Source organism: Streptomyces olivoverticillatus, assembly GCF_014203555.1.
GTDB classification, from domain to species: domain Bacteria; phylum Actinomycetota; class Actinomycetes; order Streptomycetales; family Streptomycetaceae; genus Streptomyces; species Streptomyces olivoverticillatus.
Genome location: NZ_JACHJH010000008.1, coordinates 1 through 57,671, shown reverse-complemented (window position 1 = coordinate 57,671; position 57,671 = coordinate 1). Strand labels below are relative to the sequence as shown.

Annotated in this window: 44 protein-coding genes and 2 pseudogenes (1 of these 46 running past the window's edge); 15 read left to right on the top strand and 31 right to left on the bottom strand. The window is 70.5% G+C overall.

Translation table 11 applies throughout. From position 1 onward, the window contains the following. Nucleotides 1–317, top strand: partial view of an ABC transporter ATP-binding protein gene (locus tag FHS39_RS22990; RefSeq protein ID WP_184351343.1) — the final stretch only. Its footprint begins 709 nt before the window's first position; 317 of the gene's 1,026 nt are visible here — the last part of the coding sequence; the start codon falls outside the window, past its left edge; its stop codon occupies nucleotides 315–317. Beyond that, nucleotides 314–1,294, top strand: a complete 981-nt coding sequence (locus FHS39_RS22985) for an ABC transporter ATP-binding protein (RefSeq protein WP_184351342.1) — start codon at nucleotides 314–316, stop codon at nucleotides 1,292–1,294. The genes FHS39_RS22990 and FHS39_RS22985 overlap by 4 nt, the downstream gene beginning before the upstream one ends. 57 nt (nucleotides 1,295–1,351) lie before the next feature. Here the strand turns inward: FHS39_RS22985 and FHS39_RS22980 are convergent, their stop codons facing one another. Further along, nucleotides 1,352–2,512: a M6 family metalloprotease domain-containing protein gene (locus tag FHS39_RS22980; RefSeq protein WP_246470425.1), complete on the bottom strand. Its 1,161-nt coding sequence runs from the start codon at nucleotides 2,510–2,512 to the stop codon at nucleotides 1,352–1,354. A 145-nt stretch (nucleotides 2,513–2,657) separates the two neighbouring features. Between FHS39_RS22980 and FHS39_RS22975 the strand changes: the two genes are divergently transcribed. Both FHS39_RS22975 and FHS39_RS22970 read left to right on the top strand, forming a co-directional pair. Next, complete coding sequence (locus FHS39_RS22975) at nucleotides 2,658–3,626, top strand: LysR family transcriptional regulator (protein WP_184351340.1); 969 nt, start codon at nucleotides 2,658–2,660, stop codon at nucleotides 3,624–3,626. Between the two features lie 225 nt (nucleotides 3,627–3,851). Then, complete coding sequence (locus tag FHS39_RS22970; RefSeq protein WP_184351467.1) at nucleotides 3,852–6,209, top strand: collagenase; 2,358 nt, start codon at nucleotides 3,852–3,854, stop codon at nucleotides 6,207–6,209. A gap of 98 nt (nucleotides 6,210–6,307) precedes the next feature. Here the strand turns inward: FHS39_RS22970 and FHS39_RS22965 are convergent, their stop codons facing one another. Together FHS39_RS22965 and FHS39_RS22960 are read right to left on the bottom strand one after the other, a co-directional pair. Then, on the bottom strand, nucleotides 6,308–6,706 hold the full coding sequence (locus FHS39_RS22965) for a PIN domain-containing protein (protein WP_184351339.1): 399 nt from the start codon (nucleotides 6,704–6,706) through the stop codon (nucleotides 6,308–6,310). After that, nucleotides 6,703–6,981: a hypothetical protein gene (locus FHS39_RS22960; RefSeq protein ID WP_184351338.1), complete on the bottom strand. Its 279-nt coding sequence runs from the start codon at nucleotides 6,979–6,981 to the stop codon at nucleotides 6,703–6,705. The genes FHS39_RS22965 and FHS39_RS22960 overlap by 4 nt, the downstream gene beginning before the upstream one ends. Before the next feature lie 226 nt (nucleotides 6,982–7,207). Here FHS39_RS22960 and FHS39_RS22955 point away from each other — a divergent pair, with 226 nt between their 5' ends. Genes FHS39_RS22955 through FHS39_RS22940 form a run of 4 tightly spaced genes read left to right on the top strand, consistent with a single transcriptional unit; the run spans nucleotide 7,208 to nucleotide 15,313 of the window. Continuing rightward, complete coding sequence (locus FHS39_RS22955) at nucleotides 7,208–8,764, top strand: TIGR02677 family protein (RefSeq protein WP_184351337.1); 1,557 nt, start codon at nucleotides 7,208–7,210, stop codon at nucleotides 8,762–8,764. After that, nucleotides 8,761–9,996, top strand: a complete 1,236-nt coding sequence (locus FHS39_RS22950; protein ID WP_184351336.1) for a TIGR02678 family protein — start codon at nucleotides 8,761–8,763, stop codon at nucleotides 9,994–9,996. The genes FHS39_RS22955 and FHS39_RS22950 overlap by 4 nt, the downstream gene beginning before the upstream one ends. Further along, nucleotides 9,993–14,066 carry a TIGR02680 family protein gene (locus FHS39_RS22945; protein WP_184351335.1) on the top strand — a complete coding sequence of 1,358 codons (4,074 nt, stop codon included), beginning with the start codon at nucleotides 9,993–9,995 and terminating at the stop codon, nucleotides 14,064–14,066. The genes FHS39_RS22950 and FHS39_RS22945 overlap by 4 nt, the downstream gene beginning before the upstream one ends. After that, complete coding sequence (locus FHS39_RS22940) at nucleotides 14,063–15,313, top strand: TIGR02679 family protein (protein WP_184351334.1); 1,251 nt, start codon at nucleotides 14,063–14,065, stop codon at nucleotides 15,311–15,313. Before FHS39_RS22945 ends, FHS39_RS22940 begins: the two co-directional genes overlap by 4 nt. 29 nt (nucleotides 15,314–15,342) lie before the next feature. On the opposite strand, the gene FHS39_RS22935 is transcribed toward FHS39_RS22940, so the two are convergent. Both FHS39_RS22935 and FHS39_RS22930 read right to left on the bottom strand, forming a co-directional pair. Further along, entirely contained in the window at nucleotides 15,343–15,552 is a 210-nt protein-coding gene (locus FHS39_RS22935; RefSeq protein ID WP_184351333.1) for a DUF397 domain-containing protein, read from the bottom strand. Continuing rightward, complete coding sequence (locus FHS39_RS22930; RefSeq protein ID WP_184351332.1) at nucleotides 15,549–16,400, bottom strand: helix-turn-helix domain-containing protein; 852 nt, start codon at nucleotides 16,398–16,400, stop codon at nucleotides 15,549–15,551. Before FHS39_RS22930 ends, FHS39_RS22935 begins: the two co-directional genes overlap by 4 nt. 198 nt (nucleotides 16,401–16,598) lie before the next feature. Between FHS39_RS22930 and FHS39_RS22925 the strand changes: the two genes are divergently transcribed. Both FHS39_RS22925 and FHS39_RS22920 read left to right on the top strand, forming a co-directional pair. Then, a complete protein-coding gene (locus FHS39_RS22925) occupies nucleotides 16,599–17,528 on the top strand; it encodes an ATP-binding protein (protein ID WP_184351331.1) in 930 nt (309 codons plus the stop codon). Continuing rightward, a complete protein-coding gene (locus tag FHS39_RS22920; RefSeq protein WP_184351330.1) occupies nucleotides 17,528–17,794 on the top strand; it encodes a DUF6255 family natural product biosynthesis protein in 267 nt (88 codons plus the stop codon). The genes FHS39_RS22925 and FHS39_RS22920 overlap by 1 nt, the downstream gene beginning before the upstream one ends. Before the next feature lie 163 nt (nucleotides 17,795–17,957). Here FHS39_RS22920 and FHS39_RS22915 read toward each other — a convergent pair whose 3' ends face one another. The 14 genes and pseudogenes from FHS39_RS22915 to FHS39_RS22850 form a co-directional block, all read right to left on the bottom strand. Continuing rightward, entirely contained in the window at nucleotides 17,958–20,129 is a 2,172-nt protein-coding gene (locus tag FHS39_RS22915; RefSeq protein ID WP_184351329.1) for an AIPR family protein, read from the bottom strand. Between the two features lie 88 nt (nucleotides 20,130–20,217). Next, nucleotides 20,218–20,394, bottom strand: a pseudogene (locus tag FHS39_RS22910) (serine/threonine protein kinase); the annotation flags it as partial. 39 nt (nucleotides 20,395–20,433) lie between these two features. Further along, nucleotides 20,434–23,511, bottom strand: coding sequence for an HsdR family type I site-specific deoxyribonuclease (locus FHS39_RS22905; RefSeq protein ID WP_184351328.1), 3,078 nt, complete (start codon nucleotides 23,509–23,511; stop codon nucleotides 20,434–20,436). A 3-nt stretch (nucleotides 23,512–23,514) separates the two neighbouring features. After that, on the bottom strand, nucleotides 23,515–24,801 hold the full coding sequence (locus tag FHS39_RS22900; protein WP_246470424.1) for a restriction endonuclease subunit S: 1,287 nt from the start codon (nucleotides 24,799–24,801) through the stop codon (nucleotides 23,515–23,517). Next, on the bottom strand, nucleotides 24,794–26,362 hold the full coding sequence (locus FHS39_RS22895; RefSeq protein WP_184351327.1) for a type I restriction-modification system subunit M: 1,569 nt from the start codon (nucleotides 26,360–26,362) through the stop codon (nucleotides 24,794–24,796). The genes FHS39_RS22900 and FHS39_RS22895 overlap by 8 nt, the downstream gene beginning before the upstream one ends. Before the next feature lie 212 nt (nucleotides 26,363–26,574). Next, a pseudogene (locus FHS39_RS26085) lies at nucleotides 26,575–27,317 on the bottom strand (DUF5655 domain-containing protein). A gap of 401 nt (nucleotides 27,318–27,718) precedes the next feature. Continuing rightward, complete coding sequence (locus FHS39_RS22885; RefSeq protein WP_184351326.1) at nucleotides 27,719–29,047, bottom strand: class I SAM-dependent RNA methyltransferase; 1,329 nt, start codon at nucleotides 29,045–29,047, stop codon at nucleotides 27,719–27,721. A 113-nt stretch (nucleotides 29,048–29,160) separates the two neighbouring features. Then, nucleotides 29,161–31,212, bottom strand: a complete 2,052-nt coding sequence (locus tag FHS39_RS22880) for an amino acid permease (RefSeq protein WP_184351325.1) — start codon at nucleotides 31,210–31,212, stop codon at nucleotides 29,161–29,163. A gap of 94 nt (nucleotides 31,213–31,306) precedes the next feature. Then, a complete protein-coding gene (locus FHS39_RS22875; RefSeq protein ID WP_343069697.1) occupies nucleotides 31,307–32,410 on the bottom strand; it encodes a cytochrome P450 family protein in 1,104 nt (367 codons plus the stop codon). Then, on the bottom strand, nucleotides 32,407–33,864 hold the full coding sequence (locus FHS39_RS22870; protein ID WP_343069712.1) for a cytochrome P450: 1,458 nt from the start codon (nucleotides 33,862–33,864) through the stop codon (nucleotides 32,407–32,409). The genes FHS39_RS22875 and FHS39_RS22870 overlap by 4 nt, the downstream gene beginning before the upstream one ends. Then, complete coding sequence (locus tag FHS39_RS22865) at nucleotides 33,864–34,466, bottom strand: GTP-binding protein (protein WP_184351323.1); 603 nt, start codon at nucleotides 34,464–34,466, stop codon at nucleotides 33,864–33,866. The genes FHS39_RS22870 and FHS39_RS22865 overlap by 1 nt, the downstream gene beginning before the upstream one ends. Next, a complete protein-coding gene (locus tag FHS39_RS22860; protein ID WP_184351322.1) occupies nucleotides 34,444–34,806 on the bottom strand; it encodes a DUF742 domain-containing protein in 363 nt (120 codons plus the stop codon). The genes FHS39_RS22865 and FHS39_RS22860 overlap by 23 nt, the downstream gene beginning before the upstream one ends. Further along, a complete protein-coding gene (locus FHS39_RS22855; protein WP_184351463.1) occupies nucleotides 34,803–35,201 on the bottom strand; it encodes a roadblock/LC7 domain-containing protein in 399 nt (132 codons plus the stop codon). Before FHS39_RS22855 ends, FHS39_RS22860 begins: the two co-directional genes overlap by 4 nt. 29 nt (nucleotides 35,202–35,230) lie before the next feature. After that, entirely contained in the window at nucleotides 35,231–36,691 is a 1,461-nt protein-coding gene (locus FHS39_RS22850; protein ID WP_184351321.1) for an ATP-binding protein, read from the bottom strand. Nucleotides 36,692–37,025: 334 nt separating this feature from the next. Between FHS39_RS22850 and FHS39_RS22845 the strand changes: the two genes are divergently transcribed. Both FHS39_RS22845 and FHS39_RS22840 read left to right on the top strand, forming a co-directional pair. Beyond that, nucleotides 37,026–38,012: an NADPH:quinone reductase gene (locus FHS39_RS22845; RefSeq protein ID WP_184351320.1), complete on the top strand. Its 987-nt coding sequence runs from the start codon at nucleotides 37,026–37,028 to the stop codon at nucleotides 38,010–38,012. Between the two features lie 130 nt (nucleotides 38,013–38,142). Beyond that, entirely contained in the window at nucleotides 38,143–38,682 is a 540-nt protein-coding gene (locus FHS39_RS22840; RefSeq protein ID WP_184351319.1) for an SRPBCC family protein, read from the top strand. Between the two features lie 104 nt (nucleotides 38,683–38,786). On the opposite strand, the gene FHS39_RS22835 is transcribed toward FHS39_RS22840, so the two are convergent. The 3 genes from FHS39_RS22835 to FHS39_RS22825 are packed head-to-tail and all read right to left on the bottom strand — an operon-like array spanning nucleotide 38,787 to nucleotide 42,814. Continuing rightward, the gene (locus tag FHS39_RS22835; RefSeq protein ID WP_184351318.1) at nucleotides 38,787–40,340 is read right to left on the bottom strand and encodes an FAD-dependent monooxygenase; all 1,554 of its coding nucleotides are present in this window, start codon (nucleotides 40,338–40,340) and stop codon (nucleotides 38,787–38,789) included. Further along, nucleotides 40,337–41,917, bottom strand: coding sequence for a class I adenylate-forming enzyme family protein (locus FHS39_RS22830; RefSeq protein ID WP_184351317.1), 1,581 nt, complete (start codon nucleotides 41,915–41,917; stop codon nucleotides 40,337–40,339). Before FHS39_RS22830 ends, FHS39_RS22835 begins: the two co-directional genes overlap by 4 nt. A gap of 36 nt (nucleotides 41,918–41,953) precedes the next feature. Further along, complete coding sequence (locus tag FHS39_RS22825) at nucleotides 41,954–42,814, bottom strand: arylamine N-acetyltransferase family protein (RefSeq protein ID WP_184351316.1); 861 nt, start codon at nucleotides 42,812–42,814, stop codon at nucleotides 41,954–41,956. A gap of 253 nt (nucleotides 42,815–43,067) precedes the next feature. Here FHS39_RS22825 and FHS39_RS22820 point away from each other — a divergent pair, with 253 nt between their 5' ends. Beyond that, complete coding sequence (locus FHS39_RS22820; protein ID WP_045934195.1) at nucleotides 43,068–43,652, top strand: NADPH-dependent FMN reductase; 585 nt, start codon at nucleotides 43,068–43,070, stop codon at nucleotides 43,650–43,652. Here FHS39_RS22820 and FHS39_RS22815 read toward each other — a convergent pair. Genes FHS39_RS22815 through FHS39_RS22785 form a run of 7 tightly spaced genes read right to left on the bottom strand, consistent with a single transcriptional unit; the run spans nucleotide 43,633 to nucleotide 50,923 of the window. Beyond that, entirely contained in the window at nucleotides 43,633–44,271 is a 639-nt protein-coding gene (locus FHS39_RS22815) for a WD40 domain-containing protein (RefSeq protein ID WP_184351315.1), read from the bottom strand. The genes FHS39_RS22820 and FHS39_RS22815 overlap by 20 nt on opposite strands. Further along, a complete protein-coding gene (gene aroA, locus FHS39_RS22810; protein WP_184351314.1) occupies nucleotides 44,268–45,542 on the bottom strand; it encodes a 3-phosphoshikimate 1-carboxyvinyltransferase in 1,275 nt (424 codons plus the stop codon). Before aroA ends, FHS39_RS22815 begins: the two co-directional genes overlap by 4 nt. Beyond that, on the bottom strand, nucleotides 45,539–46,660 hold the full coding sequence (gene tal, locus FHS39_RS22805; RefSeq protein WP_184351313.1) for a transaldolase: 1,122 nt from the start codon (nucleotides 46,658–46,660) through the stop codon (nucleotides 45,539–45,541). Before tal ends, aroA begins: the two co-directional genes overlap by 4 nt. Continuing rightward, entirely contained in the window at nucleotides 46,657–47,115 is a 459-nt protein-coding gene (locus FHS39_RS22800; RefSeq protein WP_184351312.1) for a transketolase-like TK C-terminal-containing protein, read from the bottom strand. Before FHS39_RS22800 ends, tal begins: the two co-directional genes overlap by 4 nt. Beyond that, nucleotides 47,112–48,998 (bottom strand): anthranilate synthase family protein, encoded by a 1,887-nt coding sequence (locus FHS39_RS22795; protein ID WP_184351462.1) that lies wholly within the window; start codon nucleotides 48,996–48,998, stop codon nucleotides 47,112–47,114. Before FHS39_RS22795 ends, FHS39_RS22800 begins: the two co-directional genes overlap by 4 nt. Before the next feature lie 23 nt (nucleotides 48,999–49,021). After that, complete coding sequence (locus FHS39_RS22790) at nucleotides 49,022–49,693, bottom strand: isochorismatase family protein (protein WP_045934200.1); 672 nt, start codon at nucleotides 49,691–49,693, stop codon at nucleotides 49,022–49,024. A gap of 54 nt (nucleotides 49,694–49,747) precedes the next feature. After that, nucleotides 49,748–50,923, bottom strand: coding sequence for a 3-deoxy-7-phosphoheptulonate synthase (locus tag FHS39_RS22785; protein WP_184351311.1), 1,176 nt, complete (start codon nucleotides 50,921–50,923; stop codon nucleotides 49,748–49,750). Between the two features lie 350 nt (nucleotides 50,924–51,273). Here FHS39_RS22785 and FHS39_RS22780 point away from each other — a divergent pair, with 350 nt between their 5' ends. Continuing rightward, a complete protein-coding gene (locus tag FHS39_RS22780; protein ID WP_184351310.1) occupies nucleotides 51,274–52,407 on the top strand; it encodes a transaldolase family protein in 1,134 nt (377 codons plus the stop codon). A gap of 20 nt (nucleotides 52,408–52,427) precedes the next feature. Here the strand turns inward: FHS39_RS22780 and pabB are convergent, their stop codons facing one another. Then, on the bottom strand, nucleotides 52,428–54,530 hold the full coding sequence (gene pabB, locus FHS39_RS22775) for an aminodeoxychorismate synthase component I (protein ID WP_184351309.1): 2,103 nt from the start codon (nucleotides 54,528–54,530) through the stop codon (nucleotides 52,428–52,430). Nucleotides 54,531–54,541: 11 nt separating this feature from the next. After that, nucleotides 54,542–55,261 (bottom strand): methyltransferase domain-containing protein, encoded by a 720-nt coding sequence (locus tag FHS39_RS22770; RefSeq protein ID WP_246470423.1) that lies wholly within the window; start codon nucleotides 55,259–55,261, stop codon nucleotides 54,542–54,544. 316 nt (nucleotides 55,262–55,577) lie between these two features. On the opposite strand from FHS39_RS22770, the gene FHS39_RS22765 reads away from it, so the two are divergent. Then, complete coding sequence (locus tag FHS39_RS22765) at nucleotides 55,578–57,521, top strand: helix-turn-helix domain-containing protein (RefSeq protein ID WP_184351307.1); 1,944 nt, start codon at nucleotides 55,578–55,580, stop codon at nucleotides 57,519–57,521. Nucleotides 57,522–57,671: the final 150 nt, after the last annotated feature.

The following is a 57,671-nucleotide window of genomic DNA, read 5'->3' as shown; positions in this document are numbered from 1 at the left end:
CCGAACAGGCGCCGGTGGACGCCCTCTTCGCCGGCCCGGCACACCCCTACACCCGCGGCCTGCTCGACTCCCTGCCCCGTCTCGACGACACCGACGACGCGCCCCTGCGCGCCATTCCCGGCAGCCCGCCCTCGCTGCTCACCCCCTCGCCGGGGTGCGCCTTCGCGCCGCGCTGCCCCCGGGCGGCCGCCGCTTCGACCGACGAGCAGGGGCGCTGCGAGGGGACCCGCCCCGAGCTCGTCCCGTCGAACGGGCACCTGGTCGCCTGCCACCTCTCCCTGCACACCGCTGCCCATGCCCGCGGAGGCACCCGATGACCGCGACCGCCGAACCCCTGCTGTCTGTCCGGGACGTGACGATGACCTTCCCGGGCAGGCGGGGCCGCTCGGCCCCCGTCCGGGCCGTCGACGGCGTCTCCTTTCACGTCGCCGCGGGCGAGACCCTGGGCCTGGTCGGGGAGTCCGGCTGCGGCAAATCCACCACCGGCCGCATGATCGTACGGCTCCTGGAGCCCACCGCCGGATCCGTTACCTACGACGGCCGGGACATCAGCCACCTGCGGCAGCGCGAACTCAAACCGCTCCGCCGGGAGCTGCAGATGGTCTTCCAGGACCCGCACTCCTCCCTCAATCCGCGCCAGACCGTGGCCCGCATCATCGCCGATCCGCTGCTGGTGCAGGGCAGTTCGGCGGCGGAGGCCCGCAAGCGGGCGGTGGAGCTGATGGAGCTGGTCGGGCTCATCCCCGAGCACATCGACCGCTATCCGCACGAGTTCTCCGGCGGGCAGGCCCAGCGCATCGGCATCGCCCGCTCGCTCGCCACCGGCCCGCGGCTGATCGTCGCCGACGAGCCGGTCTCGGCCCTCGACGTCTCCGTCCAGGCCCAGATCGTCAACCTGATGGAGCGGCTCCAGCGGGAGCTCGGCCTGGCCTATCTCTTCATCGCCCACGACCTGTCGGTGGTGAAGCGGGTGTGCGACCGGGTGGCGGTGATGTACCTGGGCCGGATCGTCGAAGTCGGCGACAAGGGGACGGTGTACGGCTCCCCCGCGCACCCCTATACGCGTGCCCTGCTGTCGGCCGTGCCGCTGCCGGATCCGGCAGCCGAGCGGACCCGCGAGCGGATCACGCTGCTCGGCGACCCGCCGAGCCCTGCGGCGCCCCCGCCCGGCTGTACGTTCCACCCGCGCTGTCCCAAGGCGCAGGAGATCTGCCGCAGCGAGGCCCCGCTGCTGCGGATCGCGTCGGCGGGCGAGGCACGGGAGGTGGCCTGCCACTTCCCGGAGGCGGCCTGAGCACCCGGGCACGCCGGTGCCCTGGATCCATGGGGGGATCCAGGGCACGCCCGCCGCCTACGACTTGGTCACCCGCACAGTGTCACCGTAGGTGCCGGAGCCCTGTACCTCGATGCGCACCCCGGCGTCTGCGTCGGTGAAGGACTGACCGGCCTTGTAGGGGGCGTCGTCCAGGGGCTGGCAGCCGCTCGGCGGGGTCGCGGAGGGGTTGGCGTCGACCACCCGGACGGGGCCCTTTCCGGTCTCCACGGAGGAGTCCACCTTGTAGACGAGGGCCCCGGTCGAGCAGGCCCGCGCGTCCGCCCCGGCCGCCCGCCGCGACTCGACGACGTAGGCGGTCGTGGGGCCGGTGCGTATGACGGCCATCTTGGTGCCGCCGCCGTACTCGACCGCGGTCAGGTGGACGGTGTCCCTGCCCCGGGAGGCCCGGCAGACGACCTGGCCGTCCCCGGTCCAGCCGAGCTTCCACGACTGCCAGGCGAAGTACTGCGAGCCGGCGCCGCTGACCAGACCCATCACGTCCCAGCCGCCGACGAAGCGGTGGGTGCCGCCGCCGGTGTCGAAGGCGTACAGGTCGGGCAGGCCGAAGGTGTGCGCGGTCTCGTGGCCCACCAGCCGCTGGTCCCAGTGCCACATGTCCTGGCCGAAGGTGACCGCCCACTTGAGGCGTTTGCCGTCGGCGACCACGCCCTGCGTGCCGGGCTCGTAGATGTAGGTGGGGGTGAACGAGATGGCCGACGCGTTGCGGGTGGGGACGACGTAGACCATGTCGTAGCGCGAGAAGTCCACGTACGGGTCGGCCGCGGTCACGGCGTCCTTGATGTACGCCTCGTGTGTCTCGTGGCTGAGGCCGCGCGCGAAGCCGTAGTCGGTGGACGCGTGCGGCATGCGCACCCAGCGCGGGTGCTGGGTCATGGCCAGCCACGCCTTGCCGTAGGAGGCTTTCCACACCCATTCCGCGCCGGGTGTGATGCGTGCGGCGTCGGAGGCGGGGGTCTCGGTGGCGGGCGCGTCGGGGAAGTCCACGAAGATCATGGCGACCTTGATGGTTCCGGCGGGGCGCTGGAAGACGGAGTAGTCGGTGTCGTGCCCTTCGTCGGTCCAGCCGGTGGCGCCGGGCAGGGCGCAGGCGGACGGGCGGTCGCGTGCCCTCGCGGGGGCATCCGCCTTGGCAGGAGTGGTGCAGAGCGGCAGGACGGCGGCGGCCAAGGCCGCCATGAGGGCCGATGCCGTACGTATCGAGGGAACGATTCTTCTCATGGTGGTGCGAAACCCCCGTCGCTTGGACGTGTGACGTTTCACATAAGGGTGAGGCGGTCCCGGGCCTGTCCGTAAGCTCACGCCCGTTCATAACATCCGCGGCATGGATCTTGAGCTTCGGCATCTGCGGGTGGTGTGCGCGATCGAGGACGCCGGGAGTCTGACCCGCGCCGCTGCCGCGCTGCGCACGACCCAGCCGGCGCTCAGTGCCCAACTGCGGCGCATCGAGACCATGCTGGGCGGGGCACTGTTCGACCGCAGGCACGCCGGGGTGGTCACGACGGCCTTCGGCGAGCTGGTGCTGACCCGGGCCCGCGCCATCCTGCCGGGTGTGGACGGGCTGCTGGCCGATACCGCCCGGGCCGCGCGCCGCCGCGACGCGCCCGGCCGCGTCCGCATCGGCTCCGTGGGGGCTCCGCTGCTCGGCCATCTGATCCTGGCCGTACGCGAGGTGCTGCCCGGGGCGGAGCTGACCGCGCGCTGCCGGAACTCCCCCGTGCCGCTGCTGGAGGACATCGCCGCGGAGCGCCTGGAGGCCGCCGTGCTCGGCGACAACCCCGGGCAGGAGCTGCCGTCCGGCGGCGGCGTCGAGCTGTGGCCACTGGTCACCGAGCCGGTCTTCGCGCTGCTGTCGTCCTCCCACCCGTTGGCCGCACGGGAGGAGGTGAGCCTCGGCCGGCTCGTCGAGGAGGACTGGGCGGTGCCCCGTCCCGACAGCGACCGCACCCGGGAGTACTGGTCGACCGTCTTCGCCATGACGGGGGGTCAGCCCCGGGCCCCCTACGAGGCGGAGGGCCGGCAGCTGGTCGAGCTCGTGCGGTCGGGCCTGGCCGTCAGCCTCTGTCAGGCCACCTACATCGAGGTGCCGGGCGTCGCGGTTCGCCCCCTCGCGGGCAATCCGCTGTGGTACCGCCATGTGCTGGCCTGGCACCGCGAGGGACCGCTGGCCGCGTACGGCGACGAGATCGTGCGCAAGGTCGGCGCGGGGTACCTGGCCACGTGCGCCGCGAGCCCCTCGTATGCGCGGTGGCGTGAACGACACCCGCACTCAGGACAGTTGACGGACCGATAACGGTTTTTGCGTGTGAGGCTCGCGATAAATCCGCAGCCTCCCAGGGGGTTGTAAGTGCCATTTCACATTACTACGTTACGCATCACATGGCGCTCACCGATCCCTCACATCACATCCCTCACACAGCAGCCACTGCCCCCGGATGCGCCACCGTTCGGCGCGCCCCATGCGCGCGTCACGCACACACCTCCCACCCCCCAGGAGTCATCGGTGTCTTCCAGAACCATGCGCAGAACCGTGCGCGGAACTCTGCTCACCGCCGCCATAGCGGTCACGGTGGGCACCACGGCCTTCCAGTACGGCTATGCGACCTCCGCCACCCCCGCCCCCTCCACCGCGCGGGCGGCCGCGAAGCCTTCCCCGGCCGCCGCGCCGAACCCCTTCGACGAGGTCAAGCGCCTGGCCAACGCCCCACAGCCGGCCATCCAGTCCCCCACCGCGCCGGGCGGCCTGTCCGGCGGACACGTCCCCGGCACGGTCAAGAAGACCGGCAAGGCAAAGTCCGGCGAGGCCAAGGCACTCGCGCCGCACGCCACCACCGCCGGCACCGCCGTCCCCTGCACGCTCGACGGGATCCGCGGTTTGAACCCCGAGCAGTTCGCCGACTTCCTCGCCGACCCGGCCGTCACCGCCGACGGCTGTCTGCGCGATGTCCTGTGGACTTGGGACCAGCGGCTGGTCCCGGTCATGTCGCGGGAGCACGTCCAGGCCGTATCCCGCCGGATCGAGCGCCTCGCCGCCGCCCACGACGGCAAGGACGGCAGTCACCTGCTGGAGATGTTCACCTACCTCCACGCCGTGGCCTTCCAGGACTTCTCCCACAGCGAGATCGACGTCACCGACGCGCCCACCGTGGAGGCCATGCGGCGCGCGGTGTACGCCTTCGGCACGGCCGCCCGCACCTTCGACGTCACCCGCACCAACGCCGAAACGCTGCGCGAGGCCCTGTACGCGGCGAGCTCACCGGGCCTGCGCCAGCACCAACTTCCGCTGATCAAGCGCGTACTGGCGACCATGGACGCCGCCCACCCGGAAACGGCCAAGGACACCTCGTGGGGCGGGGCCGCCCTGGCCGCGCTCTCCCTTAACTACCTCGGCGTCTACTCGGGCAACCACGACACCGCCTTCCATGCCGCCGTCACCGCGGACCCCTCCTACCGGGCCGCCTTCAAGGCCTTCGCCGGCTACTCCCACCTCAAGGGCACGGCCAACGCCTGGGTGGCCCGGGACGCCGTCGGCGAGTACGGGCGATTCGGCCAGGTCGACGCGCTGAAGAGCGAGATCACCGCATCCCTCGGCGGTCTGCTGACCACCACGGCCCACACCTTCGGCGAGGGCAGCGAGCCGTGGGCGAAGGTCGTCACCTGGCTGAACGAGTTCGGCGCCTGTCAGCAGTACGGGGTGTGCAAGGCCGACATCGAGCGCCGCCTCTTCCCGCACACGTACACGTACGACAACGGCGGCATCAAGGTCCGCACCGCGCTGGACCGGGCCACCGTCGACCAGCTCTACTACGCGAGCAAGCAGGTCAAGACCCAGTTCCACCGCGTCCTCGGCACCGATGAGCCGCTGGCGGGCGACACCAACACCACGCTGAACATCGTGCTGTACGCGTCCCGGGCCGACTACGAGACGTACCACCCGCTGCTCACCGGCATGGGCACGAACAACGGCGGCATCTACATCGAGAACGGCGCCACCTTCTACACCTACCAGCGTCGCGTCCCGCAGGACTCCACGCTCACGCTGGAGGAACTGTTCCGCCATGAGTACACCCATTACCTCAACGGCCGCTGGGCGGTGCCCGGCCTCTTCGGCGAGGGCCCCTGGTACCAGGGCGACCGCACCACCGCGATGGACGAGGGCACGGCGGAGTTCTTCGACGGCGCCACCCGCGACGGCGGCATCAAGGTCCGCAAGTCCCTGGTCCAGGGCATCATCAACGACACGGCGGGCGGCAAGCCGCGCATGACCGTGAACCAGCTGCTGCACGCGACGTACGACGGCGACGGCTTCCGCTTCTACAACTACGCGGGCACGTTCTTCGAGTTCCTGTGGACCGAACACCCCTCGCTGCTGCGCGAGATGTACGGCTACGAACGCGCCAACGACCCGGCAGGCTTCGACGCCTGGCGCAACCGGATGGGCGCCGACGCCGCGATCCAGCGCGAGTATGACGCTTTCCTGGACAAGCAGATAGCGAAGGTCAACGACCTGTACGTCCCGGAAACGAAGTTCACCCCGGTAGGCCGCCTGCAGGACGCCAAGGCAAGCGAAATCCGCACCGCCTTCACCACCGCAACAGGCGGCGCAACCCCGGACTGCCACTCCAACAACGCCCCGGAACGCCCCCGCTTCATCTGCACGGGCCGCATCACGGCGAACTTGAGCAACCCGGGCAACGCGGACCTGGTCTTCAAGGACATGTCGAAAACGGTCGACTACTACATCCTCGACCGCACGAAGAAGGCCGCGAACAACTTCGCCGACATGAACTGCTCCTTCGGCAAGGTAACCCTGTGGGCTGATGGCCGCCGGGCGGGAACCTCGGACTTCACGTGCGAGGGGCCGCTGCGGGGGTGACACTCGGCGGGAGGATGGCCTCTGGCCCGGCCCTGGAGGGGGGACGGGCTGGAGGCCTGCCGACGGATCAGCTGTCCTTTCCCGCCGGAAGAACTCGGTCAGACCTTCTCGACCGCCATCCGGGCATGATCGGCAATGAGTATCTCGATGTCCTCCACGTCTGAGGTCAGAATGGTCACCTGCCCCGAGTGCGCCAGAGCAGTCGCACACAGCATGGCGTCAATGGCGTACTTGTGGCCGTGCAGCCCCGCGTCCCGCAACAGAGCGGCCGCGGATTGCGCGAGGCCCTGAGTGACCGGTTCCACCCGGAGACGGGACAGAGTCCACTTCAGCGCGGCGTCATTGATCCTGGGATGGATGACCTCGACCAGCACCGCAGCCGAGGTGACGACCGGGAGGTCCGCGTCACGGGCTGCCGTCAGCCACTCGTGCACTTCCCGGTCCCGCTTCACGGCCTTGGCGAGACCCTCACTGTCCAGGACGAGGGCGCCGCTCACGCAGCCGCCCCTGCTTCCGGTGCCCGACCGGTGAGCTTGGCCCGCTTGGCCGCCACGGCCTCCGGATCGGCCGGACCGTGCTCCTCGTCGAAAGCAGTGATCAGCTCATCCAGGTTGTCGCGCTCGATCTGACGCTGCGCGGCCTGCTCCAGGTACGCCGAGACGCCGCGCCTGCCAACCCGCTCACGGATGGCCTGCAACGTTCCCGCGGTCAGGGTGACGGAGATCCCGCTCGTGGGGCCGTCACCCGGGGCGAACTCGATGTCCTCAACCATGAGAACAGTGTGGCATTCAAAATGCCATACGGCGAGCACTGGCCTCCTCGAACGGCGGCGACAGTGCTCCGCATGTCCACGCCAGCGGCGCTGCTTACCAGCTCTGACATAAAGACGCAGGTCAGGATCGTTTGCAAGCCCACCGACGATATGACGTGGCGGATCGGCGAAAACTTTCGCGGCTTCGCTTATCCATGCCACGGGCATCGGACAGAATGGCCGGGCAATGAGCCCGACATCCGAGCCCCCGGCCCCGACCGGGTACGCCCCCTTCGCCCATCTCACCGCACCCAATTCCGCCCTCTACCGGCGGACGATGCGGACGTTCCTCACTGCCAAGGAGCGCTTCGCAGTGCACCTGCGTCCCGAGGACGTGCATGGCGCCCTCCTTGCCGGTGAGCATCCAGCCGAGCTCGACGCCGTGGTCAAGGCGCTCGACAGCCTCGTCGAATGGGGAAATCTGCGCGCCGATCCCGATACCGCCCGCGTCACGGCTGTCGAGGACTTCTACCGCAAGCGGTTCGTCTATCAGCTCACCCAGGCGGGAGAGGCGGCGGAGGAGGCGCTTTCCGCGTACGACGAGGCGCTCGGCCGTCGGGGCGCACTGCAGGCGGTCGCGCTGCACGACATCGTCACCCAACTGCGTGCCTTGCTCGTCCTGGGGGCCGAGGAGGAACCGGACCCGGCCAAGACCTACCTCGCACTCGACACGCTGACCAGTCGGTTCACGGCCCTCGCCGAGAACGCCCGAGCCTTCATGGGCTCCCTGCAGCGCACCATCGACCTGCACGACGTCGAGGAGGAGGTCTTCCTCGCCTACAAGGACCGGCTCATCCAGTACCTGGAGCGATTCATCCAGGACTTGATCACTCTCGGCGGACGCATCGCCCAGCTGATCCTGGATCTGGAGGACGGCGAAGTGATCGCACCACTGCTCCGGACCGCTGCCGCCCGCGAGGCCGCCGATGCCTCTCCGGAGGACGCGGAGCGCGCCGAGCAGGAGGCGTATGCGCGCTGGGCCGGGCGCTGGGACGGGCTCGCCATCTGGTTCATCAGCAGGAACGGACGGGAATCGCAGGCACGGCTGCTGCGCGGCCGGGCTCTCGGGGCGATTCCCCAGCTCCTGGCGGTCATACGGTCGCTGAACGAGCGCAGAGCCGGGCGCTCCGACCGTTCCGCAGACTTCCGTACGCTCGCCCGCTGGTTCGCCGAGGCACCCGACGACGATGCCCGGCACCGCCTGTGGCGCACCGCCTTCGGGCTCTACCCCGCCCGCCATCTCACCATCGACGCCGAAACCCTCGCCACCCGCACGGCCCGGCCCGTGCCTGCCACCACCCCGTGGGCCGAAGCCGAACCGCTGCGCATCAGCGCGCAGTTGCGGCGCACCGGCAGTTACGAACGGCGCGGCAAACCCCGCAAGGTCGAGGACCGGTCCGAGGCGCGCCGCCACCTCGCCGAGATCGCCGCCAAGCAGGCCGCCGAGACCGCCACCGCCAGGGCGCGGCTCGCCACCGACGGCGTCACCCGGCTCTCCGCCCTCGGTGACCTCGATCCGCTTGCGTTCGGCCTCTTCCTCCAGCTCCTCGGCGACGCCCTCGCCACCTGGCGGCCCGGCATGACACGCACGTCCGCCACCAGCAACGACGGCTCCATGGAGATCCGCCTCACCGCGCTCGACGACGGCACGACCGCCGAGATCACCACCCTCGGGGGTACGTTCCGGGGCCCCGACCACACTGTCGAGATCATCGACCTGACCGAGAGGGACAGCAGGCGATGAACACCCCGCTCGCCGAGGTCTTGGACGGGCAGCATGCCGCGGAGCTGCGCAAGGCCGCACGCGCTCTGCTCAAGGAGCCTCTCCTGCTCGCAAGCGGGCCACGCTCGGACGACTTCCGGCTCGTCCGCCGCCATGTTTCCGAACTGCGCGCGTGGTTCGACCGCAACACCGGCTGGTCCCTTCACGTGGACGCCGAAGCCGCCCGCCTGTGCAAGATCCCGGGCTTCCTCTCGGACCCGACGCACCCCGCCCGTGAAGCCAGCCGGGCCGGCGTTCCCTTCACCCGTCGACGCTATGTACTGCTCTGCCTCGCCCTCGGCGCCCTTGAACGCGGTGAGGCCCAGGTAGCGCTCGGCCGTCTTGCCGATCAAGTCGTCCTGGACGCGGCAGACCCCCACCTCACCGCCGCCGGAATCCACTTCACCCTGGACCGCCGCGACGAGCGCCTCGACCTCGCCGCCGTCGTCAGGCTCCTGCTGAGCCTCGGCGTTCTGCGGCGGGTCGCCGGTGACGAGGAGGCGTACGTCAGCGGGGCGGGCGACGTCCTGTACGACGTGGAGCGCCGTGTGCTGGCCGGTCTGCTCACCACCCGCCGAGGTCCTTCCACGGTGCGTGCCGACACCTTCGACGGGCGTCTGACCGAACTGATCGCCGAAACTGCCCTGGAAAGCGACGACTTGCGTTTCCGTGCGATGCGCCGCTCACTGACCCGGCGCCTGCTCGACGATCCGGTGCTCTACTACGAGGAGCTGACCGACGCGGAACTCGCCTACCTCACCCGGCAGCGCGGCTTCCTCACCGCCCGCATCACGGAGCTGACCGGACTCGTCGCCGAAGTGCGGGCCGAGGGCATCGCCATGGTCGACCCCGACGACGACCTCACCGATGTCCGCATGCCCGAACAGGGCACACACGGCCATGTCACCCTGCTGCTCACCGAGCATCTCGCGGCAGCGGACGGACTTGTCGCCATCGACGATCTCCGGCGAAAAGTCCGTGAACTCGCCATCGAATACGGTGGTTTCTGGGCCAAGTCCGCCAAGGAACCGGGCACCGAAGGCGAACTGGTCGAGCAGGCACTCGCCAAGCTCACCGCACTGGGACTCGTCGCCCGTCATGGCGACGAGGTCGCGCCACGCCCGGCCCTCGCCCGGTATGCGGTCGGTGAGGCCGTCGTCCTCGAACCGCGCATTCCAGGCATGCCCCAGCAGCGAAAGGCGAGCCAGCAGTGACCACCCTCCCTGTCCCCACACGCTCCCGCTGGCAACCGATGCGCATCGGGCTCGTAGACCTCTTCCACTACGACGAGGAAGAGTTCCACTTCCGCGACGGGCGGCTGCTGCTGCGCGGCAACAACGGCACCGGAAAGTCAAAGGTCCTCGCCCTGACCCTGCCCTTCCTGTTGGACGGGGACCTCACCCCGCGCCGCGTCGAACCCGACGGCGACCCGGGGAAGCGCATGGAGTGGAACCTGCTCCTCGGCGGCGAACACCCTCATCCCGAACGGCTCGGTTACACCTGGATCGAGTTCGGCCGACGGGACGGGGCGACCGGCGAGGTGCACTTCCGTACGCTCGTCTGCGGGCTGAAGGCCGTCACCGGGCGTGGCATCGCGCGTCACTGGTACGCGGTCACCGACCGGCGGATCGGCCGGGACCTCAGTCTGCTCGACGCCACACGCACCGCTCTGTCGCGTGACCGGCTCGCCGAGGCGATCGCCGGACACGGGATGGTGTACGACCAGGCCAAGACGTACCGAAGGGCCGTCGACGAGGCGTTGTTCGGACTCGGTGAGCAGCGGTACGCAGCCCTCGTGGACCTGCTCATCCAGTTGCGCCAGCCCCAGCTGTCCAAGCGTCCCAATGAGGCCGCCCTCTCCCGCGCGCTGACCGAAGCGCTGCCGCCCATGGACCAGGCGGTCGTCGCCGACGCGGCGGAGGCCTTCCGCTCCCTGGACGAGGAGAAGGAGGAACTGCGGGCAGCCGCCGAGGCCGAGCACGCCGCCTCGGCATTCCTGGACCACTATCGGCGCTACGCCTGCATCGCCTCCCGTCGGCGGGCCCGCCTCCCGCGCAGCGAGCACTCCCGGTACGAGCACCTCCAGCGGGATCTCGCCGAAGCGCAGGGGCACAAGGCCCGCGCGGAGGAGGACCGGGCAGCCGCCGAGGAACGCATCGCCGTTCTGGAGGAGACCGAGACACGGCTGCGGGCCCAGGACGCCGCCTTGCGCGCAGGGCCCGAGATGCGCAACGCCCGTGAGCTGGAGCAGGTGGCCGCGGAGGCGGACCGCACAGCGCGGGAACGGGAACGCGCGGAAGCCGACCACGGGCAAGCCACGCGCCTCCACCAGCGGGCGCTGGAGCGGCTCGGCGCCGCCGACAACCGGCTCGCCTCGGCCCGGCACCAAGCCGGCACCACCCTCGCCCAGGTCCGGGAGGCGGCCGGGAAAGCCCTGGTCGCCCTGCCGGATGAGCCGACCCGGGACGCGGTCGAGGAGGCGACGGACCGCAGGCGGCGCGCCCTCACCCACGTGGAAGGCCTCGCGGAGCGGGCCGACCGGACCGCGGACGAGCGCCGGGCGGCCTCCCGGCGCCTCGACGAGGCGGAGTCCGACCTCGCGCTCGCGGCCGACACGCAGCACCAGGCGGAGGCGGCCGCGGCGGCAGCCGGCCGGGCACTGCTGGATGCCGTACGCCGGCATGCCGAGGAGTGCCGGGAGTTGGCGTACCCGGATCCGGTCGGCCTCCTCGACGAGCTCCAGGAGTGGACGCAGCACCTCGACGGGCCCTGCCCGGCCCGCACCCGCGCCTCGCGTGCCCACCGAGCCGCCTCGGCGCGGCTCGCCGATCACGCGGCCGGCCTGACGCACCGCAAGGCCGAACTCCAGTCGCACGTACGGGAAGTGGAGCAGGAGCTGGCCGCGCTCGAAGCCGGAGGCCAGCGCGGACCGAAGGCCCCGTGCACCCGCACTCCGGGACTGCGGGAGCGCGCAACCGGCTTCCCCCTGTGGCGGCTCGTCGACTTCCGGGGCGGACTCGGCAACGCAGAACGCGCCGGCCTGGAAGCGGCCCTGGAGGCGTCCGGGCTGCTGGACGCCTGGGTGCACCCGGACGGCACGGCCCTCGACGCCGACGGGCACGACGTGCTGCTCGCGCCACGGACCGGGCCCGTATCCGGGCCGTCCCTGGCCGATGCGCTGCGCCCTGCCGTGGACCACGGCGACGCGCGGGCCGCAGCAGTCGGTGAAGGGACGGTGACGCGGCTGCTCATGGCGATCGGACTGGGCGAAGAGGGCGGCGCGGTCAGCTGGGCGGCAACCGATGGACGTTTCCGCGTCGGTGCGCTCACCGGCCGGTGGGCCAAGACCTCCGCGGAATACGTCGGCGAGGGCGCCCGTGAAGAAGCGCGCCGGTCCCGCATCGCCGCCCTGCGCACCGAACTCGTTTCATTCCATGAGGAGCTGGCCGCCACGCTGGCCGAGGCCGAGGCCGCCGCGGCTCGCCGTCGCGCGCTCGACACCGAGCTGGCGACCGTACCCGACGACGCGCCGCTCAGGCAGGCGTACGCCCGTGTGGCCGCGGCCGCCGGCATCGTGCGCCGGGACCGTGCCCGGCGCGACGAACGAGCCGCCGATCTCACCGAGGCGGCCCAGGAGGCCGAGCAGGCCGCGACAGAACTCGGCACGACCGCGGCCGACTTGGGCCTGCCCTCCGACCGGGCCGCGCTCGCCGCCGTACGCCAGGCTCTCACCGGCCTCGCCCTCGTCCTCGCCGACCTGTGGCCCGCCCTGCGCGAGCGCGCCGAGGCGGCCCGCCAGGTGGACGAGGAACGCGGCGAGGCCGAGCAGGCGGGGCAGCGGGCCGCGGAGCATGCACAGCGGGCCGAAGATGCGGCCCGCGAGGCCACTGCCACCGCAGCGCGCCACAGCACCCTGCGCTCCACGGTCGGCGCGGCCGTCGCCGAACTCCAACGCCGCCTCGCCGAGACCGCCGACTCCCTTCGCGAGTGCGGAGCCGAGCAGCGTCGCACCCGCGAGCGGCACACGGAGGCGGACCGGCGGGCCAGCCGGGCCGAAGGCCGCATCGAGCAGCTGGGACACGGGATCGCCGAGGCAGCCTCCGCCCGCGCCGAGGCGATCACGGGTCTCCAGCGGTTCGCCGGCACCGGCCTGATCACGGTGGCCTTGCCCGGTCTGGCCGTACCGTCGGCCGCAGACGGCCCGTGGGCGGCCACCCCCGCCATCGCCCTGGCCCGTTCCATCGAGGCCGAACTGTCCCGGACGGATGACTCCGACGGTGCCTGGGAGCGGGTGCAAAAGCGTCTCAGCGAGGAGCTCAAGGCCCTGCAGGACGCCCTGTCCCGGCATGGGCACACCGCGTCCGCCCGCATGATCGAGGACGGAGTGGTCGTCGACATCGTCTACCAGGGCCGCGAGCGGGCCGTGCCCGAACTCGCCGAAGCGCTCGCCACCGAAGTCGGTGAACTCACCCGCATTCTGTCCTCCCATGAGCGGGAGATCCTGGAAACCCACCTCATCTCCGAGGTGGCAGGCACTCTGCAGGAGCTGATCGGCACGGCAGAGCGGCACGTACGGGCCATGAACGCCGAGTTGGAGGAACGTCCGACCTCGACCGGCATGAAGCTGCGCCTGGTGTGGCGGGCCTCCCGCAAGGCCCCGGCGGGTCTCGACCGGGCGCGGGAACGCCTGCGCCAGTCCGCCGATGCCTGGACCACCGAGGACCGGGCGGCGGTCGGCGAGTTCCTGCAGGCACAGATCGCCCAGCAGCAGACCGGCGACGCCGCGGGCAGCTGGCTCGAACACCTCACGACCGCCCTCGACTACCGGACGTGGCACGAGTTCGGCATCGAACGCCACCAGCAGGGCCGCTGGGTCCCGGCCACCGGACCGGCGTCGGGTGGCGAGCGCGTCCTCACCGTGTCGGTGCCCCTGTTCGCCGCCGCGTCCTCGCACTATGCGAGCGCGGGCAACCCGCACGCACCACGCCTGGTCACCCTCGACGAGGCGTTCGCGGGAGTCGACGACGACTCGCGGGCCAAGTGCCTGGGCCTGCTGCACGCCTTCGACCTGGATGTGATGATGACCAGCGAACGGGAGTGGGCCTGCTATCCGCAGGTGCCCGGCATCGCCATCGCGCAGCTCTCACGGACCGACGACGTCGCGGCAGTCCTGGTCACCCGCTGGGAGTGGGACGGCTCCGTGCGCCTGCGCCGCGACGATCCGGTGTACGAGCGGGACCGGCCCACCGCGGAAGCGGACGACCAGGAGCTGCTGTGGTCATGAGCGCCCTGCCGCCCGATGGGATACCCGGTGGGATCGACCTCGTCCGCCTCCGCCGACTGCTCGGCGACCCCGACCTCGCGTGGCTGGTCGAGCGCGTACGACGGCGTCTCGAACGCGAGCAGCCCCTCACCGGACCCGTCTCGCTGGCCGCCCCCACCGAAGGACAGCGCACGGCGGCCGAACTCCTGCTGGGCCGCGTGCCGCGCGCCGGCCGGTCGCTGGCCGTCCGGCTCGACGCCGTCGACGGCGTCCTGCGCCGCTCCGGCGTCAGCCCCGACGGCCTCGCCGCAGCTGTCGAAGCCCTGACAGGCCCCGTCGTTCCTCTCCGCCAGACGCGCCGGAACGAGTCCCGCGCTTGGCAGGAGGCGTATCAGCCGCTCCAAGCGCTGGGCCGCGACCGGCCCCGCTTCGCCGACTGGACCACCGAGCCACGTACCGAAAGCCTTGTACGGCGCCTTGCCCGTACTCCCGAAGCCGCTGGCCCGCTGACTTCCGACGCCGCGAAGGTGCTCCGGGAACTCCCTGCCGAACCCGCTGCCTCCCTGCCCGCCTTCGCCGCCCGTGTACTTGGCAGCGCGCATGCCCTGGACGACGGAACACCCCTGGCCACGCTCACCCTGTCCGGCATCCGCGCCCTCACCGGCTTCCCCGACGGCAGCGGCGCCGCGTGGCGGCGCGACGCATGGGCGTCGGCGGGACTGCTGCGCGACGAGTTGTCGTCTACCGTCCTCACCCTGAACCTTCGCGGCACCCCTGCTCTGGACTGGATGGCAGAAGCGGGCGAACCGTGCGTCCTCACTCTCCGTCAACTCGCCCACCAGCGCCCCCGGGCGACGTCGCCGGTGGTACGGATCTGCGAGAACCCGGCCGTCCTGGCAGCCGCCGCCGACGCCTGCGGCGCCGACTGCCCGCCGCTGGTCTGCCTCCAGGGCCAGCCGTCCGCCGCGGCCCTGACTCTCCTGCGACACCTCCACAACGGCGGTGCGCGCCTCCTCTACCACGGAGACTTCGACTGGGGCGGACTCCGGATCGCGAACGTACTGCTGAGCCATGTGCCATGGCGTCCCTGGCGGTACACAGCCACGGACTACCGCGCCCTGGCAGCCGCCGCCGCACAGCTGCCGCCCTTGACGGGCACGCCGGCCGCATCCCCTTGGGATCCGGCACTGGCACAGGCCTTGAGCGAACTCGGGGTACGTGTCGAGGAAGAGGTGGCGTTGGCGGACCTTCTCGCGGATCTCGCCTGATCGCACGTGTCGGCTCCGTGACAGCGGGCTCAACGAATGGCGGGGGTAGTAGCGGGGCTCTTCTGACCTTCTATGAAGGCCTGCCACGCCGTGGCGCTGAAGTGGATGGTTATTCGGCGCCAGGGATCTTTGGAGTCGCGGATGGCGTGGCTGCCATCAGGGAGGGCGGCGTGCTCCAGACAGTTGTTATTGGTGCCGCTGTAGCTGCTCCTGTGCCATTCGGGCGCTGCCCCAGTCATGATGCGTGTTCCTCGATGAGTGCGCGAATCAGCTGCCTGGAGTCGGAAGGGGACAGTGCGGCAGCTGTCAGCTCTTCCCACGCACGCGCGTACGCTTGTACGTCGCCCTCCTGTTCAAGCAACGTACCACCAGTCAGGTACTCCAGCCACGCAACATCGATTGACGACTGACCTCGGAACGTGAAGAGGCTGAAGGGGCCGAACTGGTCGACGGGGAACCGGGCCTTGACGGGGAGGACTTGAACCGTGACGTTCGGCCGGCGCCCGACACTCTCCAGATATGCGAGCTGCTCGGCGGCCATGGCCCCGGAACCAGGGATGCGGTGCAGGGCAGTCTCGTCCACCACGGTGCGCAGCCTGAAACCCAGGTGGTCGTCCAGGAGTTCCCTGCGCTTGAGACGTGTGTCAACGAGCGTGTCCACTTGCCCCTCGGAGAGCCGCGACGTGAACAACTGGCGCATATATGCCTCGGTTTGCAGCATTCCTGGCACCAGGGCCGGCTCGTACACGCGAACAAGCCCGGAGTCAGCTTCCAGCATCAGGTAGTCACGAAGCGCGTCAACCAAGGGGCCTCGCGATGTCCACCAGTCAACCTTGCGTACATCGACAGCGAGCTTACGCAAGCGTTGACGGTACTTCTCGTCAGTCACCTCGTACAGATCGAGGAGCGCCGACAGGTCTCCGGGCCTGATGCCTCGGTTGCCGTTCTCAATCTGCGAGACCTTGGGCTGGCCACATGCCAGGCGCTTCGCCACCTCGGAGACGGTCAGTTCCCTGGCCATCCGGAGGCGCCGCAGCTCACTACCAAGCCGCTTGCTGCGCATGGTCGGCAGGCTTCGTTGATCCATGCGTGCATGATGGCCCACCCACTCACACCTCAGCGTCGGCATATGCCAAATCGGCCGGGAATTTATCACCTTCGTGGAAATAGTTGCCCAGCACTTCGCTGCTGGGCCACCATCGGATGCGTCACGCATCGCAGCCGACATGTGACTGCAGGTTGATCGATGCTGCACGGCTTCTGCGCGCCCGGACATGGAGGGGACATGACGATCCACACACGGCACTCCGACCGGCAGCTCGAGATGGAGCTCGTGCTGAGACCGGCGGAACTGGCCATAGCGCGCCGGATCGCACGCGCCCAACTCCACCGCTGGGGCTTGACGGCATACGCCGACGACGTGGTGACCGTGGTCAACGAGCTGCTGACCAACGTCCTGGATCACGTCCAGGACGCCCACTGCGCCCTGACCATGGAACGCAAGGCGTACCTCCTGCACGTCCGCGTAAGTGACAACTGCCGCGCCAAACCTGTCAGACGGGACGCGCGAACGGGACGGACAACCGGTCGCGGCCTGGCGCTGGTTGACGCACTCACTCACGGGTGCTGGAAGGTGGTGGCGCCACCGCCCGGCCAAGGCGTGTTCAAGGGCAAGGAGATCCACTGCCTGTTCGACGTCTCACAGGCGACACCGCCGGCATCCACGATCAGAGGAGCGGACATCGTCCGCGAGATCTTCCGCTACGGGCTCGCCCGCCCCGAAAAACTGGCGGGCGTCATCCGCTACACCCGCGCCACGTGCGACCACCTGGCGACAGGCGAACCCTGCACCCGCCACTGCCTCGCCGTCACCATCGGCTTGATCCTGCACTCCAGTGGCCTGGTGCGTCTGCTCAGCGGGCCACTGACACGACAGGACGACTCGCCAGCGGCCGCAGCCCACAGAATCACCACCGAGCGGACCGGACTACGGCTCGCCCAAGAGAGGCCAACCCCACCACTGTGGATCGAGCAACGCCAGTCCGGCCCCTACGACGGGTCATACAGGGAGAGGGTGCGCTTCTGGTACTTCTTCGAGGCCCCATCCGGCTCTCCGGAGCTGTCGCCGGACCGAGCCGCGTGGATGCCCATCGCCGACATCATGCCCACACCCTTGCGGGACCTTGTCCCCACCGCTTCGTCGAGGAGGTTCTGATGTACGGCGTAGGTCGCCTCGTCGACAACTGCCCGCACCTGTCCGGCTGGGATACGGCCGACGGCGAGGAACGCTGCCGCTCCTGCGGGACCCGTCGCTTCACCCGCTACGGCGCTCTGCGCCCGCCGGGGCTACCTGCGGCCCTGACTCCACGCCCCCGCAACGCGACCCAGGCGGACCGCTCCGCCACCATCGCGATCTCACGCGCGTGCCGCCGCCTCGGCCGCTGGGCACTGGGAGGCTCGGTGCTCAGCCGGGTCGCCTGAACGACGACTCCGCCCGCCAGGCTGCGCAGGCGGCCTGACGGACAGAGCCGCCTCTGTCAGTGGCGTCGACGAACTGGCGCAGAAGGCGAGCCCGGGGCGCGAGGGCATTTCACCCCTCACGCAGATTTCAATGAGATCGCAGTCGCGCACCACCGGGCTTTCGTCAATCGTCTGCAGAAACAGTCGGCGTATCCTCGTCCGGCTCTTCAAGTTCGCCGAGGACCCGCCAGGCCAGGTCGGCGAGGGTTTCACCGGTCTTGGTGACCCAGCGTGCGGTGCCCTGGTTGGCCACGGGCCGCTCTTTCCATTCGGCTAGTTCCCACATCCGGGTGATCAGACCAGACGGCGAGTACTGCTTGCCGTCGGCGGCCCAGAGGATCGGCTTGCTTCGGTGGTTGACCCAGGTGGCAAGGCTGCGCTTCTGGTTCTGGGTCAGCCAGTCCCGGAGAGCCTCTGCCTCAAGCGGATAGGCCATATGGAGGGTGAGCGGGGCGCCCTCTTCGAGTACGCCCTTGTCGACGAGGACATGGACGGCGTTGGGACGGCGGGGCTTGCGCTGCGCCGGTACGCGACGGTACTTGTCCAGCTTTGGCCTGGCTTCCGGCTCGGCGGTCGTCCCGAGCAGTCGTTCGACAACTTCCCGACAGCGGGTGACGTCGGCGCACACGGCCTGGATCCGCGAGCGCTCGGTGTACAGGTCGTCGATCGCGGCAGCGACTGCGGGCAGCAGCTCTGCAACCAGGGCAGGAACCTGCGCCACCGCCCTTACCGCCCACTCCAGTGTGGGATCCGGCTCGTTAATGGCTTCGGTGTCGAGGCGACGGAAGACAAGGTGGGAGATCAGATACACACCGTGTTCGGTAAGAGCGGCGCCACGTCCTGCGTAACGCGAGCGAAGCTGGTGCAAGCTGCGCCGTATGGCCCGCAAGACCTGCACCGCGTTCCACAGGAGGTAGGCACCCGGCTGAGGGCGGAACAGCACATCGTAGATGCCTTGCGAGCCGCGTTCCCACAGGACATCCAACGTGGTGGCCATCCGCGCGGCGTACTGGCTGTCCGGGTGGGCGCAGGCGAGCGCGCACGCGGCTTCGATCACGGAGCATCCGGTCTCCTCGGGTGGGTCCAGCTCACTGCGGCGGACGCTGTACTCCAGCCCGAGTTCTGCCCGCATCTCCTCCAGAATTGCTGCCTGGACGGGATCCAGGGCAATGAAGTCGCGGGGACCAACGCTATTCTGACGATTCGTGGCCTGGGTGGTCTTCCTGGCGAAATCCTCCCGCTTACCGGTGACAATGATGCGTACGCCGATCTGTGCCTCAGCAGCAGCCGTGCCGGCCGCCATGGCCTCGGCGACGGACCGGACGGTCTGCGCACCGTTCACCACGCTGGCGTTGTGGAGGGTAAGCGTCAGCGGCCGGTGCTGCGGCGCGAGCATGCTCTGATGAGCCGTATCAGCCGCGTCGCAAAGCACGGTGATTCCGTTATTGAAGTACCAGAAGCTGGCCGGTTCTTGGGTCAGGGTTTCGATCAAAGCATTGTTGATCGAAGTGCGGCCAAGCGGGTTGCGGATATTCAGGTTGAAGAGGTTCGAACCGCTCTTGGCCCATTCGGCGATCTCTTCCGCTATGACGACGCCCTGGTAAGACACGTACGGGGAGGTGATTCCAAACCACGGGAAGAGTGTGGCACTGAGCTCAACCGGCTCCGGTGCGAGGTCCTTACGTACGGACGCCCAGACCTCCGGCGCCAGGATGATCTTGTGGTCGAGACGATCGCCGTAGCGGTTGAACGGCTGCTCCCCCGTGACCAGGGCCTGGCGAAATCCCTCACCCGGTTCTTCGGGGCGCATCAAAACGACGACTTGGGTGACGGGCACCGGCCCCTGGTCCATGACGGACTTGGCGTACTCGGCCAGCTGGCGGCCTCTGGGGTTGAAAGGGGCGAAGTCCTCGTCGTCGATGAGGCGCAGGCCAGCAAAGAGTTCGAGTACCGCCTTTCGGTCCGCGGCTGCCCTGCCCTCCGGGCTCCACTTGCCCTGCACCAGGTACACGTGCGGGTTAGGGCCGCCCACCACGGCGATGGCGTCAATGCCCTGGTCCGCGTGCCCGTCGATGACAGTAGCGGCGGCATCCGCAGGGCTAAAGCCTGTGACCATCCGTACCGCCTGGGCTGTCAGCGCCCGGGAAATCAGGCGCGGCTTCCGCTGGCTCTCCGGCATCCCGTCGAGATCCCCGAGCGCCAACAGGCCCCCGTAGATCTTCTCCAGGCCATTGCCGACCTGGCGCACCTGGGTATCCACTTTCGGCATGACTCCAGCAGCCTGCTTGGCGTTCATCTTCGTTCCCCTCCCACCGGTCGGCCCGGCCGGTTCGCCTACCCGCCCTGTTGCGCCGGTCGTCTTGATCGTGCCACGCCGAGGCCGGTCAGGAGTCCGACTGGTCCAGGTCGAGCCGGATCAGCGTGAGCGCCTCCGCGATCTCGGCGGTCATCTCATCACCCGGCCCCAAGACCACGCACAGGTCCTCGTGGAGCGGATCCAGGATGCGCCGGGCTTCGCTCGCTCGTCCCTGCGCGAGCAGCAGCATCCCGATGTCGCGGCGCCAGCAACCGTCACAGGTTGCCGGGCCTCCGCGCATTCGTCAGTCGACGAGGTAGTGCGCCTCGATGTAGGCGACGGTGGAGTCATACGGCTCCCCCACCGGCTTCAACATGTACCGGCGGAAGACCGCGGCGGTAGCGCGGCGGGCGCCTCGGTTGCGAGCGTCGGCGTTGTCCCATGACCGGGCGAGGGTGCGGGTGACCACTTGGTCAATCTCCTGGGCCAGGTTCCTCTCCGTGACTGTGAGGCCGGACGGTGCGTGATCATGGATGATCCGCGACAGGACACCCACGCGGTCGTCGTCCAGCACGACGACGGCTTCGTCCGGGTGCTTCTCGGCGTCCACGATGGCACGGGCGATCCGAAGAGCTTCGGACAGGAACTCCAGGGCGTCCTGGGCGTTCTGGATAATCCGGTCCCGCAGCTGCTTGATCCGCTCTGCGAGGGCGGTGTACTTCGCGGACCCCGGTTCGACGCCCTTGTCGAGCGCGGCCTTGATGTGGTCCAGGATTTCCGCCGCTGACGGCGGGGACTTGTCCTCGCCGTCAGTCTTGTCGGCCTTGGGACGGACGAGCGCCAGCAGCTCCTTGAGTATGGCGATGCCCTGGGCATCAAGGACGAGGGCTTCCTCCTGAGAGGCGACCACAGAGAAGGAGTGGACGTGGGCGTTGATGATCTCCAGGACCATCGGCCCCAGCTCGGTCAGCCGTTCCTTCCGTTCCTCGTCAGAGGACTTCTTGAACAGGGTCGTGTACACGGACCCGAACAGTCCGAAGCCTTCGCTGTACTTGGCGACCCGCTTGTCAGTGTTGATGAACGGGTACAGGCGGGCCAGGAGCCGGTAGTCCTTACTGAACACCTCGGCGGCGTCGGGGTTGGCGTCCAGGAAGACGTTGATGGCTCGGACGGAGTGGTATCCGTGGACCGTCAGGTCCACGGATACCACGTCCGCGAGGAGGTCCTCGATGCGGGCGAAGGCGAGTCGGAATTCGGCGACCAGTACGGACAGGTCGGTGACGAACCCGCCTCCCTTGCTGGACCCAGCCGCGGTGGGGTCGACGACGGCCCGCTGGACTTCTTCGGCCAGGCCGATGTAGTCCACGACCACGCCGGAGGTCTTCACGAAACCAGTCGGTGACACCCAAGTGCGGTTCGGACGAGTGATCGTCTGGAACAGGTTGTGGGCCTTCAGCGGCTTGTCCAGGTAGAGGACACCCTCGTTGGGAGCGTCGAACCCCGTCATCAGCTTCGCGGTCACCACCAGGAAGCACAGCGGGTCGTCCGGGCTGAGGAACCGCCGCTTTTGCTCCTCTTCCTCGGTCTCCGAGAGCTGGTACGGCTTCATGTCAACGTCTTCGGTCTTGGAGTCCGAGACGGAGATGTTCACCTCTGCAGTGATCCGCTGATGCTTCCCGACCTCGCCGAGCACCTGGGACGTCTCGAAGCCAGCAAGTAGCTCGTTGATCTTGTCCGTGTATGCCACAGCCAGCTCACGGTTGTAGGCGACGACCTGGGCCTTGAGGCCGTTGCGGTAGGCGCTGGCCAGGTAGTGGTCCACGATGTGCTGGCAGACCGTGTGGATACGGTCGGGGTTGGCGAACACCGAGGTAAGGCGTCCGAACTTACGTGACAGGGCCTCACGGTCGGGGTCGTCAAGGTCGAAGTCGTCAGCGAACTCGTCGAACTCGGCCTGCAAAGCTTGGTCGTTCATCTCGAAGGAGACCGGGTGCGGATGCAGGATGACCGGGACGGTCGCCTCGTCCAGCAGAGAGCGGGATACCGAATACCGGTGCAGCACTCTGCCCGGGTCGGCCTCCTCTCCGAAGAGGTCGAAGGTGTCGGTGGCGAGGTTCCTGATAGGGGTGCCGGTCATGCCGAAGAACCTTGCATTGGGCAACGCTGCGCGCATCTGCCCGGCCAGGGACTCCTCATCGGAGGACTGGGTGCGGTGTGCCTCGTCGACAAGCACGATGATGTTGCTACGGACCGACAGGTTCTTGCCGGCCTCGGCGAACTTGTGGACGGTCGTGGAGATGACGCCACGCACGTCGTCGGCCAGCAGGGCGCGTAGCTTTCGGCTGTTCGAAGGCTTGTGGAAGTACGCGTCCCCCATTGCGGAAGTGAACACCCCTGAGGTGTGTCGGACGAGGTGAGTCCGGTCCGAGAGCAGGATGATCGTGGGCGACTCGGTGCGAGTATCGGCCAGTAGCAGGGCGGCGGCGAAAACCATCAGCAGGGTCTTCCCAGACCCTTGGTGGTGCCAGACCAGGCCCTTCGAGCCGCCTTGCAGGACTCGCTCGTGGATCAGGTGCGCAGCTTCCATCTGCGGGTAGCGGGGTAGGTACTTCTTGTCGGCCCCTCCCCCGGCGGTGTCGAAGAGGACGAAGTTGGCGAGCATGTCCAGAACCGTGGCCGGGTTCATCAGCAACTCGACGGAGCGCTTCACGTCGGCTTGCCCAGACAGGTTCTCGTCGTCGTCGGTGGACCGGAACGGTTGCCACAAGTTCGTGGGCGCGCCAGCGGCACCGAACCGCAGCTTCAGCCCGTCGGAGGCGACAGCGAAGACGTTAGGGGTGAAGAACCACGGGTACTCGGCGGCGTACACGTTGTTGATCTCGCGGGCGGCATCCGCCCACGCGGACTTCGCGGTCGGAGACTTCACTTCGACCACGACCAGGGGCAGGCCGTTGACCCAGTAGACGAGGTCGAACCGTCGGGACGTCTTGCCGGGGACGGTTATGGTCACCTCGTCGGACACGACCAGCATGTTGGCGGTCGGGTGCTCGAAGTCAATGACCTTCAGGGCATGCCACACACCCTCGGCGTCTCGGAATTCCTTATGCCCTCGCAGCAGGCGTAACACCTGTTCATTGGCCCGCACCAGCCCACCTTCGACGGCGTTGACCGTGGCAACGATCTCCTCGACCACCACGTCCACGTCGAACCCGTCGATCACCCCAGGGTTGAGCCGGACGATGGCGTCCCGCAGGTGGCCAGCGACCACCGTCTGCGTCGTCTCACGCGGCAGCGACCTGCCCGCGGTGAAGCGCCAGCCCATCGGGAGGGACCACTGGATCATCAGGTTCTGGAACTCACGCTCCCGAATGCCCTTCGCCACGGCTCAGACCTCCAGCTCGGCAGACTCGATGTCGATGGTGCGGTCCAGCAAGCCCGAGAGCAGGCTGGAGCGTGCATTCCGGAGGCGGGCGGCCTCAGCACGCACCGCATCGGTGTTCGTACGGACAGACAGCACAGCAGAGGAAACCTCCCGCTGCCGGTCCAGGTCGGCAAGCGGGATCGGTGTGTCACGAATGCGGTCCTGGCTGACGTTGACCATTGAGGCGCTGGTCCCTGTAGCCGAACTCGTGAGGTGAGTCCGGGCCGACTTCAGCGCCATGGCCACCACGAGGAAGTCCGGGTCCAGTTCTGATGACGGCACCAGTCGAAGAGTCTTGTCAGCAAGGTAGAGGCCGTCCCGAACATCGGCGGGGACTCGTGCGACGGCCCCGACTCGCAAAGGCGTGTTCGCTCGCGTGATGAGTACGTCTCCGGGCTGAACAAGCGCGGACTCAGGCATGAACGTGCCAGGTAGAAGGCTCTTGGACTCTTCTGGGAGGAACGCGAAGGGCGTGACCGCGCTGACCTTCAATACGCCAAGCTCGTCAGCGCCGGGGGGCCTATTGTTCGCCTGGGGACTCTTGCCACCTCGAATGTCATTAAGCATCGTTCCGAGCGCCACGGTTGGTTCCTCGGCGAGCATGTCCTCGGCAACGGCCATCGATACGCGGTCCAGCGCCTCAGCCTCGTCGTCGAGTGCTGCGATCTGGTCGTCGACCGCGTCGAGCATCTCGACGATCCGCGCTTGTACCTCGCGGGGTGGGATTGGGAGTTGGATCTGCAAGAGTTGCTCTGGGTTGAGACGCTTGCGCCGTTGAACTGTCCCGCTCACTCGGTTCTTCATTTCTGCCCACAGTCGCGGTGATCCACAGACGTGCCTCATCCAAGCGGGCATCAGTTCTGGGCCAAGCGTGAACGTCGGGAACTCGTTGCTGACGACGAACCCGTCGAACTCGGCAGGTACTACGGTGATCGGGCCTTCCCATGCGGTCAGTTTGCGCATCACGACCTGGTCAACGTGCAGCACGTTCATTGCCGCGTACTCTGTATCTCCGCCGTCGAGTTCGCCTTTAGCGACAACCCCCTTTCCTGCATTCAGGACCCCAGCCAGGCGGTAGGTAGTTGCAGGCTTCATCGGTGTGCGCTGGATGTCGAGGCGCATCACCTCCCCGAGCGGACGAAGCGGATATCCGTCGCACACCGAAGCCCTCGATCTCTGCGGCGGAACGGAGACCTTTTGGCGCGCAGGAGCTTCCAGGTCACCGAGGCTGATCTGCTGCCAGTCACTCATCGAAGCCCTCGATCCCTGCGGCAGAGAGGACCTTGAGCATGCGCAGTTCGGTCTTTTGGCGCTCGGCCCGGGCGATGTTGTAGACGTCGATGAGGGTGCCGAGGTCTTCCTGCTCGGCGGCGGCCTGCTTGATGTAACGGCCGATGTTGAGGTCGTACCCGTTGGCCACGATCTCGGTGGTCGGGACAAAACGTGCTGAGAGAGCGCCCTCTCCGTCGGCATCCACCGGGGTGCCGTCGCTGTCGAAGTCCGAGTGGTAGGCGGTCACAACGTCGGCGATGTCGGCATCGGTGAGGATGTTGCGATTCTTGGCCTTGGTGAACCGGTTGGAGGCGTCGATGAACAGCGCGCCGTCCTGCCGCGCCGGGGCCTTGGTGCCGCGTGCGCGGAACACCAGAATCGCCGTGGGGATGCTGGTGTTGTAGAAGAGGTTGGCCGGCAGCCCAATCACGGCCTCGAGGAGATCGTCGTCCAGGGCGCGCTTGCGGATGGCAGCCTCCTGGCCGCCGCGGAAGAGGACGCCGTGGGGCAAGACGACGCCGGCGCGCCCCTTCTTCGGGTCCATCGACGCGATCATGTGCTGGACGAACGCCCAGTCCGCCGACGACTGCGGGGCAACCCCGCCGATAGCGCGCGGGTCGCTCGTCCAGGGCTTCCACTTCAGGCTGTAGGGCGGGTTGGCGAGGATCACATCGAATTGCGCGACGGATCCGTCCTTCTTGAAGCGCGGGTCCTTCAGGGTATCGCCGACCTCAACCTTGAACTGGGTGAGGTTGTGCATGAAGAGGTTCATGCGTGCCACACCCGCAGTGTCCGGTACGGCCTCCTGCCCATGCAGCTTGAGGGTGTAGCCACGCCCACCGCGGGCCTTCAGAAGGTTTGCGGAGGCGATGAGCATGCCGCCCGACCCACACGTCGGGTCGTACACCGACTCGAAGCTCTTGGGCTCCAGGATCTCGACGATCAGCTCGACGACCTCGCGCGGAGTGAAGAATTGGCCAGCGCGGGTGCCAGACCCGTCAGAGAACCGCTTCAGCAGGTACTCATACGCCCCACCGAGCACGTCGTGGGACATGTTGCCCTCGTGCATCTTCGGGGTGCGGTCCATCGCCTGCATGACTGCCCCCAACACCTCCTCCGACAGCACAGCTTCGGAGGTCCAGGTCATGGCCCCGAACAGGCGGGAGAACTTGTCAGGGTTGGCCGTCTCAATGGCCTGCAGGGAGGCGCGGACCCGCTGGCCGAGGCCGGGCAGGGTAATGGTGGCGAGGATGGAGGACCAGGAGGCGCGACGTTCCTGGATGGTCCCGCGATCGATGAACGGGATCTTGAACGACTGGTAGTCGCGGTACTCGATCTCGTGCGCTTCCTCGGCGGAGAGGCCGTCCAAGTCGTTCTCATCCAGGAACTCCTGGTGGTGATGCTCCCAGGTGTCTGACAAGTACTTCCAGAACATCAGCGGGAAGACGACCGAGGAGTACTGCGCTTCGGACATCGCCACGCGCAGCTCGTCGGCGGCGTCCCACAACCGGCTCTCGATCTCCTGCTGGGTCACTGCCATCAGTCGGGGGTGTCCTTGATCGTCAAAGGGCGGCGACCCGAAGGCCGTTGCGTTCTCGCTGGTCACCCTATTTCGGGCACGCTCGCCATGTACACGATTGGCACGCTGCCGGGTGAACTCTCGCGGGGGCGTCGCATTCGCTGTGCGGGCGACTCACCAACGATATCCCTCCCCAGGGCCACAAAATGCGGTAAGTAGACCAAGCGTCGGCCCTACGCGGCCTCGTAGCTCAGCCGGAACAGGTCGCCGGCGCGCTCCAGGTCCGCCTCGGATCGCAGGCGCACTTCCAGCGCCCCCGTGCCGTGGTGGCCGATCTCCCGTACGTCCCGGGTGAAGCCGGGGACGAGGTCGACTGCGTCTGGGTCTGCCTTGAGGTAGACGACGACCTCGCGCTGCTGCGTGCGGCCGACGCAGGCGAAGTTCTCCAGCCGCCTGTAGGCGAGGTACTGCTTGCGCTCCACCTGCGTCACAGCGGTTCGCCGACGGCGCAGGGCTGCATGATCGTCGTGGCGGCGCGATCTCGCTTGCGAACGGCGCGCCGCTCCTTGGCCGACGGCGTTACGGAGACGACCGTCTCCAGGGCGAGCAGCTCGTGGCCGAAGTAGCGGTAGCGGACGAGGTCGATGTTGCGCTGGATCTCACGGACGGCGTGGACGGCGTAGCGGGTGAAGCTCTCCGCGACGCAGATCAGCCTGGGCGCGCTCCACAGCACCTGAGCCGCCTCCGCTGCCCCGAGGCGTTCACGGACCAGGAGCTGGAACTCGGCCCGATGGTCGCTCAGCCAGGCCAGGTAGAAAAGGCCCTGCGGGATTACACCCACGCTCTGGCCACGCTTGTATTCCACGATCACGGGCGAACCGTTCTCATCCAAGCCCAGCGAGTCAATCCGTCCGCCGTGCAGCGGTCCAGTGCTGTACTCGCTCGCGAGGAAGCGCACGCCCAACAGCGCCTCCATGTTCCTCTCGACCAGCTCCTGCAGATGCCGCTCACGCACCGCCGTGGCCGATACCACCTCTGCCGCGCCACCACCCGCGACGTTGAACAACCTCAGACTCGACACCCGTCCCCCTTGTCCTCGCGGATCACAACGATCCACGAGGGCGGGATTGTTTCCGGAGGCGTGAGGGCATGTCAAAGGACTTCGGGAACAGCGTCGTGCATCCTGGGCAGGCCCTTCGCTCTGCCCAACACAACCGCCCGCCGACCGGACTCAAAGCCCAGTCGACGGGCGATCTTGCGCCCTCTGATTGCCCACCCGACGAGCGTCACACGAGCGTCACAAGCGTCATTTCAGCGTCAGAAATTTCGCCCGTAACGCCCAGAGCGCACATACTGCACACCAGGTAAAACCGCAGGTCAGCTGTCCTTCGGCACCCGCTTCAGAATCGCCACGCACTCCACGTGATGCGTCATCGGGAACAAGTCGAACGCCCGCAGCGTCGCCGGCTTGTACCCCTCCTCCGCGAAGTACGCGAGGTCTCGGGCCAAGGCCGCCGGGTCGCACGCCACGTATGCGATGCGGCGGGCGCCCAGTGAGGCGAGGTGGTGGACCGTTTGCTTGCCGGCGCCGGCGCGGGGCGGGTCGAGGACGATGATGTCGGCCTCCTTGATGCCCGTGCGCGGCAGGACCTGCTCGACCTTGCCGTGTTCGATGCGGACGCGGTCGAGGTCCTGGAGGTTGTGGCGGGCGTCCTCCACCGCGCGCTTGCCCGACTCGATGCCGAGCACCGCGCCCTTCTCGCCGATGCGCTCGCCGAGGGCACCCGCGAAGAGGCCCACGCCGCAGTACAGGTCGAGGGCCATGTCGCCCTTGCGGGGCATCAGGCCCTGCATGACGGCCTTCACCAGCGTGTCGGCCGCCTGCGGGTGCACCTGCCAGAAGCCGCCTTCGGAGACGCGGTACGTGCGCTCGTCGGCGCGCTCGCGTACGAAGGGGCGGCCGTGGACGCGGTGGATCTGCTTGTCCTTCTCGCCCACGCGCAGGACCGAGACCGGCTTGTCCAGTTCCACGATCGGCAGGCGGCCGCCCGGCTTCGGGGTGAGGACGACCTGGCGGTCGCCCGAGCCGGTGGCCGCGATGGCCTCGACCGAGGCGATCTGCGGCCACTCGCGCTTTTCGATGCCCAGCTCGGTGACGTTGTGGGAGGCGATCAGGCAGCGGTCGATGACCTGGACCTCATGCGAGCGGTGCTTGCGCAGACCCGCGTGGCCCTCGGCGTCGATCGCGTACTGGACGCGGGTGCGCCAGGCCGGGACCTCGCCCGCCGGGAGCTTGTCGCCCTCGGCCGGCATCACCGTGCCGTCCCAGCCGGCCTCCTCCGGGGTGAGGCCCGCCAGGCGCTGGAGCTGCTCGGCGATGACCTCGCCCTTGAGGCGGCGCTGGGCGCCCGGCTTGGCGTGCTGCCAGTCGCAGCCGCCGCACTTGCCGGGGCCGGAGAAGGGACAGGGCGCCTCGACGCGGTCCTTGGACGCCTGGAGGATCTCCACCGCGTCGGCGCGGAGGAAGCGGGAGGTCTCCTCGCCCTCGGTCACCCGGGCGACCACGCGCTCGCCGGGCAGCGCGTGCCGGACGAACAGGACCCTGCCGGACTCCGTGCGGGCCACACAGTGGCCGCCGTGGGCGACGGGGCCGACCTCGACCTCGTACTCCTGGCCGACCAGCGATGCTTCGGTCTCGTGCTGCATTGCGGGTCGACTCCAAAAAGACAGGTGGGGCGGGACAGCCGTTCAGTCTACGTGCCGTCCCGCCCCACCAGCGACTTCGCTGCTTCTTCGTGGAAGCTACTTCTTCGTGGAAGCTACTTCTTCGTGGAAGCCTTTTCCTTCTTCGGCTGCGGCGCCGGGCCGCGCCGCACCGCACCCGGCGCGTTCCACTCGGCGCGCTTGCGGGCGCGCTGCTTGGCGGCCTCCGAGGAGTCCAGCTGCCACGGCACGGAGGTGACCATCACCCCGGGAGTGAAGAGCAGCCGGCCCTTGAGGCGCAGGGCGCTCTGGTTGTGCAGCAGGTGCTCGTACCAGTGGCCCACGACGTACTCGGGGATGTAGACGCTGACCGCGTCGCGCGGGCTCTCCTTGCGGAGGCTCTTGACGTACTCGATGATCGGCCGGGTGATCTCGCGGTAGGGCGAGTCCAGGATCTTCAGCGGTACGTCCACGCCGCGGCGGTGCCACTCCTCGCGCAGCGCCTTGGTCTCGGCCGCGTCGACGCTGATGCTCAGGGCCTCAAGGGTGTCGGAGCGCATCAGCTTGGCGTAGGCCAGGGCCCGCAGGGTGGGCTTGTGGACCTTGGAGACCAGGACGATGGAGTGCACCCGGGAGGGGCGCACGGCCTCCTCGCCGGCCTCGTCGGGGGCGGCGATCTCCTCGGCGACCCGGTCGTAGTGGCGCCGGATCGCGGTCATCGTCGCGTAGAAGACGACCATGCCGAGCAGGGCCACCCAGGCGCCGTGCGTGAACTTCGTCAGCAGCACCACGGCGAGGACCAGGCCGGTCAGGAAGGCGCCGAAGGCGTTGATCGCCCGGGAGCGCATCATGTGGCGGCGCTTGGCCGGGTCGGTCTCGCCGGCCAGGTGGCGGTTCCAGTGGCGGACCATGCCGGTCTGGCTGAGGGTGAAGGAGACGAAGACGCCGACGATGTAGAGCTGGATCAGCTTGGTGGAGTCTGCGCCGTAGATGTAGGTCAGGACCGCGGCCGCGCCGGCCAGCAGCACGATGCCGTTGGAGAAGGCCAGCCGGTCGCCGCGGGTGTGCAGCTGACGCGGCAGGTAGCGGTCCTGGGCGAGGATCGAGCCGAGCAGCGGGAAGCCGTTGTACGCGGTGTTCGCGGCCAGGAACAGCACCAGCGCGGTGGCCGCGGCCAGCACGATGAACAGGAACGAGCCGTGGCCGAAGACGGCCTCGGCGACCTGCGAGATGACCGGATTCTGGGTGTACCCGTCGCCGACCGGCTTGCCGTCCTTGAGCAGCCCGGTGGCCGGGTGCTCGGCCATCCGCACATGGGTGGCCATGGCCAGCGCGATGATGCCGCAGAACATGGTGACGGCCAGGCCGCCCATCAGGGCGAGGGTGCTGGCCGCGTTCTTGCTCTTGGGCTTGCGGAAGGCGGGCACGCCGTTGCTGATCGCCTCGACGCCCGTCAGCGCCGCGCAGCCGGAGGAGAAGGCGCGCAGCAGCAGGAAGACGAGCGCGAAGCCGGCGAGGCCGGTGTGCTCGGCGTTGATCTTGAAGTCGGCGGTGGGGGCCTTCATGGTCTCGCCCACGATCAGGCCGCGGTAGGCGCCCCAGGCGATCATCAGGAAGACGCCGCCGACGAAGACATAGGTGGGGATCGCGAAGAGCGTTCCGGACTCCCGGACGCCGCGCAGGTTCATCAGGGTCAGCAGCACGATGACGGCGATGGCACAGGCCGTCTTGTGCTCCACGACGAACGGGATGGCGGAGCCGAGGTTCTCGATGCCGGAGGCGATCGAGACCGCGACGGTCAGGACGTAGTCGACGAGGAGGGCACTGGCCACCGTCAGGCCGGCTCTCGGGCCGAGGTTGACGGTGGCGACCTCGTAGTCGCCGCCACCGCTGGGGTAGGCGTGCACGTTCTGGCGGTACGAGGCGACCACCGTGAACATCAGCACCACGACGGCGACGGCGATCCATGGGCTGAAGTGGTAGGCCGACACACCCGCCACGGACAGGACGAGCAGTACTTCGCCCGGCGCGTACGCCACGGAGGACAGGGGGTCGGAGGCGAAGACGGGGAGCGCGATGCGCTTGGGGAGGAGCGTTTCTCCCAGCTTGTCGCTGCGCAGCGCCCGGCCGATGAGAATCCGTTTCGGCAGGTCGGTCAGTTTGGACACAACAGAGGATCGTAAGGGTTCGGTATTGATGCTGCCCACCAGCCACCCTTTTCCGCGGATTGCGTGGTAGAGCGGCTGGTGGGTGCGCAGGCGGTCAGGGGCGCAGCCGGACCGGCAGGGTGCGGTGGCCGTTGGAGATGAAGGAGTCGACCTGCTGCAGCTCGTCGGGGGCGGCCGCGAGGGCGATCCCGGGGAAGCGCTCGAAGAGGGCGGGCAGGGCGACGGCGGCTTCCAGGCGGGCCAGCGGGGCGCCCAGGCAGAAGTGCACGCCGTGGCCGAAGGAGAGGTGTTCCTTGGTGGCGCGCAGCACGTCGAAGCGGGCGCCGTCGTCCCCGTAGAGCTCCGGGTCGCGCCCGGCGGCGGCGTAGGCGGCGATGATCGCGTCGCCCTGGCGCAGGGTGATGCCGTCGGCGAGCTCGATGTCCTCGGCCGCGTAGCGCAGGGGGAGGTTGGCGACGGGGGCCTGGACGCGCAGGGTCTCCTCGATCACGTCGTCCCAGCCGGCCTTGCCCTCGCGGACGAGGGCGAGCTGCTCGGGGTGGGTGAGCAGGGCGTGGATGGCGTTGTCGAGGAGGTTGACGGTGGTCTCGTGGCCGGCGCCGATCATCAGGAGCAGGGTGTCGACGAGCTCCTGCTCGCTCAGGCGGGTGTCCTCCTCGTCCCGGGCGGAGATCAGGACGCTGGTCATGTCGTCGCCGGGCCGCTCCCGCTTGGCGGCGACGAGCGCGCCGAGCAGGGCGTAGAGCTCGGTGTAGGTGGCGGTGACCTCCTCCGGGTCGGCGGAGGTGTGGAAGATCGAGTCGACGCAGCGGCGCAGCCCTTCGCGGGTGGCCTCGTCCTCGACGCCGAACAGTTCGCAGATCACCTGGATCGGGATGGGGTAGGCGTAGCCCTCGCGCAGGTCGGTGATCTCACCGGGCGGGGTGGTGGCGAGGCCGTCGAGGAGGGCGCCGGCCATCTCCTCGATGCGGGGGCGCAGGGCGGCGGTGCGGCGGGCGGTGAAGGCCTTGGAGACCAGGGTGCGCAGCCGCCGGTGGTCGCTGCCGTAGGCGGTGAACATGTTCTGCACGGCCACCCAGGTGTACAGCGGCCACTGCGGGGAGATCTCGCCGTTGATCCAGGCGGGCCAGTGCCGGCGCGGGTCCTTGGAGACGCGCGGGTCGGTCAGCAGCCGCTTGAGCAGCGGCTGGGAGGTCACTGCCCACGCCACCACGCCGCCAGGGAGCTCCACAGGGACCGCCGGCCCGTCGGCGCGGAGGCGGGCGGCTTCCCCGTGGATGTCGCTGCCGGAGGGATCGATTGCGACGGGGCAGGTCTGGCGGTCCATCGGCTGTCTCCTGGGGTCGGGGCGGTGGGGTGCTCGGCGGGGGCCGGCCGGTGGTTCCGGCGGGTGCCGGTGAGGTCGGGCGCGGGGGCCGGGACGGGCAGGGGCACCGGGGGGAAGCGGACGGGCAGCGCGGTCAGGGCGCGGTGGAAGGGGCCGGGACGCCAGACGAGGCGGTCGACGGGGACGGCGAGCTCCAGGTCCGGCAGCCGGTCCAGCAGCCGTTCCACGGCGACGGCCGCGATGAGGCGGGCGGCGTCCTTGGCGGGGCAGTGGTGCGGGCCCGCGCTCCAGGCGAGGTGGGCGCGGTTGCCGGTGCGGTGGTCGGAGCGCAGGGAGGGGTCGGTGTTGGCGGCGGCGAAGCTGACGACGACGGGCTCGCCCTCGCGCAGCAGGGTGCCGCCGAAGTCGACGTCGGCCACGGGGTAGTGCACTCCGTAGTTGGCCATCGGCGGGTCGAGCCAGAGGACCTCGTCGAGGGCGTCCTCCACGGGCATGCTGCCGCCGCGCAGGTCGCCCGCGAAGCGGTCGTCGGAGAGCAGCAGGCGCAGCGCGTTGGCGATCAGGTTCTGCTGGGGTTCGGTGCCCGCGCCGATGAGGACGACGAGCTGGTGCAGCATCTCCTCGTCGGTGAGCTGGGCAGGGTGGGCCATCAGCCAGGACGTCATGTCGGCGCCGGGCTGTTCGCGCTTGGTGCGCAGGAGTTCGACGAGGCTGGCGGTGATGAGGGCGTCGGCCCGCTCGGCGTCGACGCCGTCGAAGATGCCGGAGAAGCCCTCGACGAGCCGGTCGCCGAGTTCGGGCGGGCAGCCGAAGAGCTGCTGGAAGACCAGCAGCGGCAGGGTCTTGGCGTACGAGCCGAGGAGGTCGGCCTCGCCGAGGGCGGTGAAGCGGTCGATGAGGCTGTCGGCGCTGCGCTCGACGTAGCCGCGCAGGGCGTTGGGGTCGATGCGGGCGAGGCTGTCGTCGACGGCCTGCCGGTAGCGGCGGTGGTCGTCGCCGTCGGAGAAGAGGCAGTTGGGGCGGTAGGCCATCATCGGCACGACCGGGTTGTCCGCCTCGACGCGGCCTTCGGCGAGGGCGCGCCAGCGGCGGGCGTCCTTGCCGAAGACGTCCGTGTTGCGCAGAACCTCGAGTGCCGCCCGGTAGTCGGTGACGAGGGTGGCCCGGACGCGGGGGGCGAGTTCGACGGGCGCCACCGGGCCTTGGGTGCGCAGCCGCTGGTAGACGGCGTGCGGGTCGGCGGCGAAGTCGGGGCCGTACAGGGGGGTGGCGGGGCCTTGGTGGGCGGGGCAGCCCGGCGGCGGGGGTCCGTCGGGGCGGTGGATCACACGTGCTCCTGGGTGGTGCGGCGGTGGAGGTATTCCACGAGGGTGATCAGCGCGCGGGTGGAGGAGACGCGGTCCCGGGCGTCGCAGGTGACCAGCGGCGTTTCGGGGAGCAGGTCGAGGGCCTCGCGGATCTCCTCCTCCGGGTGCGCGGGGGCGCCGTCGAAGTGGTTGACGGCGACGGCGTAGGGCAGGCCGTGCTCTTCGAGCAGCCCCATGACCTCGAAGGACTGCTCCAGGCGCCGGGTGTCGGCGAGGACGAGGGCGCCGAGCGCGCCGTGGGTCATGTCCCGCCAGAGGCGGGTGAAGCGCTGCTGGCCGGGGGCGCCGAAGAGATAGAGGACGAGGCTGTCGCTGAGGGTGAGGCGGCCGAAGTCCATGGCGACCGTGGTGGTGGTCTTGCCGTCGATGCCGGCGAGGTCGTCGACGAGGGCGCCGGCCTGCGTCATGGTCTCTTCCGTGCGCAGCGGCCGGATTTCCGACAGCGAGCCCACGAAGGTGGTCTTGCCGACCGCGAAGTGCCCCACGACGAGGATCTTCGCCGCGGTCCGGACGGTACGGGGCAGGTAGACGGCTCCGTCAGAGGCGAGCGCGGAGTCCATCGAGCACCTCCTGGAGGATCTGGGCCTCGGGCAGTTCTGCCGAGGGGATGGGGGCGCGGGTGGTGAGGTGGCCGCTGTCGACGAGATCGCCGAGCAGTACCTTGACGACGCTGACGGGCAGCATCAGGTGGCCGGCGATCTCGGCGACGGACAGGGCGCCGCCGAGGCAGAGTTCCATGAGCCTGCGCTTTTCGGGGCTGAGGCCGCCGAGCGGCCGGTCCCCGTGCGCCATGACCAGGGTGACCAGGTCGAAGGTGTTGCGGGTGGGGTGGGAGCGGCCGTCGGTGACGACGTACGGGCGCACCAGCCCTCGCTCGTGCCTCGGCGCCGGCGGGGTCATGCCGGGCTGCCGCCCTGCCAGGTGTCCTGCCGCGGCGGGCTGACGAGCTCCTTGCCGAGCCGGTCGACCGTCTTCTGCATGCGGTAGGTGACGGCTTCCATGTCGACGTTCTCGCCCGCGGAGACGGCGAGGTAGGCGCCGGGGCCGGCGGCGATGAGGAAGACGTAGCCGTGGGCGAACTCCACGAGCGTCTGCCGCCAGGGGCTTTCGTGGTGCTGGGGGTGGGTGCAGAAGTCGCCGGTGGAGCGGCTGATGGACTGCAGTCCGGAGAGGGCGGCGGCCTGGCGCTCGGCCTCGTCGCGGTCGATGCCCTGGGAGTGGGCGCGCAGCATGCCGTCGGCGGACAGCAGGATGGCGTGCCGGGCCTCCGGCATCTTGACGACCTCGTCGAGCATCCAGCCCAGCTCTTTGTTCAGGTGGTCGTTCACGCGTGCGGGTTCCCTTCGTCTTCTGCGGGGGCGTGGCCGGGGGGCCGGCCGGGGGCCGGTCCGGGCGGGGGGCCCGGGATGCGGCCGTCGGGCGGAGGGTGGTGGCCGACGCGGCCGGCGCGGGTGCCGCGGGCGAAGGCGCCCATGCGGCGGGCGTTCTCCTCGGCGGTGCGCTCCGTGGGCGTCTCGGCGGGCAGCGGCGCGGCGGGCCGCGGGTGCGCTGCGCCGGGCTGCCGGCGGCGGCGCTTGGGCAGTCCGCCGCTGGTGGAGCCGACGACCGTGCCGGCGCCCGGGGTTGCGGGGGCGTCGGGGCCGGGGTGGGCCGCGGGGTGCTCGGGCGGCTGCGGCGGGTGGATGCGCTCCGCAGGGCGGGGGGTGTGGGTGCGGGCGGAGGTGCGGGGGCCCTTGGCGGTGCCTCGCGGGTGTCCGGTCAGCGGGGTGGTGCCGGGCCCGTCGATCTCGAGCTGGGTCAGCAGCGAGCTGGGCAGGAACACCACGGCGCGTACGCCGCCGTAGGGCGAGCGGGTGTCGACGGAGACGCTGAATCCGTAGCGCGCGGCGAGCACGCCGATGACGGGGAAGCCGAACTGCGGCGGGTCGCCGAGGCGGGAGACGTCGACCGGCCGGCGGCCGGACAGCAGGGCGACGGCCTGCTGGATCTCCTGGTTGTCCATGCCCACGCCCGCGTCGTCGATGACGATGGAGGCGCCGTTGTGCACGGGCTGGAGGCTGACCTCGACGGTGGTGTTGGGCTGGGAGTGCCGGGCCGCGTTGTCGAGGAGTTCGGCGACGGCGAGCACGACGGGCTCCACGGCCCGGCTGACGACCGCGAGGTCGATCTGGCTGTGCACGCGTACGCGGCGGTAGTCGCGGATCCGCGAGGTGGCGCCCCGTACGACGTCGGTGAGCGGGGAGGCGACGCGCTGGCGGCCGGGCCAGGAGCCGCACAGCACGGCGATGGCCTGGGCGCGGCGGCCGAACTGGGAGTTGGCGTGGTCGATCTCCAGCAGGTCGCGCAGCACGTCGGGGTTGTCGTGCCGGTCCTGCATGTCCGAGATGGCCAGCTGCTGTTCGTGGGCGAGGCCCTGGAGGGCGCGCATGGACGCCTTGAGCGCGGCCTTGGCGGACTGGTCAGCGCGGGCCTGGGCCCGGTCGACGGCCTGGGTGAAGTAGTCCATCACGGACTGGAGGCTGTGCGCGAAGTCGGTGCCGGTCAGCCGGTCGTCGAGCGGGCCGGGCAGCGGTACCGAGGGCCCGGCGGCGTCCGCGACGGCGGGCAGTCGCACGCCGACCAGGTGCCGTATCTCCTCGTCACGCGCCCGGACGCTCTCTTCGAGCTGGTCGATGCGCCTGCGCACTCCGGTGGTGATCGTCCGCTGGCGCATCAGCAGGACCGCGACGGCGGTCAGCGCGATGGCCAGACACCAGATCACCACCTCCGGTATGTGATGTGACATCAATTCCTCTTGGACGAAGGGGCATGCGGTGGGGGCACCGCCCGGCCGGCGGCCGGGAGAAGGACAGGTCGGCGTCCTGACGTCCCGTCCAGAAGCGGAATACGCCGATCATCCTAACCACGGCGGTGACCCTGTGTCCGATCTCCGTCACGAGCATCGAACAGACTTGCACTTTCGGTTCGCCCCATCAAGGCCGGAACTGCCCCCTCCGCCCGGTCGGCGGCCGTGGTCCAGGCCAATCCGGGGCGAGATGCCGCGCGACCTGACACCTCACACGGCCGTACCGGCGGTGTCTCTTCAAAAGAACGCGGTCTCCGTGACAGGCTGCATGACCATGCGTGCCGCCTTTGTCGAAAAGCTCGGCTCGCCGGAGGAAATTCACTTCGACGAGCTTCCCACGCCTCGCCCCGGGCCGACCGACGTCCTGGTGGACGTCATCGCCACCACCGTCAATCCGGTCGACACCTTTATCCGCTCCGGTGATTTCCGTACGCCCCTTCCCTTTCCATTCGTGGTGGGGCGCGATGTGGTCGGAAAGGTCGCCGAGGCCGGACCGGGGGCCACCGGCTTCGCGCCCGGGGACCTGGTGTGGTGCAACAGCCTGGGGCACGACGGCCGTCAGGGCGCGGCGGCCGAGCAGGCCGTGGTGCCGGTCGAGCGCCTCTACCCGCTGCCCGCCGGGGTCCGCCCGGAGGACGCGGTCGCCGTGGTCCATCCCGCCGCCACCGCCTGCCTCGCGCTGTTCACCCACGGCCGGGTGCGGCCGGACGAGACGGTGCTGGTCGCCGGGGCCGCGGGCAACGTGGGCAGCGCCGCGGTGCTGCTGGCCGCGCGGGCGGGCGCGCGCGTCGTCGCCACGGCGAGCGCGTCCGACGCGCCGTACGTGCGCTCCCTCGGCGCCGCCGAAGTCCTCGACTACCGCGACCCCTCGCTCCCCGGGCGCCTTGCGGAGGCCGCCCCCGGCGGCGTCGGCCTGTGGATCGACACCTCCGGCGTGAACGACCTGGCCATCGCGGTCGAACTGCTCGCCCCGCGCGGCCGCATCGTGCTGCTGGCGGGGCCCGCGGCGCGCCCGGTGCTGCCGGTCGGGCCGCTGTACCAGAAGGACGGCTCGATCACGGGCTTCGTCATCTCCCATGCCTCCGTCGCGGAACTCGCGGACGCGGCCGTCGTGGTCAACCGGCTGCTCGCCGCCGGGCTGCTGCGCCCCCGCGCCGCCGAGGTCCTGCCGCTGAGCGCCACGTCCGAGGCGCACCGGCGGATGGAGAAGGGCGAGCTGCACGGAAAGCGGATCGTCCTGCGGACCGGCCTCGCGCACTAGCCCGATACCGGGCACGAAATCCCCGGTATTCCTTGCGCATTCAACGGGCGCATTTCCATGGTGTTTTCAACATGACGGACCACCACATCACGCATTGACCGCCCCCGGCGGCCACCCGCATATTGATGACATGAGCCAGAGCACCGACGAGGAAACGACTTTCCGCGTCCGGGCCGAGATCGCCATCGCCGCGAGCCCGCACGAGGTGTACGACACAGTCAGCGATCTCGCGCGCAGCGGCGAGTGGAGCCCGGAATGCCGGGGCGGCCGGTGGATTTCCGGTATGCCGGGCGCGGTCGGCTCGGTCTTCCGCGGGGACAATCTGCGCGGCACGGACGTCGTGTCCTGGGCGCCCGTCGTCCGCGGCGGGTGGCAGACCGAGTCCGAGGTGACCGCCGCCGAGCGCGGACGCCTCTTCCAGTGGGTGGTGCTGAACAGCGCGGGAGAGAAGCAGGACAGCACCTGGACCTACGAGATCCGGCCAACCCGCGACGGCTGCGTGCTCGTCCACCACTACCGGCTCGGCCGTCTCACCGAGGGCCTGGCCAAGATATTCGACGGGCTGTCCGAGGCCGGATGCGCGCGCTTCGTCACCGAGTGGAACGCCAAGCTCGGGCAGGACGTGGCCACCTCGCTGAAGCGGCTCAAAACGGTCGTGGAACAGGCATAGCGAAGCCCTCTCCCCCGGGAAGACTCACCCCACAAGCTGCCGCCTTCCCGTAATCCCCCGGCGGGAAGGCGGCCTCCCGGACGCCGGACCGTGCCGGAAGGGCCCTACGGGCGCCGGCCCCGCCACACCGCGAGCTCCGCCTCCAGCCGGTGCAGGTCGCGGGCGTGTCCGTGCGCGGCGATGTGCCCGTCCGGGCGGATCAGGTAGTAGCCGGACCGCCCGCAGCCGGTCGCCTCCGCGGCCTCGCCGCGCCGCAGCAGCACCACCCGTATCTGCGGCCACTGCCGCACGAGGTGCTCGACCCGGTCCGTCCAGGGTCCCGTTGCGGGCGGCAGGACCGCCACCGTCCAGCCCGCGGGGTCGGCCGCCGGGCCCGCGATGCCGTACGCGAGGGCGAGCCGCCGCGGGAAGAGCGCACCGGCCGTCAGACCGCCCGGCAGCCGCCCGCGGATCCGGCAGCCGGAGGGCAGGGAGGGCGACTGGCTCTCCCGCACCGGCGCGTAGGCCAGCCGCCGCCCGGCCATGACCGGTGCGTAGAAGCGGCTGACCGCGCCCGTCCGCTCCAGCAGCCGGAACGCGGCGTCGCGGGCCCGTACGCGCAGCGGCCCGTCGGCCATCCAGGCCCGGGTCTGCAGGTCGGTGTCGCGGACGATGCGCCGGGTCGCCTCCGCGCGCTCCGGCCCGTAGCCGAGGAGCAGCGAGTCCGGGCTGTGGCCGTGGATCACCGCGGCCAGTTTCCAGCCGAGGTTGTGCGCGTCCTGCAGGCCGTTGTTCATGCCCTGTCCCCCGGCCGGGCTGTGCACGTGCGCCGCGTCGCCCGCCAGGAAGACCCGGCCGCGCCTGAAGTGCGTGGCGCTGCGGGCGTGGACTGTGAAGACGGTCTCCCACACCGGCTCGGTGATGCGGACGCCGCCGGGGCCGCGCTCGTCCAGCAGCGCCTGCATCATGGCGGCCCCCGGCTTCCGGTCCCGCCCGGGCAGGACCGACAGGATGCGGAAGATGCCGTCGGGCAGGGGCACGATGACCAGGGTGCCGCTGGGCGCCTGGTAGTAGAGGATCTCGTCGGGCGGCAGCCGGCCCTCCACCCGGGCGTCGACGAGGGCGAACGCCATCTCGTAGGTGGAGCCTTCGAAGCCCATGCCCAGCTGTTCACGTACCGTGCTGCCTGCACCGTCGGCGCCGATCAGGAAGGGCGTGCGGGTGCGCTCGACGGTGCCGTCCGCATGCTCCAGGAGGGCGCTCACCCCGTCCGTCGCGGCGATGGAGCCGCGGACGTCGTCGACCGCCGACAGCCGCATGCCTCGTTCGACCTTGCCGCCGAGCTCGTGCAGCCGCTCGGTGAGCAGGCGTTCGGTCTCGTACTGCGGGAGGTTGACGGCCGCGTGCTCGGCCGGGATGGCGAAGGAGGCCACCGGGCGGCCGTCGGAGAAGTAGCCGTAGCGGCGGATGGGCACGGAGGCCGCGCGCAGCCCCTCGCCGAGGCCGAGGTCCTCCAGGATGTCCTGAGCGCGCGGCCACAGGGACAGCGCCTTGGGGGCGTCCGCCGGGCGGTGCGCCCGGTCGACGATGCGTACGCGCACGCCGCGCCGCAGCAGTTCGCAGGCGGCCAGCAGCCCGGTGGGTCCCGCGCCCACGACGAGCACGTCGTGGTCGCTCACCGCGCCTGCTCCGGCTCGGCGGTCCCGGCCAGCCGGCGGGCCAGCTCAATGCGCCGGACCTTCATCGTGGCGGTGCGCGGCACGTCGGCCAGGGACATCTGGACGGGCGCCGCCAGCTGCGGGTAGCAGGCGGCGGCCGTGGCCCAGCGCGCCGGGTCCAGCGGGCGGTCGTCGCGCGTGCACACCACCGGCACGGGCTCCTCGCGCTCCCCTGGCACCAGCACGATCTCGATGAGTTCGGGCAGCCGTTCCATCAGCACGTCCTCGACCTCGAGCGTGGAGCACACGCCCCGGATCACGTCGACCTCGCGGTCGAGCAGGTGCAGACAGCCGAACGCGGTGCGGTAGCCCACGTCGCCCGTGCGCCACCACGTGCCGTGCAGCTCCTTCTCGTAGCGCTCGCGCTCCGCGAAGTAGGTGACGGCGCGGCCCGCGGTCCGGGCCTCGATCAGCCCGGGGTTGGCCTTCGAGGGGCGCCGTCCGTTGCGGCTGACCAGGCGGAAGCGGGTGGCGCCGGGGATCGCGAAGCCCAGGCAGCGGCTGTCGGCCTTGTGCACGGTGCGCCGGGTGTACCAGCGCCCGGCGAGCGGGCCGCACTCGCTCTGCCCGTAGAACTGGAAGAACAGCGGCAGGGTGCGCCGCGAGGCCAGCAGCAGCTTGCGCAGGGTGGGCGGGTGCAGGGCGTCGAAGGTGGCGCTGAAGTACTTGACGCCCGCCAGCGGCTCGCGCGGGTCGTCGGCCAGACCCTCCCACTGCATGAAGGAGTTGGGGTGGGTCTCGACGAAGCCGGGGCGGGTGGCGGCGAAGACGTCGGCCACGTTGTCCGGGTCGGGGTCGTCGAGGATGACGACGGGCATGCCCTTGGGCAGCATGGTGGCGAGCGCCAGGTACATCCGCGAGTGCACGTACGACAGATGGGCGGCGTACGTCTCGCGGGTGCGGATCAGCGAGGCCAGCCTGGCCTGCGGGCGGCAGCGGCCGTCGAGGCTGGCGGCGGTGTGCACGACGAGCTTGGGCAGGCCCGTGGTGCCGGAGGTGTGGGTCATCAGAGCCGGGTGGTCCGGGTGCAGGAACACCGGCTCGCGGCGCGGGGCCCCGGCCAGCTCGGAGAGGGCGACGGCGCCGGGGCGGGCGGGACCGGTGGTGACGACCCGGTCGGCGACCTCGGCCGTAGGGAAGCCGGCCAGGGGGCCGCTCAGCTTCTCCTCGTCGGTGAGCAGGTGCGGGCGGTGCAGCCGCCGCAGCAGTGCGGTGACCGTCTCGCCGTCGAGCGCCGGGGAGAGCAGCACCGGCACGGCGCCGATGCGGGCCGCGGCGCAGGCGAGGAGGTAGATGTCGAAGCCCGCCGACTTGTGCACCGCGACGTGCTCGCTCGGCCGCACGCCCACGGCCCACAGCCGGGCCGCGATGTCGTCGACGTGCTCGGCGAGTCGGGCATAGGTCAGGCTGCGGCCGGTGCCGGGCAGAGCGGCCAGGTCGTGGTCGAGGACGACGGTCACGTCCGGGTGGTCGGCGGCGGCGCGCTCGGGGACCACGCCGAGGTAGAGGCCTTCCTTGCCGGTGGGCGGTCGGAGCATGGCGGTGCCTCCTCCAGGCGGTCGCGGGCGGCGGGGTCAGTCGCGGTACGAGGCCACGCACCGCTGGAGCTGGATGGCCTCCTCGCCGGTGACGGTGAGGCCGAAGGTGCCGCGCAGCACGTGGACCACCTCGTCGGGGGCGAGCTCGGTGCGCAGGGTGCGGCCGTCGGCGTAGCGGGCGGCAAGCGTGCGGTTCTTGAGCGTGTGCCGCACGTGCTCGTCGCCGCGCATGGCCACCACCGCCCCGGTGAACCGGGAGGCGGGGTGGTGGGCGGTGTAGTAGTGGGACACCTCGAAGTCGGCCGGGTGGTGGCGCTCCAGGCGCAGGGCGTAGACGTCGAACCAGCCGTCGGGGTGCAGGGACTGGAGGATCCACTCGTCGCCGTCCAGGCCCACCCCCCACGTCCAGTCGCCGACGGTCAGCCGGGCGCCGGGCTCGAAGGGGATCGGTTCGATCAGCCCCTCGTCGCCGTATCCGACGTCGCACAGGTAGGGGCGGCCCTCCGCCTCGACGACGAGGGCGGCGTGGGAGCGGTAGCGGACCGTGCGCCGGCCACGGCGGATGCGCGCGAGGTGCCGGGTGAGCGGGAAGCCGAGCCGTTCGAGGGCGGCGGCGAAGAGGAGGTTCTGCTCGAAGCAGTAGCCGCCGCGGCGGGTTGCGACCATCTTGCGCTGGAGGCTCTCGACGTCCAGGGGCATCTCGCGGCCGAGCGCCACGTCGAGGTTCTCGAAGCAGACGGCGGCGTGGTGGGCGCGGTGCAGGGCGGCGAGCGTGCGGGTGGTGGCGGTGCGCGGGCCGTCGTAGCCGATCCGGGCGAAGTAGGCGTCGAGGTCCAGGGATTCCGCACCCCAGCCGCCGTCGGCCGTCCGCTCCTCGGTCAGCGTCACGTTGCCCATCCGCTCTCGCCCCTCCCTGGTGCGCCGTCGTGATGCGCACCGTGCGCTCTTCCATCCTGTGGGGCTGCCGTGGCGGCCGCCAACGGTGCTGCGGGCAGTCCGTCACTGCCGCGGAAATATGTCAGATCAGGACGTCCGGTTTCCTTCGGGCTGATGGTGACGACCTGACATAAACCCGGTCCGATGCCGAAAAAGGCCTTGTCGCGGGACGTAAGCTCGGCCCACCGGATCTCCGCAACGTTGGGAAAACGACATGACCAGGCTCGTGTTGATTTCGGGAAGCCTGCGCCGCGGTTCGCTCAATTCGGCCGCGCTGCGAGCGGTACGACGGATCGTCGAGGACATGCCGGAACCCGTCGACGTGGCCTCGCTGCCCATCGGGCGCATCCCCTACTACGACGGGGACGTCGAGGAGGCCGGGATGACGGCTGCGGTGCAGGCCGCCCGTGCCCTGGTGGCGAACGCCGACGCGCTGGTCATCAGCACCCCCTCGTACAACGGCACGGTCTCCGGCGTGCTCAAGAACGCCCTGGACTGGCTGTCCCGGCCGACGGGCGCGAGTCCGCTCACCGGCAAGGTGGTCGCGGTGCTGTCCGCCTCGCCCGGCGGGCGGGGGGCGGCCGATGCGCAGCCGCTGCTGCGGGATGTGCTGCGGGCCTGTGACGCCCGCGTCGTCGCCCACCCGTCGGTGGCGATCGACCGGGCCGACGAACGGCTGGACGGGGACGGGGAGATGCGCGACCCGGAGGTGCTCGCCGCGCTGCGCGCCCTCGTGGGTGCGACGCTCGCCGCGGTGGCCCGGTCCGGGCGCGGCGCGCTCAGCCCGTCCGCCGTCTGACGACCGGTCTCCCGCCGCCGACGGCGAAGAAGTGCAGGGTCCCGTCGGCGGCGCCCACCACGAACGAGGCGTCGTCCGGCGCCCATTCGACCGTCAGCGCCGCCGCTCCGGGGACGTCCACCGTGTGCACCAGGCACAGCCCGGCGCTCAGCAGGTCGACCGTGCCGTCGTCGCAGCCCACCGCCAGCGTCCGGCCGGAGTGGGACCAGACGCAGCACTCGACGGTGCAGTCGTAGTGCCGGATGGCGAGGTTCTGCACGCCGTCGTCGGGGTGGCCGACGACGATCAGGCCGTCCTCGCCGACGGTGGCGACGAGCCCCTCGGGGCTGACGGCAACCATGGTGCAGTGGGTGTCGTACGAGCTGAGGTCGGCCAGGAAGGTGCCGGTCAGGGCGTCCCACATGGCGGCGCGGCCGTCGGCGCACACGCACACCAGCCGCCGCCCGTCGGGCATCCAGGCCAGGGAGTTGACGGTGTCGGTGTGGTGGGCCAGCACGGCGACGAGGGCCGCGGGGCCGCGCTCGGGCACCTGCCAGACCGTGACCTTGCGGTCCGGCGAGGCGGCGGCGAGGAGTTCGGGTGCCGTGGGGTTCCAGGCGGTGGCGCGGGTCCCGCTCACGGTGCGGCCGGCCCGTCGAAGAGGCGGTGCAGCTCGGCGTGGAAGCCGGGGAAGGTCTTGCCGACGCAGTCGGGGTCGTCGAGCGTGATCCCGCCCGGTGCCCGCAGACCGAGGACGGAAAAGGCCATGGCGATGCGGTGGTCCCGGTGGCAGGCGATGCGCGCGGGCCGCGGCCGGCCGGGGTGGACGGTGAGCCGGTCGGGCCCCTCGTCGGCGGTGATGCCGAGCGCGCGCAGGTTGCGGGCGACCGCGGCGATGCGGTCGGACTCCTTGAGGCGGGCGTGGGCGATGCCGTGCACGGTGATGGGGGCGTCGGCGAGCGGGGCGATCGCGGCCAGCGTCATGAAGGTGTCCGAGATGTCGCCCATGTCGACGTCGAAGCCGCCGCGCAGCCGCCCGGTGCCGGTGACGGTCGTGGCGTCCTCGCGCACCTCCACCTCGGCCCCGGTCAGCCGCAGCACCTCGGCGAAGCGCAGGTCGCCCTGGAGGCTGCGGCTGCCGAGACCGGGCACGGTGACGCTGCGGCCGGTGACGGCCGCCGCCGCGAAGACGTACGAGGCGGTGGAGGCGTCGGGTTCGATGACGAGGTCGGTGGCGGTGTAGCCGCCGGGCCGCACCTCGATCCGGCCCGCGGCGCTCTCCTCGACGGTCGCGCCGAAGTGGCGCATCAGGGCGAGGGTCATGTCGATGTAGGGGCGGCTGACGAGGCCGTGGACGTCGATGGCCAAGGGGGTGCGCATCAGGGGGGCGGCCATCAGCAGCCCGCTGAGGTACTGGCTGCTGAGCGAGGAGTCCAGGGCGAGTTCGCCGCCGTCGAGGCCACTGGCGTCGATGCGCAGCAGTGTGTCGCCGCCGTCGTCGGTGCGGACGCGGGCGCCGAGCCGGGCGAGGGCCTCGGCCAGCGGGTGCAAGGGCCGGGCGCGCAGCTGGGCGGAGCCGTCGAAGACGAACTCGCCGTCGCCGGTGGCCGCGAAGGGCGGCAGGAAGCGGGCGGCCGTGCCGGCGTCGGCGCACCAGATGCGGGTGGGCCCGGTGGGGCCGCGCCCGGCGCCGGTGATCTCCCAGCACTGGTCGTCGGGGGTGGTCTCGGCGCGGATGCCGAGGTCGGTCAGCGCGGTGCGGAAGGCGAGGGTGTCGTCGCTGACCAGCGGCGCCCACAGGCCCGTGGTGCCCTGGGCGGCGGCGGCCAGCAGCAGGGCCCGGTTGGTGATGCTCTTGGAGCCGGGGATGCGCGCGGTCAGGGGGGTGCGCAGGGCGGGCCAGGTGGTCATGGCGTCTGCCGGTCCTTGTCGAGTGCGAGGGTGAGGGCGTCGAGGAGCTGGTGCCAGGAGTCATCGGCCTGCTTGAGCGCCTCGCTCTCCAGCCGGAGCACGAGTTCGCCGTGGTCGATGCCGAACCACTGCAGGTGGCCGAGGAGTCTGCGGGCGTCGTCGTAGGTCTCCTCGGTCCAGCGCCGGGGGACGACCGAGCCGTGGTCGGCGACGGCCTGCAGGGTGGCGGGGGGCATGGTGTTGACGGTGCCGCGGGTGACGAGCCGGTCGACGTAACGGGTGTCGTGGTAGGCGGGGTTGCGCACGGTGGTGTCGGCCCACAGCAGCCGCTGGGGCCGGGCGCCGAGCGCCGCCAGGGCGCGCCAGCGCGCGCCCCGGTAGGTCCGCTCGTGGCGCTCGTGGGCCAGGCGGGCGCCGGAGACGGCGGCCGTGCCGTGCATGGCCCTGGCCTCCAGGGTGCCCTCGCGGTCGAGCAGGGTGTCGACGGCGCTGTCGATGCGGCCGACGAGGAAGGAGGCGACGGAGGAGATGCCGGCGAGGGGAAGGCCGGCCCGGTGGGCGCGTTCGAGTCCCTCGAAGCAGGCGTCGGCGACCAGGTCGTAGCGGTCGGCGGAGAGGATCAGGGTGGCGTCGGCGTTGATGCCTTCGGCGAGGCAGGCGCTCAGGGCCGTCAGGCCCGCGTCGGTCGCCGGGATCCTGACCATGACGTTGGCCCGGCCGGTGACCCGCCACAGCTCGCGGGCCTCGGCGAGGGTGGCCCCGGCGTCGTGGGCGAGGCGGGGGTCGATGCCCACCGACACCAGCCCGTCGGCACCGCCGGTGGCCTCGTGGACGGGCCGCAGGATGTCGCAGGCCCAGCGGATGTCGTGGGTGGTGACCAGGCGCAGGGCCTGCTCGGCACGGACGCCGCGGTGGGCGAGGTCGTCGAGCTGTCCGGCGTAGAAGGGGCTGTCACAAAGGGACTTGGCCAGCATCGAGGGGTCGGAGGTGGCGCCGGTGACCCGGCGGCTGCGGACCAGGGCGGCCAGTGAGCCGTCGGCCAGCCGGTCGCGGGTGAGGTCGTCGAGCCACACCGAGACCCCGGCCGTGGTGAGCCGTTCGAGGACGTCGCCGGTCATCTGCGCTCCCTTCCCGGGGCGCGGGCGGCCGCGGCCCGTGCGGCGGCCGCCACCCGCTCGGGGGTCAGGCCCCGGCTCTCGTAGAGGTTGCGGTAGGTCGCGCCCGCGCCGAACCGGTCCAGGCCGACCGTCTCGCCCGCGCCGCCGAGGAGTTGGTACCAACCGAGCGCGGTGCCCGCGGCCACGGAGATCCGGGGGGTGGCCGGGGGCAGGACGGCGTCGCGGTAGGCGGGGGCCTGTTCGTCGAACCACTTGGGGCAGGGCATCGCCACCACGCGGGTGGCGATGCCGTCGCGCTGGAGGATGCGCCGGGCTTCGAGGGCGGTGCGCAGTTCGGCGCCGTCCGCGACGAGCACGACGTCGGGGGTGCCGCGTTCGGCGTCGGAGAGGACGTAGCCGCCCCGGGCCGCCGTGCCCGGGGGCACGGCGGCGGCGCGGATGCCCGGCGCGTTCATGCGACCGGCACCCCCGCCAGGAGCGAGGCGAGGGTCGTGCCGACGATGCGGGGACCGTCCTGGGTGAGCACCGACTCGGCGTGGAACTGCATGGAGGCGAAGTGCGGTCCGCGCAGGGCGTGCACCTCGCCGGTCCGTGCGTCCCGGCTGACCTCGACGACGCCGACGCCTTCGCACTCGGCCTTGTCGTCGTGGCTGTGGGCGGCGAAGGTGTTGTAGAAGCCGACCCGCTCGCGGGCGCCGAAGAGGTCGATCTCGCGCTGGACGCCCTGGTTGGGCACGTCGCGGCGGACGAGGTCGAAGCCCAGCTGGAGGCTGAGCACCTGGTGGCTGAGGCAGACGGCGAGGAAGGGCCGCCGCTCGGCGAGCAGGGTGCGGATCGCGCCGCGCAGGTGGGCGATCTTGGGGTGGTCGCCCTCGCGCGGGTCGCCGGGGCCGGGGCCCATGACGATCAGGTCGTGGCCGTCGAAGTCGTAGGACTCGTCGAAGCGGCGCACGGTGACCGTCAGCCCCATGGCGCGGAGCTGGTGGTCGATCATCGAGGTGAAGGTGTCCTCGGCGTCGACGACCAGCGCCCGCCGCCCGGCGAGGGCGGGATCGGTGCGCACCCGGTCGGCGTCCTGGGCGAGCCAGAATCCGGCGATGGTGTCGTTGCGCTGCTCCAGGGCGGCGCGGACGCTGGGGTGGGCGCCGAAGCGGGTGGCGGAGCCGGTCTCCAGGGCGGAGATCAGCCCGGCGGCCTTGGCCCGGGTCTCCAGGACCTCGGAGTCGGGGTCGGAGTGGCGTACGAGCGTGGCGCCGACGCCGATGCGGACCGTTCCCGCGGCGTCGATCTCGGCGGTGCGGATGAGGATGGAGGAGTCCAGGGTGCGCTCGCCCTGCCCGTCGCGGCCGATGAGGGCGATGACGCCGCTGTAGTAGCCACGGCCCTGCGGCTCGTAGCGGTCGATGACGCGGCAGGCGCTCTCCAGGGGGCTGCCGGTGACCGTGGGCGCGAACATCGTCTCGTGCAGGATGTCGCGCGGGTCGCGGTCGGTGGTGCCCTCGATGAAGTACTCGGTGTGGGCCAGGCGCGCCATCTCCTTGAGGTAGGGGCCGACGACGCGGCCGCCCGTCTCGCAGATGCGGGCCATCATCTTCAGCTCTTCGTCGACGACCATGTAGAGCTCGTCGGCTTCCTTGCGGTCGGCGAGGAAGTCCATGACCTCGGGCAGGCTGGGGCCCGCGGCCGGGTAGCGGTAGGTGCCGCTGATGGGGTTCATCACGGCGGTGCCCTGGCGGACGCTGATGTGCCGCTCGGGGGTGGCACCGACGAAGGTGCGGTCCCCGGTGTGGACGATGAAGGTCCAGTAGGCGCCGGACTCGCGCTCCATCAGGCGGCGGAAGAAGGTCAGCGCGTGGGCGGTGGTGTAGTCGCTGATGTCGGCGACGAAGGAGCGCTTGATGACGAAGTTGGCGCCTTCGCCCTCGCCGATCTCGTCGGCGATCACCCGGCGCACGGTCTCGGCGTACGCCTGGTCGTCGACGTCGAAGTGCCCGTCGGACAGGGTGATCCCGGTCTCGGGGATGCGGGTGAGGACCTCGGCGACGGGCAGGGCGGCCTGCTCGGTGACGGTCATCGCGATCAGCGGCGCGCCGTCGTCGGCGCAGGCGAAGCCGCGCTCGGCGATCTGCCGGTAGGGGACGACGGCGAGCACCTCGTGCCGGGGGCCGTCCCCGCCGTCCGAGGTCCCGTGCAGCGGGATGTCGGCGAGCGTGCCGGGCAGTTGGACTTCGCCGAGGAGGACGTCCAAGGTGTCGGCCCCGGTCGAGTCGGGGCGGTGGAGGACGGCGAAGGCGGGCGGCTGCGGGCCCAGCACCCGTGCCAGCAGGTCGTCGGTCATGGCCGGTCCTTCCTGGGCTGCGCTCATGCGGCGCCCCCTTCGGTGGCGAGGGCGGCCGCGCCCTCGAGGTCGGTGAGGATCCCCTTGGTGGTGGCGACGACGGCGCACCGCTCGGCGGCGTAGTCGAGGGCGAGGCGGTGGTACGCCTGGGAGAAGTCGGCCACCGCGTCGGCCACCAGGAAGGGCTGGATGTCGTTGGTGAAGGCCTCGACGGCGGTCATCAGCACGCCGACGTGGGCGTAGACGCCGCAGACGACGAGCTGGTCGCGGCCGGCCGCACGCATCTTCTGGAGCAGGTCCGAGCGGAAGAAGGCGCTGTAGCGCCACTTGGTGAACACCCAGTCCCCCGGGGCCGGGGTGAGCGGGTCGACGACCTGGCGGTCGGCGGGGTCGACCCGCATCCCCGGGCCCCAGAAGTCCTTGAGCAGGCCGCGCTGTTCCTCGTCCATCCCGCCCGGCTGGGCGGTGTAGGCCACGGGCATGCCGAGCGCGGAGGCCGTCTCCCGCAGCAGCGTCGCGTTGCGCACCAGCTCGTCCCCCGGGCCGACGGCGGGGATGGGCTTGAGAAAGTAGCGCTGCATGTCGTGGACGAGCAGGACCGCGCGCTCGGGATCGACGGTCCACTGGGCGGTGTTGCCGGGCAGGTCGCCCGCTGTCGGCATCGGATACGGCTCGATCGGGGGGATGCCTGCCATGGTGTGCTCTCTCTCCTTGTCAGTGAGGTGTCCTGCCACCGCCCGCCGGGGCCGTCAGCCCTGCCAGGCGGAGACCACGGCGATGGCCTGGGAGGGGTTGAGCCGGGGGTCGCAGAAGCTGGTGTACTTGTCGCCGACGCGGTCGATGCCGGACTCGTTCTGGACGCACTCGGTGACGTCGTCGGGGGTGGTCTCCAGGTGGAGGCCGCCCGCGATGCCGCCGGCGGTGCGGACCGCGCACTGGAAGTCGCGGACCTCGCGGATCACGGTGTCCAGGAAGCGGGTCTTGAACCCGTCGGGGGCCGAGACCGTGTTGCCGTGCATCGGGTCGGTGAGCCAGATGACCGGGTGGCCCGCGGCCTTGACGGCCTCGACGAGCCGGGGCAGCCGCTCGGTGACCGCGCCCGCGCCCATGCGGGCGATCAGGGTGAGCCGGCCCTGCTCCCGGTCCGGGTCGAGCGTCTCGCACAGGGCCAGCAGCTCGTCGGTGTCCATGGAGGGCCCGACCTTGCAGCCCACCGGGTTGCCGACCTCGGCCAGCAGGGCGACGTGGGCGCCGTCCACCTGGCGGGTGCGCTCGCCGATCCAGGGCCAGTGGGTGGAGGTGAGCCAGGCGCGGCCCTCCTCGTCCCGGCGGACCAGGGGGAGCTCGTAGTCCAGCAGCAGCGCCTCGTGGCTGGTCCACACGGGCGGGCAGATGCCCGAGCGGCGGGAGGGGTTGAGCCAGCCCAGGTGGGTCATGGCCTCGCTGGCCGCGAGGTAGCCGGAGAGCAGGCGCTGCGGGTCGGGGCGGCGGCGCTCCGGGTGCGGGTCCGGGTCGTTGACCATGTGCCCGCGGTAGACGGGCAGTTCGGTGCCGCCGACGGTTTCGGTCGGGTTGGAGCGGGGCTTGGCGAACTGGCCGGCCATGCGTCCGGCGCGGACCACGGGCTTGTGCGTGATCATCTTCATCACGCCCGCGAGGACGTCCAGCAGCCCGGCCTTGCGGGCCACGTAGCCCGAGGTGCACTCCGCCGGGTCCTCCGCACAGTCGCCGGCCTGCACCACCTGGGACTCGCCCCGCGCGACATGGGCGAGGTGGGAGCGGAGGGTGCGCACGTCGGCGGCGCGCACCAGGGCGGGACGGGCGGCGAGTTCCTCCCGGACCAGCCGGGCCTGCGGCGCCGCGTCGCCCCAATCGGGCTGCTGCAGCGCGGGTTTGAGACGGGCATCGAGCAGAGCGTTGTTCACGAAATCTCCAATGGTGCTTCGTTAAGGGACTGCTCGCAAACAGGGTTGAACCAAGGCAATGGAGGGACTTCCGGACTCCTTCCGGGCGACGGACGCAGTCGGCGGGGCATGGGCCTCGCAAACCGACTGCCGGCAATCGATCGTCAGTTGACGCCGTGGAATCCGCCAACGGCATCCCGTCCACTCCGTCATGTGGACGAGACTTCATCACGTCGCTGTCAAGCCGCGCTTCGCGCCAATGTGACGGAGTAAGGGGCACGCTGTTCGCGGATGCCGCTTTTCCGCTTTACTGTCGTGCCCTCTGCCCTGAGTATTTTCGGCTACCGGCCCGGAGAGGGGGCAATGCTTCCATGGGAGAGCGCACGGTGACATCAGGTGGCGCGGTTCTGCGAGAACTGATCGCAGAAGGGGTCTCACCATGGCTGGACGGCCTGTGCCGGTCGTCGCTCACCTCGGGGCTGCTGGCCCGTCTCGTCACCTCCGGCGCCGTGCGGGGCGCCGCCTTCGAGCCCGCGGCCCTGGCCCGGGACTTGACGGGCACCACCGCCTACCACCAGCAGCTGGCCCATCTCGCCTGCCGCTCGGTCCCGTTGGAGACGGCCGTGCACGCCCTGTGCGCGTACGACCTGCGGTCGGCCTGCGACGAGCTGCGGCCGGTGTTCGAGGCCACCGACGGCCTCGACGGCCAGGTCTCCATGGACCTCGACCCGGCGCTCGCCCACGACGCCCCGGCGACGGTCGCCGCCGCCGCCGAGCTGCATCGCGCCGCCTGCCGCCCCAATGCGCTGGTGAAGATCCCGGCGACCGACGAGGGCCTCGCCGCGATCGTCGAATGCCTGGGCCGGGGCATCGGCGTGCACGTCACCGAGGTCTTCTCGGTGCGCCGCTACGGCCAGGTCGTCGACGCGTACTTCGAGGGGCTGGAACGCGCCCTTGAAAAAGGCCTGGACCTCTCCTCCGTCTCCTCCCTGGTGTCCCTGTCCGTGGGCCGCATCGACGCCGAGGCCGACTCCCGCCTCGCCGAGCTCGGCGGCCGGACCGCCCCCGCCCTGCACGGCACCGCCGCCCTGGCGACCGCCCGGCTGGTCTACCGGCTCTACGAGGAACGGCTGGGCTGCCCCCGCTGGCGGGCGCTGACGGCCCGGCGCGCCCGCCCCCAGCGCCTGGTGTGGGACGTCGGTACGCCCCCGGTGCCCGGCGACCCCCGCCCGGTCCGCTACGTGGAGACGCTCGTCGCCTGGGGCACCGTCATCGCCATGCCCGCCGCCGTCCTCGACGAGGCCGGCCGCAGCGGCCGCCTCCAGGGCGACACCCTCACCGGCGAGCACCGCGCGGCGCGGGCCGCCGTGGACAGGCTGGAGGAACTCGGCGTCCTGCTCGACGAGGTCGCGAAGAAGCTCGAGGCGGAGAGCATGGATCATCTGGTCGCCTCCTGGCGGGAGTTGCGGTCCGCGGTCGGTGAGCGGCTGCGCACGGCGGGCTGAGCGCCGTGCGCAGCCGTCCGTCACCGGGACAGGGCGTCGGCCGCGTCGCGTCGGCGCTCGGGGAAGCCGGTGCCCGCCAGGGCGGTCAGCGGCGCAGCCTTGACGGCCGTCTCCTCGAACTCTTCCTCGGGGTCGGAGAGCGCGATGACCGCGCCGCCCACCCCGTAGCGCACCCGCCCGGGGGTGACGACCACGGTGCGGATCACCACGCTCAGATCGGCCGCCCCGTTCAGGGAGAAGTAGCCGACGGCCCCCGAGTACACACCGCGCGGCCCCTCCTCCAGCCGGTCGATGATCTGCATGGTGCGCACCTTGGGCGCCCCGGTCATCGACCCGGGCGGGAAGGCGGCCCGGACGCAGTCGACGGAGCTGCGGTCCGCGCGCAGCCGGGCCCGTACGGTGCTGACGAGCTGGTGGGCCTTGGCGAAGGTCTCGACGCGGAACACCTCCTCCGCCTCGACGGTGCCCACCTCGGCACACCGCCCCAGGTCATTGCGGACCAGGTCCACGATCATCAGGTTCTCGGCGCGGTCCTTCTCGCTGGAGAGCAGCTCGGCGACGAGCGCCGCGTCCTCGTCGGGCGTGGCGCCGCGCGGCCGGGTGCCCTTGATGGGTCTGGACTCCGCCAGGCCCTGCCGGTCCACGCGCACAAACCTTTCGGGAGAGGTGCTGAGCACCGCCAGCTCCCCGAAGCACAGCAGCGCGCCGTATGGGGCGGGGCTGGTGCGGCGCAGGAACTGGTAGCCCTGCCACGGGTCCAGGCTGCCGCGCGCCTCGGCCATGTTGGTGAGGCAGATCTCGTACGACTCCCCCGCCGCGATCTCCTGCAGGCAGTCGCCGATGCGGCGCAGGTAGCCGGCGCGGTCGTGGCGCAGCTCGATCTCGCCGAACGCGTCGGGCCGTCCGGCGAAGCGCGCCGGCTCGTCGGAGATCGTCTTCAGCCGCAGCGCGGTCGTCCGCAGCCAGGCCCCGGCCGCGCCGTCGTCGCCGTCCTCGGCGAGGGCGAGCAGGTGGGTGGTCCCGGTCGCGTGGTCGAAGACCACGGCCCGGTCGGCGAAGACCATGGTGGCGTCGGGCTCCTCGCTGCGGTGGGTCCGCTCGCCGCCGCACTCGGCCTTGAGCCCGTATCCCAGGTAGCCCACCCAGCCGAGCGCGAACTCGAAGGGCAGCTCGGGCACTTCGGTGCGCGTCGCTTTGAGGTCGCGGTCGAGCCAGTCGAGGAACTCGCCGGTGACCACCTCGGTGCCGTGCGCGGAGCGTACGGTCACGGTGCTGCTCCAGACGTCCGCCGAGGCGATGCGGGCCAGCGGCCCGGAGGCGTCCCCCATCACGGAGAAGCGCCCCGCACCTTCGCCGCGGCGGCTGCTGTCGAGCCAGAAGGCGTGCGGCCCGGTGCGGAAGAGGTGGTCGAAGGCGGCCTCGTCGTCCCACTGGGTGGGCAGCGCGGCGGCCAGCACCGTCAGCCGGCGAGGTGCGGGGCCGGTCTGCGCGGGCCGGGGCTCCGGCCGGGCGGGGGCGGCCGCGAGGACGCGGCGGCGCCGCTTCCCCCGGCTCTCGCTGAGGTCGCGGAAGTTCCGCAGGATGGCGTGGCCGTGCGTGCTGCGCACGGACTCGGGATGGAACTGCACGCCCCACTGGGGGAGTTCCCGGTGGCGCAGGCCCATGACGATGCCGTCGGTGGTCCAGGCGACCGCCTCCAGCTCCCGGGGCACCCGGTGGACGGCGAGCGAGTGGTAGCGCACGGCTTCGAAGGGAGACGGCAGCCCTTCGAAGAGTTCGCTGCCGCGGTGGACGACGGAGGCGGTGCGGCCGTGGCACGGCTGCGCGGTCCGGTCGACCACCCCGCCGTGCAGCAGGGCCAGCCCCTGGTGGCCCAGGCAGATGCCCAGCGTGGGCAGGCCGCCGTGCCGGACGATCTCGCGGCAGATCCCGAAGTCCCGTTCGTTCGCCGGGTTGCCGGGGCCGGGCGAGAGGACGACATTGTCGAAGCCGGCGAGGTGTCCGGGGCGCCACAGCGGATCGTCGTTGACGACGACTTCCGGCTCCCGGCCGTTGACTTCGGCCAGGTAGTGGAAGAGGTTGTACGTGAAGGAGTCGTGGTTGTCGATGAGCAAAGTGCGCACGTGCTTTCCCCTCAACGAGCAGCTGCCGTCCGGCGGGCCGGTGCCTGCGCCGGAGTTACTTCGAGCAGCATGTGCTCGACCTGGTGCGCACCTTCCTGCACCACGACGCTCTGCACCGTGCGGACCCTGCGGCCCGCCTCCCCCGCGATCCGCAGCAGGCTCACCAGGTCGCCGCGGGTGCTGAAGTGCAGCAGTACCGAGCCCGTCGGAGTCAGCCAGCCGGGGGCCTCCGCCAGGAAGCGGCGATGGGCCGCATAGCCGGGGTCCACATAGGCGCATTCGTGCACCGAGCCGTACTCGTAATCCTCCGGCGCGAGCACGTAGTTGGAATTCCAGAATATCGTGTCGAAGCGCTCGCCTTCATTGAGTCCCCCGAACAAGTCGCCGCGCACTGTGCGCACTTGCTCGAACACATCGTGCCGGGCCGCGTTCGCCGCGGCGTTCAGGACGGCCGCGGGGTTGATGTCGGAGGCGACCACCCTTTCACAACCGGCCAGCGCGGCCGAGACCGCGATGACGCCCGTGCCACATCCGATCTCCAACAGCGAACCGGTGCACGGCACTTCCACGGATTCCGACAGCCCGAGGAAATCCATGGAAATTCCGGTCGCCGGCGAGTAGATCGGCGCGAAGACCTCCGGGAAGAGATCCCACTCGCGGCCGTACATCGTGAAAACCGACGGGCGGTCCTTGCGCGTAAGCGCCGTGCGGCTGCGCTCGAGTGAACGCATGTAGTCCCGTGCCTCCTGCATCCCCATCCCCCTAGGGCTCGGCAGCAACTCCCGGCTCACTGCCGGGTGTTCATCAACCATCACCTATCGGGCCCGAAGCGTGGAAGGTGATCCAGTAACACTCGGGGAAGCGGCGGCGGTGGTCCGGACACCATCCACATCGCTTGCGGCCGTACGGCTTCCTCGCATACCTTGAACGATCAAGCTTGACGCACCACCGCTGGGGTGCATTGCTTCCCGGCGTACATGCCGTGGCACAATCCGTGCGGCTACGCACAGGGGTACCCGGGGGGGCATCGTGTCGCAAGCGCAAGGCATGTCCGATATCGGCGCGTTTGCCGTGCTACAGCTGCTGGCCGACGGGGCACCTCACCACCGGTACGAGGCATTGGTGGAGGAAGCCCGCGGCAAAGGCCTCTGTGGCGCTCCCCTGGAGGCATTGGAGCGGGCCAAGCAGCTCGGCCTCGGCATTCAGGCCCTGGCCGAGCGGCAGCAGCAGCGGGAAGCCGGCCTTTCCGCGCTCGTCGATACCGCGCGCGACCTGGCGAACCCGCACGACCTGGATACCTTGCTCAAGGTCATCACCCGGCGGGCCCGGCTGCTGCTCGCCGTCGACATGTCATATATAGGTATGCCGGACGACGCAGAGGGAATCGTCACCGTCCGCGCTTCCGACGGGCACACCACCGCACTCAGCGTAGGACTGCGAATCCCGGGTACGGGCGGAATGGGACGCGCCGTCCTGGAGAACCCGTCCCCTTTCTGGACCCCCGACTATCTCGCCGACGAACGGATATCCCACAATCCCGGCATCGACGACGTCGTCAAGGCCGAGGGGCTGCACGCCGTCCTGGCCGTCCCGCTGACCCGCGGCACCGAGCCGTTCGGCTCGCTCTACGTCGCCGACCGCAGCGTGCGGCACTTCTCGGCCGACGAGGTCGCCCTGCTCAGCTCCCTCGGCGACCTGGCGAGCGTGGCCATACAGAAGGCGCAGCTGCTCGACCGGACCACCGCGCTCGTCGCCGAGCTGGAGCGGCACACCGTCGACGTCGAGGCGGGCCTGCGCGGGGCGCGGGAGCTCAGCGAGACCCACAACCGGCTCATCCAGCTGGTGCTGGACGACTGCGATCTGACCACCCTGTCCCACGAGGCGGCCAAGGAGCTGGGCGGCACCCTGCGCGTGTGCGCCACCAACGGCACGGTGCTGACCACGGTCGGCGAGATGCCCGAGGGCGAGGACTCCGCGCTGGTGCTGGCCACCATGGACGCCCACGCCGCGCGGGAACCCGTCGCGCTGGACGGCGGCAGGCTGTGGGCGGTGCCGGTGGCCGCCGGCAGCGGCAATCTGGGTACGCTGCTGCTGCGCCCCGAGCGCCCCTGGACCGTGGAGGACGAACGGCTGCTGCGGCTCGTCGCCCAAGTGGTCGCAGTCCAGCTGCTGGTGGAGAGCAGCAGGACGGCGATCGCGGAGGGGCAGGTGCGCGACGACTTCCTCGGGCAGCTGCTGGGCGGCCCGCAGCGCCCCCCGCAGCAGCTGGAGCAGCACGCCCGCCGCCTGGGCCTGGACCTGACCAAGCCGCACATCGTGGTGGTCGCCCGGCCCGAGGGTGACGCCCGGGGCAAGATGGCGGTCTGGGCGTCGTCCTATGCGCACCGGATGTGCGGGCTGAAGAGCATGCACAACGGCTGTGCGGTCCTGCTGCTGCCGGGCACGGAGGCGGGGGCCGCGGCCCGCGCGGTCTCCGCGGAGCTCTCGCCGCTGCTGGGCCACCCGGTGACGGTCAGCGCCGCGGGCCCCGTCTCGGGTCCCGCCTCGGTCCACCACGGCTTCCAGGAGGCGCTGCGCTGCCTGGATGCCATGACGTCGCTGGGCGTGCTCGGCCGCTCGGCGTCCGTGCGCGAACTCGGCTTCCTCGGCGTGCTGTTGTCGGACAACCACGACGTGGAGGGGTTCGTCGACTGCGCCATCGGTCCGGTCATCGACTACGACCAGCAGCGGTTCACGGATCTGACGCGCACGCTGGAGACGTACTTCGACGCGGGCGGCAGCCCGACGAACGCGGCCAAGAAGCTTCATGTGCACCCCAACACCGTTGCACGCAGACTGGAGCGGATCAGCGAACTCCTGGGACCGGAGTGGCAGCAGCCGGAGCGGGCTCTGGAAGTACAGCTGGCCCTGCGGGTCTTCCGGATACGGCACAGCCTGCGCTGGCGCGACGAGCCCGCCGCCGAGGCCGCCGCGGAGTCTCACGAGACGTAGCCCAGCCGCCTGTCGTTCTCGTGTCGGGTGTTGTCGTGTCGGGTGCCGGCGTGCTGGGTGTTGTCGTGTCGGGTGCTGAGCGCCGCCACGGCATGGGCGGCGGAGGCCAGTGTCACGTGCCGGTGCCAGCCACTGAACGAACGCCCCGCG

Excerpts from the sequence above, each read along its gene's own strand:
- FHS39_RS22985 (WP_184351342.1), top strand. The coding sequence starts at position 314 with ATGACCGCGACCGCCGAACCCCTGCTGTCTGTCCGGGACGTGACGATG.
- FHS39_RS22980 (WP_246470425.1), bottom strand. The coding sequence starts at position 2,512 with ATGGCGGCCTTGGCCGCCGCCGTCCTGCCGCTCTGCACCACTCCTGCC.
- FHS39_RS22975 (WP_184351340.1), top strand. The coding sequence starts at position 2,658 with ATGGATCTTGAGCTTCGGCATCTGCGGGTGGTGTGCGCGATCGAGGAC.
- FHS39_RS22970 (WP_184351467.1), top strand. The coding sequence starts at position 3,852 with ATGCGCAGAACCGTGCGCGGAACTCTGCTCACCGCCGCCATAGCGGTC.
- FHS39_RS22960 (WP_184351338.1), bottom strand. The coding sequence starts at position 6,981 with ATGGTTGAGGACATCGAGTTCGCCCCGGGTGACGGCCCCACGAGCGGG.
- FHS39_RS22955 (WP_184351337.1), top strand. The coding sequence starts at position 7,208 with ATGAGCCCGACATCCGAGCCCCCGGCCCCGACCGGGTACGCCCCCTTC.
- FHS39_RS22950 (WP_184351336.1), top strand. The coding sequence starts at position 8,761 with ATGAACACCCCGCTCGCCGAGGTCTTGGACGGGCAGCATGCCGCGGAG.
- FHS39_RS22940 (WP_184351334.1), top strand. The coding sequence starts at position 14,063 with ATGAGCGCCCTGCCGCCCGATGGGATACCCGGTGGGATCGACCTCGTC.
- FHS39_RS22935 (WP_184351333.1), bottom strand. The coding sequence starts at position 15,552 with ATGACTGGGGCAGCGCCCGAATGGCACAGGAGCAGCTACAGCGGCACC.
- FHS39_RS22930 (WP_184351332.1), bottom strand. The coding sequence starts at position 16,400 with ATGGATCAACGAAGCCTGCCGACCATGCGCAGCAAGCGGCTTGGTAGT.
- FHS39_RS22925 (WP_184351331.1), top strand. The coding sequence starts at position 16,599 with ATGACGATCCACACACGGCACTCCGACCGGCAGCTCGAGATGGAGCTC.
- FHS39_RS22920 (WP_184351330.1), top strand. The coding sequence starts at position 17,528 with ATGTACGGCGTAGGTCGCCTCGTCGACAACTGCCCGCACCTGTCCGGC.
- FHS39_RS22915 (WP_184351329.1), bottom strand. The coding sequence starts at position 20,129 with ATGAACGCCAAGCAGGCTGCTGGAGTCATGCCGAAAGTGGATACCCAG.
- FHS39_RS22900 (WP_246470424.1), bottom strand. The coding sequence starts at position 24,801 with ATGAGTGACTGGCAGCAGATCAGCCTCGGTGACCTGGAAGCTCCTGCG.
- FHS39_RS22895 (WP_184351327.1), bottom strand. The coding sequence starts at position 26,362 with ATGGCAGTGACCCAGCAGGAGATCGAGAGCCGGTTGTGGGACGCCGCC.
- FHS39_RS22885 (WP_184351326.1), bottom strand. The coding sequence starts at position 29,047 with ATGCAGCACGAGACCGAAGCATCGCTGGTCGGCCAGGAGTACGAGGTC.
- FHS39_RS22865 (WP_184351323.1), bottom strand. The coding sequence starts at position 34,466 with ATGGACTCCGCGCTCGCCTCTGACGGAGCCGTCTACCTGCCCCGTACC.
- FHS39_RS22860 (WP_184351322.1), bottom strand. The coding sequence starts at position 34,806 with ATGACCCCGCCGGCGCCGAGGCACGAGCGAGGGCTGGTGCGCCCGTAC.
- FHS39_RS22855 (WP_184351463.1), bottom strand. The coding sequence starts at position 35,201 with ATGCTCGACGAGGTCGTCAAGATGCCGGAGGCCCGGCACGCCATCCTG.
- FHS39_RS22850 (WP_184351321.1), bottom strand. The coding sequence starts at position 36,691 with ATGTCACATCACATACCGGAGGTGGTGATCTGGTGTCTGGCCATCGCG.
- FHS39_RS22845 (WP_184351320.1), top strand. The coding sequence starts at position 37,026 with ATGCGTGCCGCCTTTGTCGAAAAGCTCGGCTCGCCGGAGGAAATTCAC.
- FHS39_RS22840 (WP_184351319.1), top strand. The coding sequence starts at position 38,143 with ATGAGCCAGAGCACCGACGAGGAAACGACTTTCCGCGTCCGGGCCGAG.
- FHS39_RS22830 (WP_184351317.1), bottom strand. The coding sequence starts at position 41,917 with ATGCTCCGACCGCCCACCGGCAAGGAAGGCCTCTACCTCGGCGTGGTC.
- FHS39_RS22825 (WP_184351316.1), bottom strand. The coding sequence starts at position 42,814 with ATGGGCAACGTGACGCTGACCGAGGAGCGGACGGCCGACGGCGGCTGG.
- FHS39_RS22820 (WP_045934195.1), top strand. The coding sequence starts at position 43,068 with ATGACCAGGCTCGTGTTGATTTCGGGAAGCCTGCGCCGCGGTTCGCTC.
- aroA (WP_184351314.1), bottom strand. The coding sequence starts at position 45,542 with ATGACCACCTGGCCCGCCCTGCGCACCCCCCTGACCGCGCGCATCCCC.
- tal (WP_184351313.1), bottom strand. The coding sequence starts at position 46,660 with ATGACCGGCGACGTCCTCGAACGGCTCACCACGGCCGGGGTCTCGGTG.
- FHS39_RS22800 (WP_184351312.1), bottom strand. The coding sequence starts at position 47,115 with ATGAACGCGCCGGGCATCCGCGCCGCCGCCGTGCCCCCGGGCACGGCG.
- FHS39_RS22795 (WP_184351462.1), bottom strand. The coding sequence starts at position 48,998 with ATGACCGACGACCTGCTGGCACGGGTGCTGGGCCCGCAGCCGCCCGCC.
- FHS39_RS22790 (WP_045934200.1), bottom strand. The coding sequence starts at position 49,693 with ATGGCAGGCATCCCCCCGATCGAGCCGTATCCGATGCCGACAGCGGGC.
- FHS39_RS22780 (WP_184351310.1), top strand. The coding sequence starts at position 51,274 with ATGGGAGAGCGCACGGTGACATCAGGTGGCGCGGTTCTGCGAGAACTG.
- FHS39_RS22770 (WP_246470423.1), bottom strand. The coding sequence starts at position 55,261 with ATGCGTTCACTCGAGCGCAGCCGCACGGCGCTTACGCGCAAGGACCGC.
- FHS39_RS22765 (WP_184351307.1), top strand. The coding sequence starts at position 55,578 with ATGTCCGATATCGGCGCGTTTGCCGTGCTACAGCTGCTGGCCGACGGG.